The following is a 55,730-nucleotide window of genomic DNA, read 5'->3' as shown; positions in this document are numbered from 1 at the left end:
CTCCCGAAACGGGTATTTGCGCTTATGAAATCAATGAATATTGCCGCCAGCGGTGAACTCATCTCCCGACTCTCCACCCACCGAAACGTGGTGGCGCTGGACAGTACCGACTTTACCGATGTGGCCGCAGTCGTCATTACCGCTGCCGACAGCCATAGCGGCATTCTGGCGTTGCTTAAACGCACTGGTTTTCACCTGCCGGTGTTTATGCTTACGGATGAACTCGTCAGTGCGCCTGCCGGCGTTACGGCGGTAATAGGCGGTAACGCGCAGGAATGGCTGGAGCTGGAAAACGCTGCCTGTCGCTACGAAGCGGAGCTTCTGCCTCCCTTTTATGACACCCTGACCCAGTATGTCGACATGGGTAACAGCACCTTTGCTTGTCCGGGGCACCAGCATGGCGAATTTTTTAGAAAACATCCCGCAGGCCGTCACTTTTATGACTTTTTTGGTGAAAACCTGTTTCGTGCGGATATGTGTAACGCCGATGTGAAACTTGGCGATCTGCTAATACACGAAGGTTCTGCTAAACACGCGCAGAAATTTGCGGCAAAAGTGTTTAATGCGGATAAAACCTACTTTGTGCTAAATGGGACTTCGGCAGCGAATAAAGTGGTCACCAACGCTCTGCTAACGCGCGGCGATCTGGTGCTGTTTGATCGTAATAATCACAAATCCAACCACCACGGCGCTCTGATTCAGGCTGGGGCGACGCCGGTCTATCTTGAAGCGGCGCGCAACCCGTTTGGTTTTATTGGCGGTATTGATGCGCACTGTTTTGATGAAACGTACCTGCGTGACCAGATTCGTGACGTGGTGCCGGAAAGAGCCGATGCGCCGCGTCCGTTCCGCCTGGCAATCATTCAGCTTGGTACCTATGACGGTACCATTTACAACGCCCGTCAGGTGGTGGATAAAATCGGGCATCTCTGCGATTACATCCTGTTTGACTCCGCGTGGGTAGGCTATGAGCAGTTTATCAATATGATGGCGGATACCTCGCCGTTGCTGCTGGAGCTCAATGAAAACGACCCAGGGATCTTTGTGACCCAATCGGTACATAAGCAACAGGCGGGGTTCTCACAAACCTCGCAGATCCACAAAAAAGATAACCATATTCGCGGCCAGGCGCGTTTTTGCCCGCACAAACGCCTGAACAACGCCTTCATGTTGCACGCCTCAACCAGCCCGTTCTATCCGCTGTTTGCGGCGTTGGATATCAATGCCAAAATCCACGAAGGGGAGAGCGGTCGCCGCCTGTGGGCGGAGTGCGTTGCACTGGGCATTGACGCGCGTAAAGCCATCCTCGCCCGTTGCAAACTGCTTCAGCCCTTTATTCCACTGGAGGTTGACGGCAAGCCGTGGCAGGCATATCCGACGGAGAGCATTGCCAGCGATCGTCGTTTCTTCAGTTTTGAACCTGGGGCGAAATGGCATGGCTTTGAAGGCTACGCGGATGACCAGTATTTTGTCGCCCCCTGTAAACTGTTACTGACCACGCCAGGTATTGATGCCGATAGCGGGCGATACACCGAATTCGGCATCCCGGCGACCATTCTTGCCCACTATTTGCGTGAGAACGGTATTGTGCCTGAGAAGTGCGACCTCAACTCGATTCTATTCTTGCTGACGCCTGCCGAGAGCGCAGAGAAACTGGCGCGGCTAGTCGCGATGCTGGCACAATTTGAACGGCACATTGAAGACGATACGCCGCTTGCGGATGTATTGCCGACGGTTTTTCAGAAATACCCGGTGCGTTACCGCGATTACACCCTGCGTGAGCTATGTCAGGAGATGCACAACCTGTACGTTAGCTTCGACGTTAAGGATCTGCAAAAGGCGATGTTCCGCAAAGAAAGCCTGCCGCATGTGGCGATGAACCCACAGGATGCCAACAGCGCCTTTATTCGCGGCGATGTAGTACTGGTGCGCCTCAGTGAGGCGGATGGGCGTATTGCTGCCGAGGGGGCATTACCATATCCGCCGGGCGTACTATGCGTGGTGCCGGGGGAGATTTGGGGCGGCGCGGCGCAGCGTTATTTTCTGGCGCTGGAAGAGGGCATCAATTTGTTGCCCGGTTTTTCGCCGGAATTGCAGGGAGTGTACAGCGAGACCGATACCGATGGAATTAAACGGTTGTACGGGTATGTTTTAAAATAACGTTGCCAGCAGGCCAGATAAGGCGTTAATGCCGGATAAGACGCTTTCGCGTCTTATCCGGCCTGCGAAATCGGGCAACTATTAATGCGCGACGGATTGAGAACCCGCCGGAACGCGAACATGTTTATATTTGAACAAGGCTACGAACGCGAAGGCCAGCACCAACGAGTAGCCCGCGAAGATGAGCCACACGGTCTGCCAGTCGGTAATGCCGTTTTGAGTGTAATACTCCACCACTTTACCGCTCACAATGCCGCCCAGGATACAGCCGAAGCCGTTGGTCATCATCAGGAACATCCCCTGCGCGCTGGCGCGGATTTCCGGGCGTACTTCTTTTTCGACAAACACCGAGCCAGAAATGTTGAAGAAATCGAAGGCGCAGCCGTACACGATCATCGACAGTACCAGCAGGACGGTACCGAACGGCGTTGGGTCGCCATAAGCGAACAGGCCGAAACGCAGCATCCACGCCACGATACTGATAAGCATAACGTTCTTAATACCATAACGACTCAGGAAGAACGGAATGGTCAGGATGAATAACGTTTCAGAAATCTGCGAAATCGACATCATCACCGAGGCGTGCTGCACGATAAAGCTGCTGGCGAACAGCGGATCTTTATCAAAGCTATGCAGGAAGGTGTTGCCAAACATGTTGGTGATCTGGAGTTCCGCGCCCAGCATCATGGAGAAGATGAAGAAAAGAGCCATCCGCTTATTTTTAAATAGCGCAAAAGCGTCAAGGCCCAGCATCGATGTCCAGCTCTGGTTTTTCTGTTGGTTCGCCACCGGAATGTGCGGCAGGGTAAAGGTAAACAGTACCAGCAGAACGGAAAGCGTCGCGCCGATATAAAGCTGCATATGGCTCAGCTCGAAACCGGAGAAACTCACGCCCCACATTGCCAGAATAAAGCCAATGGTGCCCCAGATGCGGATAGGCGGGAAGTCAGTCACAATATCCATGCCGGCAGATTGCAGGCGGTAATACGATATCGTGTTGATCAAGCCCAACGTCGGCATATAGGCCAACGAGTTAAGCAGGATCACAAAGAACATCGCCCCTGGCGTAGTGACTTCCGCGGCCATAAACAGCGTGATGGCGCCGACGACATGGCACAGGGCATAGACCCATTTCGCGCTCAGCCATTTGTCAGCCACAATCCCTAACAAGGTCGGCATAAAGACGGCGGCAATCCCCAGTGAACTATAAACTGCGCCAATAGATGCACCGTCAAATTTTAAGGTGACGAACATATACGAGCCCAGGGTAGTGAGCCAGCTTCCCCACAGACAGAACTGCAGAAAAGAGAGTATTTTAAGCTGCAGCTTAAGATTCATGTTAATTTCCTCACACCTGAGAGCGGATGGGTGTTTTAAAAGGCACATTTGCCGTTGTGATTTGGTGTAATTCTATCAATGAGGGGGGTTTTTTTTGTTACCTGTGACAAATATTTGCAAACAATTTCTGATTGCAAAGCGAAAGAGTGACGTAGTTAACACTTTTCGCCTGTCCCGCCCCTGTTATGTGACCAGCCAGAGGCGGGAGGCGATGGTTTATCGGCGGCGATACGATCGCTGGGCAGAATTTACCTTATACAGATAGCGGCGCGACTCCGCAGACGGATGTCGGGTAGTTAATACCTGGTACACATCCCCCGGTGACATGCGGTTAATCATATTCGCAGCCTGAGTCTTATCGTTCGAGAATACGCGTAATACGCTGCCTGCGCCGCCATTGTAGGCTGTAATGACCGCATAGCGCCGCGACGTCGGATTCTCGATACCGCTCAGATACACATTATTCAACATCGCCAGATACGCTGTGCCGGTATCGATATTGCTGGCGGGGTCAAACAGGAAGTTGCGGCTTGGCGTGCCGGATTTACCCTGAGAACGGAACACATCTTTCCCGGCGCTGTGTTGCACCACCTGCATCAGGCCCAGCGCATCCGCGTGGCTGACCGCATACGGGTTAAACGAGGACTCCGTTTGCATAATCGCCAGAATCAGCGACTCGTCAACGCCGTATTTACGGGAGGCCTGGCGTACCATACCAATGTATTTATGCGCGCGTTTATCAAGGTGGTTAGGCACCAGATTAATGGTGATACTGTAAATAATACGCAGGCCGTTACTGCGGCTTTTGAGCCGCGTTTTCAGCAAGTAATCCGCGAATGTTGTGGCGCGGCCTTCCCAGCGAATAGGCTGACCGGTATTGTCGACGACCTGACCATACAGGAAGGGTTCTTTGGAAATTTTAATGTCATCGACATCGGAGTAAAGATCGACGGAGGTTGGATCGTCACCCATGAGCAACGTTTTAATAATGGCCCGGCGCAGATGTGCGGTAGGTTCCGTCCCGGCGATGGTTTCAACGGTAATGGTCCCATCATCAAAGTTGATGTGGCTGCGGGTCTGGAACTGGTCGGTATATTTGACGTAGTCTTTCGGCCCCGCGATCAAGACTTCCTTATATCCCCACAGATTTTCAATGTTGTTGGCAAATTGCCCCATCAAAATATCAAAGCCGTTGGTATCCTTGACCCAGGCTTCATTATACGTCTCGCCTTTTTTGGTCGAACTGGAACAGGAGATGAGCAACGGCGCAATAACAGCAAGCGCGAGTAATTTTTTCATCATTCCGGGAGTGCATGTTGTGTTGTCGTTATGCTACGTTGCCGGACAGCGGCGCCAGGGGCTTATCCGGCATAGTTCACTGGCCGAATAAGCGCAGCGTCATTCGGCAACGGGCCTATTTTTTATCTTCCGGCGTATAACCTTCGATATGAACGTCTTTCCCTTCGAACAGAAAGCTCACCATCTCCTGCTCCAGCAGTTTACGGTGCTCGGCGTTCATCATGTTGAGCTTTTTCTCGTTAATCAACATGGTCTGCTTATGCTGCCACTGCGCCCACGCGTCTTTGGATATCTCGTTATAGATACGTTTTCCCAGCTCGCCAGGGTAGAGCTGAAAATCCTGTCCTTCAGCGTCGCGTTGCAGGTAAGTACAAAAAATCGTTCTGCTCATAAGTCATCCTCTTTATCGACCGGGGCGTTAAACTGACGCTCCGGTACGTAACTGCTGTAACAAGCGCTCCACGGGCGCCGCCAGTCCGACTGACGGCGGTTGCGCTAAGTTATACCAGAGCGCGCCGCCTTCATCCATGCAGGCGTCCAGTGACGACACGGGAAGCCACATAGGCACAATATCCAGATGGAAATGGCTAAATGTATGGCGAAACGCGTTAAGCTGGGTCAAATTATCAGCGTTAACATGCCGTTGCGCCAGCCATTCGCGCAGTTCATCTTCACTGGCAAACTGCGGGAAGCAGTATAATCCGCCCCATAAACCGCTGGGAGGGCGCTGCGCCAGGAAAATTTCCTGATGATGCTGTAGCAGTAAAAAGTAGCTGGTACGCTCCGGTAATGTCTGTTTCGGTTTCTTGCCCGGATAGCGTGACCAGCTTTCATTCGCAGCGGCGATACAACCGCTTTGCAGCGGACACAGGGTGCACTTTGGCTTTGAACGCGTACAAACCATCGCGCCCAGATCCATCATCGCCTGATTAAAACGCTCCACGCCACTTGCGGGCGTTACTTGTTCGCTCAACGTCCACAGCGTATTCTCCACCTCTTTTTTTCCAGGCCAGCCGCTAACAGCATAACAGCGAGCCAGCACACGTTTAACGTTTCCATCAAGAATCGGATAATGTTTACCTAACGCCAGGGAGAGAATCGCGCCGGCGGTTGAACGCCCGACGCCGGGGAGCGCGGCGATTTCGTCAAAAGTTTGCGGGAATTCTCCACCGTGAAGCGTCGCCACCTGTTGCGCCGCTTTATGCAAATTACGCGCGCGGGCGTAATAGCCGAGCCCGGTCCACAAATGGAGTACTTCATCCAGCGGCGCATTCGCTAAATCTGTCACCGTGGGAAAGCGCGCCATAAATCGCTCAAAGTAAGGAATAACCGTCGTCACCTGCGTTTGTTGCAACATGACTTCCGAGAGCCATACTTTGTAAGGCGTCTTGTTAATTTGCCAGGGCAGCGTTTTCCGCCCGTATTTGTCGTACCAGTCCAGAACCTGGGCTGAAAATTGAGACGCTTGCATGGAAACTCATTCATTATTGCCGGGGGCAAGATTGCAGCACAGAGGCCGCAGGGTGTAAACCGGAACTTTCCGCAGTGCGCTTCATGCTTGCATCCGGCAACTAACTTTGGATAATGCCCGTTTTCAGAACTCAAACACAGCAGACTACACTTTTATGAAAAACGACGTCATTTCACCGGAATTTGATGAAAACGGCCGCCCACTGCGCCGTATTCGTAGTTTTGTTCGTCGCCAGGGGCGACTGACAAAGGGGCAAGAACACGCGCTGGAAAACTACTGGCCGGTGATGGGCGTCGAGTTCAGCGAAGCGCCGGTAGATTTCGCCACGTTGTTTGGTCGCGAAGCGCCGGTGACGCTGGAGATTGGTTTTGGCATGGGGGCGTCTCTCGTGGCGATGGCGAAAGCGCGCCAGGAGCAGAATTTCCTCGGTATTGAAGTGCATTCGCCCGGCGTCGGCGCGTGTCTGGCGTCCGCTCATGAAGAGGGCGTTGAAAACCTGCGCGTCATGTGCCACGACGCGGTAGAAGTTTTGCATAAAATGATTCCTGACAATTCCTTATCGATGGTTCAGCTCTTTTTCCCTGACCCGTGGCATAAAGCGCGTCATAATAAACGCCGTATCGTTCAGGTGCCGTTTGCTGAACTGGTATTGAGCAAGCTGAAATTGGGCGGCGTTTTCCATATGGCGACCGACTGGGAAGCGTATGCGGAACACATGCTTGAAGTAATGTCTTCTATCGACGGGTACAAAAATCTGTCAGAGAGCAATGATTATGTACCGCGCCCGGAATCGCGCCCGGTAACGAAATTTGAACAACGTGGCCATCGTCTTGGTCATGGCGTATGGGACTTAATGTTCGAGAGGGTGAAGTAATGGCAAAGAACCGTAGTCGTCGTCTGCGTAAAAAAATGCACATTGACGAATTCCAGGAATTAGGATTTTCGGTGGCATGGCGTTTTCCGGAAGGTACATCTGAAGAGCAGATCGATAAGACTGTCGATGACTTTATTAATGACGTTATTGAGCCTAATAAGCTGGCGTTTGATGGCAGCGGCTACCTGGCCTGGGAAGGGCTGATTTGTATGCAGGAAATCGGTAAATGTACTGAAGAACATCAGGCGATTGTGCGTAAGTGGCTGGAAGCGCGCAACCTTGAAGAAGTCCGTACCAGCGAACTTTTCGACGTTTGGTGGGACTAATAAGTACAGGGTCGGCATATGCCGACCCGCTTTGTCTTGAGGGAAAGTTATGATGCGCAAAACGCTGCTGGCGACAGTGCTAACGTTTACGGCGATGGCCGCTCACGCAGATTACAAATGCAGCGTCACACCGCGTGACGATGTGATCCTGAGTCCACAAACGGTGCAGGTGAAAGGTGAAAACGGCAACCTGGTGATCACGCCGGACGGCAATGTGATGTACAACGGTAAGCAGTACACCCTTAGCGCCGCGCAGCGCGAGCAGGCGAAAGATTACCAGGCGGAGCTGCGAAGCGCGCTGCCGTGGATTGATGAGGGCGCCCGATCGCGCGTCGAAAAAGGCCGCGTGGCGCTGGATAAAATCATCGCTAAAGAGGTGGGCGAAAGCAGTAACATGCGCAGCCGCCTGACGAAGCTTGATGCGCAATTAAAAGCGCAAATGAACCGCATTATCGAACATCGTACGGACGGCCTGACGTTCCATTATAAGGCTATCGACCAGGTGCGAGCCGACGGTCAGCAGTTGGTGAACCAGACGATGGGCGGTATTTTGCAGGACAGCATTAACGAAATGGGCGCCAAAGCGGTGCTTAAAGGCGGCGGTAACCCTTTACAGGGCGTGATGGGCAGTCTCGGTGGTTTGCAAACTGCCATCCAGAACGAATGGAAAAACCAGGAGAAAGATTTCCAGCAATTTGGCAAAGATGTCTGTAGCCGCGTGGTGACCCTGGAAGACAACCGCAAAGCGCTGGTCGGCAGCCTGAAATAATCTTCCCATTTTTAAACAATGGCGTAGATCGCATCTGCGCCTTTTTATTCTGTTTTTTCCTGTATTTTGTTACCCATCTCTAAAAAATCCTCTCTGTCAGATATATATCGCTAGTTAATCGTATGTCGTCACATTATTCGTCTGCAATATTGGGATAATGCGACCAATTGACATAACTGGAGATATAACATGGAGTTTTTCAGGAAAACGGCATTAGCTGCTCTGGTAATGGGTTTCAGCGGCGCGGCGTTCGCTTTACCGAATATCACCATCTTAGCGACCGGCGGAACGATTGCTGGCGGCGGTGATTCAGCAACAAAATCAAATTATACGGCAGGTAAAGTCGGCGTCGAAAATCTGGTGGATGCCGTTCCTCAACTGAAGGACATTGCGGTAGTGAAAGGCGAGCAGGTCGTTAACATTGGCTCGCAGGATATGAACGATGAGGTCTGGCTCACGCTGGCGAAAAAAATCAATACTGAGTGCGACAGTACCGACGGTTTCGTGATCACCCACGGCACTGATACGATGGAGGAGACCGCTTATTTCCTCGATCTGACCGTTAAATGCAATAAACCCGTGGTACTGGTCGGCGCGATGCGGCCCTCCACGTCAATGAGCGCAGATGGTCCGTTTAACCTCTATAATGCGGTAGTAACAGCGGCTGATAAACAGTCCGCCAACCGCGGCGTGCTGGTGGTAATGAACGATACCGTCATGGACGGACGCGACGTCACTAAGACCAATACGACTGACGTGGCGACGTTTAAAGCGGTTAACTACGGCCCGCTGGGTTATATTCACAACGGTAAAATTGACTACCAGCGTACGCCAGAGCGTAAACATACCACCTCCACCCCATTCGACGTGTCCAGGCTGACCGCGCTGCCGAAAGTTGGTATCATTTATAACTATGCGAATGCGTCCGATCTGCCGGCAAAAGCGTTGGTAGATGCAGGTTACGAGGGGATCGTGAGTGCAGGCGTGGGTAATGGCAACCTGTATAAAACGGTCTTTGATACCCTGGCGACCGCCGCGCATAACGGTACGGTAGTGGTGCGTTCCTCACGTGTGCCGACTGGCGCAACCACGCAGGATGCGGAAGTAGATGATGCAAAATACGGCTTTGTCGCCTCCGGCACGCTGAACCCGCAAAAAGCACGTGTTTTACTGCAACTGGCGTTAACCCAGACCAAAGATCCGAAACAGATCCAAACGATGTTTAATCAGTACTAATCGTTAAAGGCGGCTACGCTTATCACTCTAATTTTGTAGGTCTGATAAGCGTAGCGCCATCCGGTAGTTTGCCGGATGGGGCGCAAGGTCCTATCCGGCCTGCGCATTTACGGCATCATTCCGCTAAAAACAGCTCCAGCAGCGAATTTAAAAATAGCTTACCGTGCCGGGTGATCTGCCAGCTATCTTCACTCTCGGTCAGATAACCTTGTGTGATAGCCTCATCCATCTGTTGACGAATTATATCTTCGCTAAGCCCGGTATAGTCGACAAACTCGGCGCGAGGCGCGCGTTCCAGCAACCGAAAACGGTTCATAAAGAACTCAAAGGGTTTATCGTCATCACTAACGTTACGCTGGCTTTCCAGGTAACGTCCCTGCATATAACCGCGTGGGTGACGAGTTTTGGTAGTGCGCAAGATCCTGCCGTCCGGGAAGGTGACTTTACCGTGGGCGCCGCAGCCAATACCCAGATAGTCGCCAAAGCGCCAGTAGTTCAGATTATGCTGGCACTGATAACCGGGTTTGGCATAGGCCGACGTTTCGTATTGCTGATAGCCAGCGGCGGTTAATAACTGGTGGCCCTGGTCAAAGATATCCCACAGAGCGTCATCGTCCGGTAGAACCGGCGGACGCGAACCGAACAGGGTGTTGGGTTCAATCGTCAATTGATACCATGAGAGATGCGGCGGATTAAGCGCAATCGCTTGTCGCAAATCGTTCAGCGCCTCTTCCAGCGTTTGATCCGGCAATCCATGCATCAAGTCCAGGTTAAAGCTGCGTAGCCCAAGCCCATTTGCCAGTATTGCTGCCCGCATCGCCTCTTGTGGACCGTGAATACGGCCAAGACGTTTCAGCTTAGGCTCACTAAAGCTCTGCACGCCAATGGAGATCCGGTTTACGCCGGCGCGCTGATAGTCGACGAAGCGGTCGGCTTCGACCGTGCCAGGGTTCGCTTCCATGGTAATTTCCGCATCCGCCGCCAGATTCAGGCGCGCACGCACGCCGTCCAACAGCGTTTGCATCGCCTGCCCGGAAAGCAGGCTTGGCGTACCGCCGCCAATAAAAATGGTCTTTATTTCACGTCCTTGCGCCCAGGCGACGTCGGCATCCAGATCGCTTAACAGATGCTGGACGTAGTCGTCATGCGGCACCTCGCCCTTCAACGCATGGGAATTGAAGTCGCAATACGGACATTTTTGTACGCACCAGGGAATATGAATATAAAGACTGAGCGGCGGTAGTTTAGCCATTGCGTAACGCATCCAGCAGCAGCTTGAGTGCTTGTCCACGATGGGAAATCGCGCTTTTTTCTTCACGGGTTAGCTCTGCGGCGGTTTTGCCTTCAGACGGTACGAAGAAAATGGGATCATAGCCAAATCCACCATTTCCGGCCGCCTGGCGAGTAATAACGCCAGGCCAGCTACCGTGACAGACTATCGGTGTGGGATCTTCCGCATGACGCAGATAAACCAGCACACAATGGAATCGCGCCTGGCGTTTGTCGTCCGGAACATCCCGTAGAGTATGCAGCAGTTTTTCCAGATTTTGCTGATCTGTCGCGTCTTCGCCAGAATAGCGCGCGGAATAGATACCTGGCGCGCCGCCTAAAACGTCAACGGCCAGACCGGAGTCATCGGCAATGGCGGGCAGACCGGTCATTTTAGCGGCATGACGCGCTTTGAGAATCGCGTTTTCAATAAACGTCAGGCCGGTTTCTTCCGCGGAGTCGACGCCCAGTTCCGTTTGCGCTACCACATCAAGCCCAAAATCGCTTAACAGCGACGCGAGCTCACGCACTTTACCGGCGTTGCCGGTCGCGAGAACAACTTTTTGCATGGAATACCTACTCAGTTAACGCCGCAATTTCCGGCGGGATCTGTTGCGGGTGAATAATTTTTACCTGTTTGTGACGGCCCAGCTCGCCTTTTTCGATGACGATCTGACTTTTCGCCACGCGGAACTGTTTGCCGAGAAACTTGAGCAGATGGCTGTTTGCCTGACCGTCAACCGGCGGGGCGGTAATGGCGACTTTCACCTCGTCGCCATGTAAGCCCACTATACTGTCGCGGCTGGCTTTCGGCTGAATATAAAGCCGTAACACCAGACCGTCTTCGTAGCGAGTCACAGCACTCATAACGCCATCCACAACCCCGGCAGCAACATGTTGCCTGTCGCTTGTAAGACTTCAGCGATCCCCATATTAACGACATACAGCAGCAGCACCAGAACCATCGGCGAGAAGTCGATGCCGCCCATCGCAGGCAGTATACGGCGAATCGGGCTGAGCAGCGGCTCGGCAAGCTGAATCAATACATATTCAATCGGGCTACGACCCTGGCTCACCCAGCTCATGATGGCCATGACCAGCAGAACCCAGAAGATCAGCAGGCCGATTGTTTTAAGTAAGATAAGCACCGCGGCGATCCAGATAATCGCCTGAAACGTAATCACCTTAAACAGCACTATCGCCTTAATAACGCTAAGAATAAACGCCACCAGTAGGGAAGCGCTGTCAATCGGCCCCATTGGCGGGATAATACGGCGCAGCGGTCCGATAATGGGCTGCGTAATTTTCACCACGAACTGGGAGAAAGGGTTGTAAAAGTCACAGCGGGCCCACTGCATCCACACGCGCAATAATAGCACCATGGTATACAGCTCAATTACCGTTGAGAGCAGGAAGGTCAACGTATTCATGGCGTTCCTCAGTTTTCCTTAATTTTTTGTGTAATCACGAGCACCAAAGATAGCGGTGCCGATGCGCACCATTGTGCTACCTGCCGCAATCGCGGCCTCCATATCGTCGCTCATACCCAGAGATAAGGTATCAACGTCAGAGTAGCGCGCTTTCAGCCCGGCAAATGCTACAGCCATTTGACGTGCGACTTCAAACTGCCTTACATAATCTGACTCTGGCGCCGGGATCGCCATCAGTCCGCGAAGCCGCAGACGCGGCAATGCAGCCACCGCAGCGGCCAGCTCATCCAGTTCCGCCAGCGGAATGCCTGACTTGCTGTTTTCATCGCTGATATTAATCTGGATCAGAACATTTAGCGGCGGCAGATTATCCGGACGCTGTTCGCTCAGACGCGAGGCGATACGCAAGCGATCGATGGTATGACACCAGTCGAAATGCTCGGCCACCAGACGACTCTTGTTGGACTGTAAAGGGCCAATAAAGTGCCAGTGCAGGCCTTCCACTTTCGCTTCCTGAAAGTGGCGGATTTTTTCCACCCCCTCTTGTACATAATTTTCACCAAATGCCCGTTGTCCGGCGGCAATGGCTTCTGCGATGTCGCTCGCAGGTTTGGTTTTACTCACTGCAAGCAACGTAACTTCTTCTGAAGAGCGGCCGCAACGCGTCGCTGCGGCGGAGATTTTGTCCCGGATGTGTGCCAGGTTATGCGCGATATCGTTCATTTTCCGAGGATGTTTATATGAATATGGAAGAAATTGTGACGCTTAGTGTAAAGCATAACGTCTCGGATCTACACCTGTGTAACGCCTGGCCTGCGCGATGGCGCAAACAAGGACGGATGGAGATCGCGCCTTTTACTGCGCCTGATGTCGACAGGCTTCTGCTTGATTGGCTTAATGACGCGCAACAATATCAGTGGCGAACGCACGGCCAGCTTGATTTCGCCGTTTCGCTGGCCGGTACGCGGCGCCTGCGCGCCAGTGCGTTCACACATCAACAGGGAACGTCGCTGGCGCTACGGCTCTTGCCCGAGCGTTGTCCTGATCTGGCGGAAATCCAGACGCCGCCGATAGTACCAGCACTGCTTGCCAGTGAGAACGGACTGATTCTGGTCACTGGCGCCACTGGCAGCGGGAAATCCACCACGCTGGCGGCGATGGTGGGGTATCTTAATCAACATGCCGATAAACATATTCTGACGCTGGAAGATCCTATTGAGTACCGTTACGCCAGCAAGCGTTGCCTGATACAGCAGCGGGAGATCAACCAGCATTGCGCCACTTTCGCCGCCGGGCTGCGCGCGGCGTTGCGTGAAGATCCCGATGTCATTTTGCTGGGAGAGTTGCGTGACAGCGAAACCATTCGCCTGGCGCTGACAGCGGCGGAAACGGGACATCTGGTACTGGCAACCCTGCATACTCGCGGCGCGGCGCAGGCGGTGGAAAGATTGGTGGATAGTTTTCCGGCGCAGGAAAAAGAACCGGTACGTGGCCAACTGGCGGGCAGCCTGCGCGCCGTACTATCGCAAAAACTGGAGCCTGACAGGCAGGATGGGCGCGTGGCGTTGTTTGAATTACTGATTAATACGCCAGCCACAGGGAATTTGATCCGAGAAGGTAAACTCCATCAGTTGGCCCACGTGATACAAACCGGGCAGCAGCAGGGGATGATGACGTTCGCCCAGAGCGCGCAATGGCGTCAGGCGCAGGGACGGCTGTAGCGAGCATGGTTGCGTACTGGTTTTGTAAAGTGTTGGCTGGCGCGGTGGATAGAACGGCGTGCAGGCTTGTATCCTGGCGAACCGGCGTTAAAATCGCAGCTTTGTTAAGACCACAGCGAAGCCATTTAACGATGTCATCACAACCGAATCAAAGCCTGATAGATGGCATTCGCTGTCTGCAATATCTGGTCTCCAGCGACCGTGCTATCGGATGTCGCGAACTTGCCCGCTTGATGGATATAAATACCACGCGCGTTAATCGCCTGTTAATGACGATGGCTTCTATTGGACTCACGATGCAGGATGAGCACCGACGCTATGTACCCGGGCCAGGTATTCACGCTTTGGCGGCGCAGGCGATTCGCGGTTCAGCGCTGTTTTCTCATGCGTTCCCCATCCTTGAGCGACATGCGCCCAAAGACATCGTGGTAGCGTTAGGCGTGCTATGGGAAGACCAGATTATCTATATTTATCACTCTACGCCGGGTTCGCAGGTAAGTCAGGCGCTGGCGGGGTTTCGCATGTATCCGGCGTGGCAGTCGGTACCAGGGATGGCGTTACTGGCGGCGGAAAGCGATGAGGCGCTAATGCAGCGCTTTACTCCGGAGCAGTGGCGTAATCTGGCGCCGCATGTGGCACAGCAGCGCCAGCGGGGATACGTGCTGTGGCATCACGCTGACGGTGAAGTTTCTATGGCGCAACCGCTGGGCAGACACGCCGCAGCGCTGGCCTTTGCGGGAATGTGGCGGATTGATGAGGCGGAGGCGGCGGCGCGTTTACAGACGCTTAAGGCATTAAACCAGCTTATTGCCCAGTAGGCCCGGCAACCGTGACCGCATTATCCGGCCTGCTGACAAAAACGGCTTTAATACCCCTGTTCAAAATAGCTTTCGAGGATAATCACGGCGGACGCCGAGTCCACTTTGCCCTTGTTCAGGGCGCGATACCCACCTTGTTCAAACAGACCGGAGCGCGCTTCAACGGTGCTGAGTCGTTCATCGTGAAGCGTGACAGTTACCCCGAAACGCCCATGAATACGGTTGGCGAATTTACGTGCTCGCGCCGTCAGCAGTTGTTCAGTGCCATCCATATTGAGCGGTAGTCCGACAATAATTTCGTCCGGCTGCCACTCTTTCAGCAAACGTTCAATGAGCGTCCAGTCAGGCGTGCCATCCTGTGCTTTGAGTGCCGGAAGCGGACGGGCGGTGCCGGTAATGCGTTGTCCTATTGCAACGCCGATACTTTTTGTGCCGAAGTCAAAGGCCAGTAAGGTGCCGCTCATCAGGCATGCCCCGCAACGCCAGGCATGGTAAGAATATCAATGCCAATAAGTTTCGCCGCTTCGCGCCAGCGCTCGGCAATGGGGGTTTTGAATAAAATATTGAGATCGGCAGGCGCGGTAAGCCAGGCGTTATCAAGCAGTTCCTGCTCAAGCTGGCCTTTATCCCAGGAGGCGTAGCCCAGCGCGACCAGCACATCGGAAGGCTGCTGTTGCGTACCTAACGTTTCCAGCACATCGCGGGAGGTGGTAATCACGGTATTGTCTGAGATACGAATACTGGATGCGAAACGTGACGGCGGAGTATGCAGAATAAACCCACGATCTTCCGCCAGCGGGCCACCCAGCATCACGGCTTTATCAAGGCGCATCGCCGGATCGCGCGGTTCCGGCGTAATTTTCAGTTTTTCCAGAATCCCTTCAATTTTCAGGTTTTCCAAAGGTTTATTAACAATAATCCCCATAGCGCCGTCCTGGTTGTGCTCGCAAACATACACCACGGAACGGCGGAAAATCGGGTCCTGGAGCGCAGGCATGGCAATAAGAAAGTGATGCTGTAAATTCATTGTCAGAGGTTCTGTTTCCTGGTTCAAAAAAGCGACAGCGTTCAGTATGTGGGGAAAGCGGACGGTTGTCACTCATATAAGCCGTCTTTTGCCGAAGGGCGGCTGCGCCTTATTGGGCAATAGATTGCCGGATGGCTACGCTGACGCGCCTTATCCGATCTGGGCTGCGTGATTGCGCAGGCCCGGTAAGCGCACGCCACCGGGCAATAATCGTTTTACTTCGCCAGGCGCGCTTCAATGGCGTCCATCAACATCCCGGTGATAGAGATCGGGTATTCCGCTTCAATTTCACGCACGCAGGTTGGGCTGGTCACGTTAATTTCCGTTAAGCGGTCGCCGATAATATCCAGACCGACGAAAATAAGCCCTTTGGCTTTAAGCGTCGGCCCAACGCGGCGGGCGATTTCCCAGTCGCTTTCGCTCAACGGACGGGGTTCGCCGCGACCGCCAGCCGCCAGGTTTCCGCGGGTTTCGCCGCCCTGCGGAATACGCGCCAGGCAGTAAGGCACCGGCTCGCCGTCGATGACCAGTACGCGCTTATCGCCCTCTTTGATCGCGGGCAGATAGTTTTGCGCCATACAGTAGCGGTTGCCCAGCTCGGTCAGCGTTTCGGCAATAACGCCCATGTTAGGATCGCCTTCCTTAACGCGGAAAATGGACGCGCCGCCCATACCGTCCAGCGGTTTCATAATGATATCGCCGTGCTTTTCCCAAAATGCTTTGAGCTGCGCTTTATTGCGCGTTACCAGAGTTTCCGGCGTCAGATCGGAAAACCAGGCGGTATACAGTTTTTCATTACAGTCGCGCAGGCTCTGCGGTTTGTTGACGATCAGCGTGCCTTTCTCTTCGGCGCGTTCCAGAATATAGGTCGCGTAAATAAACTCGGTATCAAACGGCGGATCTTTGCGCATCAAAATGACGTCCAGATCGGCCAGCGGCAGGTCCTGCTCGTCATTCAATTCATACCATTTATCGTAGTTTTGCTCCACGCTCAACATTCGCGTGCGGGCGCGCGCTTCGCCGTTAATCAGATACAGGTCGGCCATCTCCATATAATGAAGTTCATAACCACGACGTTGGGCTTCCAGCAGCATAGCGAAACTGGTGTCTTTCTTGATGTTGATGTTTGCGATGGGGTCCATCACGATGCCGAGCTTGATCATTATTTTCTCCGTTAACGCTTCATCCTAAGTCGCCAAAACGCACCTGTAGCGCGGTAATGGCGGTGAGCGCAGTTGTCTCAGTACGCAGAACGCGAGGTCCTAACAGAATATCAGTAAACTGATAGCGCGCGGTCATCGCGATTTCGTCCGCCGACAGCCCGCCTTCCGGGCCGATCAGCAGTCGGACACGTTCAACCGGCAGCGGCAGGGTGTTGATGCTGGCATGGGCGCGCGGATGAAGATTGAGCTTCAGCCCAGAATCTTGCTCGGCGCACCAGGTTTCCAGCGCCATCGGCGGGCGAATTTCCGGCACCCGATTACGCCCGCATTGTTCGCAGGCGGCGATGGCGATCTTTTGCCACTGCTGGCGCTTTTTGTTCAGACGTTCACTGTCCAGTTTAACGCCGCAGCGCTCAGAGAACAGTGGCGTAATGAGGCTTACACCCAGTTCGATCGATTTCTGGATAGTAAATTCCATTTTTTCACCGCGCGACATCACCTGGCCCAGATGGATATGCAGCGGCGATTCACGATCGTCGATTTCGCCTTTCATCACTTGCACTTCAACGCTTTTCTTACTGGCGCTAATGATTTCAGCATCGAAGACCTGATTGCTGCCGTCAAACAAGTGTAAAGCTTGTCCCGGCCCCATGCGCAGTACACGACCAATATGGTTGGCCGCATCTTCGCATAACGAAATTTGCGTACCGGACGTTAACAATTCTGGGTGATAAATGCGGGGAATACGCATAATAAAAAATCCGCGTCATGGCCCCGGCGTTTGGATATCCAGGGCATGGGTTAACAAGAGTCCCGCTAGTGTAGGTTAGCTCTTTTGCGCCTGGCAAGCGCGTTGCACATAGGGATTATGATTGCCCTGCACCTTCGCGATACGCGCATCGCGTTCGCACTCCCAGGCGGTAACGGGGTACTGCTTATCCCAGACGTTAAAAAGCTGCGTTTGTTGACGGGAAAGTTTCAGTTGGTATTGGTCGCGCATATAAAAATAGGTGCGGGCGATTGCGCCGCGGGTGCGGGCGGGCGGCTCGGCGATTTTTGCTTTAAAATCCACTTTCATGGTGCACTGCCCGTACTGGCCTTCGCCGCCGTTCCACTGGCTATACATAAAGTTGCCGCGATCGCCGTTCACTTCGCCAATCGCGGGTTGCAGGTTATGCATATCGCTTTCTATTTTGCGATAGACCGGGTCTTTAGCGCAGTTTTTTCGCCCGCCATCCTGCCAGCACTGGCGCTGATGGCCGAATTGCCAGGCGGGGACAACGTGCTCCCACTCAATTCGTCTGGCGCGATTCTCGTTTTTACGCACCTTATAGCCGCAGGACGCCAGGTCTACGACGCCTTTTTTACCCTGCCAGCGGATTTGGCACCCGCAGTAAAAGCTGCCGGGCGCGTCGGCATTAACTTTGACGCTCGCCGCTTTGGCCTGAGAGAAACTGGTAATGCCGTCGGCCAGTGCATGGCCTGAAAACGCCGCTGCCAGCAACACAGCGGCAAAAGAAAAATTACGGTACATCGCACACTCCATAGCAAAACGAGCCCGCAACGTAACGAAAGTTGTACCTGTATGCAATCAGTTCGCTCGGGAAAGTTCCCAAACGTTTCGGAAACTACCCGGCGACCAGCGGTTCGCCGCAGCGAATGCAACGATAAACCGCTTCGCCGCGTACCACGCGGTTATGGCGGCGGACGGTAAGTTGATGTTGCTGGCATTGGCAATGGTAAGGAAAGGTAGTGCGCCGTACGGATTGCAGTTCAAATTGATGAGTGCGTCTGGCCGGAACGCCCAGCACGCTTTCCATCATCCACTTCCACTCCTTGCCATGCGGGGCCTTGCGTCCGAAGTGCTTCCACACCAGCAGATGCGCCAGTTCATGCGGCACGACCTCTGCGATAAAGGTGTCAGCGTTTTCTATCAGCAACACCGGATTGAGGCGGATTTCGTAGCTCTCGAGCCAGGCGGTACCCGCCGAGGTGCCGCGTTGCGTATACACCAGTTTCGGCTCCGGATAATGTCTATCGAGCTTGAGGTTAGCCTGGGCGAGATTTTCCCGCAGACGACGCATCACAGCCTGCTGAATAGCGATAGGGAGACGAGGGGTTTTCATAGCGGCAGAGAATAGTTCGAGGAGAGAGGGACTGCAAGAAAAACACTTCCTCCCGTGGCGGGAGGAAGTGTGTGGAAGTTAGTCGTGGGCGCCGATTTCGCGCAGTTTACGACCTTTCATCAGGTTACGTTCAATGTGTTCCAGCGAAACGTGTTTGGTTTCCGGCACCAGCCACAGGGTCAGCAGGATAAACAGTACGTTCAGGCCTGCGTAGACCCAGAAGGTGTTGGCGTTACCCAGATTGTTCAGCATGGTCAGGAAAGTTGCGCCGACGATCATATTGGCGATCCAGTTGGTCGCGGTGGAGCAGGTGATGCCGAAATCACGGCCTTTCAGCGGCTGGATTTCGGAGCACAGTACCCAAATCAGCGGACCGGCGCTCATCGCAAATCCAATGATGAACATCAGCAGCATAGCGATAGCGAAGTATTGCGCAGACGGCGAATGGATGCCGATGTGCATCATCGTACCCAGAATCCCCATACCAATCGCCATGACCAGGAAGCCCAGCGTCAGAGTAGGCTTGCGACCCCAGCGGTCAACCAGACCGATAGCGATAAAGGTTGCCAGGACGTTAGTCAGACCAACGATAACGGTGCCCCACATCTGCTCCGTTGTGTTGGTGTATCCCGCCAGTTCGAAGATTTTTGGCGCGTAATACATGATGACGTTCATCCCGGTAAACTGCTGCATTACCTGCAACAGAACACCAAGAAATACGGCGCGGCGGAAGTTACTGTTTTCTTTGAACAGCGCCCAACCGCTCTGTTTAACCTGCAAACTTTCGCGAATTTCATCGAGCTCACGTTTTGCTTCCGCACTGGTATCACGCAGGCGCAACAGGACGCGTTCAGCATCATGGAAGCGGCGTTTCGCCGCAAACCAGCGCGGGCTGTCCGGCAGGAAGAAGACGCCGATCAACAGCAGAATGGCCGGGATGATGATCACGCCGAGCATCCAGCGCCATGCGCCGCTGTAGCTGAATGCGGTATCGGACAGATAAGCGCCCAGAATCCCGATGGTGATCATGAGTTGGTACATTGAGATCATACTGCCGCGAATTTTCTCCGGCGCGATCTCAGACAGGTACAACGGCGCAGTGTAGGAAGCGACGCCAACGGCCAGACCCAGCAGCACGCGAGAAATAATCAGGACTTCAACGTTAGGTGCCGCAGCGGAGAACAGTGAACCGGCAACGAACAGGATAGCGCCGATCATCAGGCTTTTTTTACGACCCAGCCTAAAGGAGAGCCAGCCGCTGCCGACAGCGCCGACGGCCGCGCCAAACATCATGGAGCTGACCACCCATTCCTGAGTGTGTGCGGTAATCTGGAACTCGTCGGTAATGAAGGGTAAAGCACCGGCGATAACGCCGATATCCAGGCCAAAAAGTAATCCTGCCAGGGCTGCAAGAAAGCAGACAAAAAATGTCATGGCCTTGTTGGAACGCCCTTGTTTTTTATTGTCAGGCATTATGCCCTCCGATTGGGTTAGCAATTTTATCGATGTTAAGAGTAGGTGAGTACGCCGTAAAAATATGTGAGGGCAATCACAATGGTGTAATCGTTTACACTACTATTTATCACTGTGATTATTTAATTATCTGAAAAATAATAGTTTTAATAATCTTATAACCATATCAATCGCCTGGTATTCAGACAAGGCTGAAAAACAATGTAACATTTTCATCTCAGGATAAGCACACCGATAGTGACATTGTCAGTTCTTAATGAAAATGAATGTAATCGCTTTCATTGTTGCTGAAACGGAATGATGAAAAGTGTAGTCGAAGAAACGAAAGGGGAGAGCGGATTGTGCTGTGCATCACAAAAAGGTCAGTGTAAATACACTCTGGAGCATCTGATAGCGCTGCGTTTATCAGCAATGATAAAGGCCAGCATGGCGCTGGCCTTTATAAGCACGGCATGGTTTACCTGACTGAAAAACACCGTCAGGTGCGGGCGATTATTTCAGACCGGCAGCATCGCGCAGCAGTTGCGCTTTGTCGGTTTTCTCCCACGGGAAGTTTTCGCGACCGAAGTGGCCGTAAGCCGCGGTTTCTTTGTAGATCGGGTGCAGCAGATCCAGCATCTGAATCAAACCGTACGGGCGCAGATCGAAGAATTCGCGCACCAGCAGAATCAACTGTTCAGCAGGCACTTTTTCGGTTCCGAACGTTTCCACCATGATGGACGTCGGCTCCGCTACGCCGATAGCGTAGGAGACCTGAATTTCACAGCGATCCGCCAGACCTGCCGCCACGATGTTTTTCGCGACATAACGCGCAGCGTAAGCTGCAGAACGGTCAACTTTCGACGGATCTTTACCGGAGAAGGCGCCGCCGCCGTGACGCGCCATACCGCCGTAGGTATCAACGATGATCTTACGACCGGTCAGGCCGCAGTCGCCCATTGGGCCGCCGATAACAAAACGACCGGTTGGGTTGATAAAGAACTTAGTAGACGTATTTAACCATTCAGACGGCAGAATGGGTTTGATGATCTCTTCCATCACCGCTTCTTGCAGCGATTTCTGGTCGATATCTTCTGCGTGCTGCGTAGAGAGAACCACGGCGTCGATACCGACGATTTTGCCATCGTCATACTGGAAAGTGACCTGGCTTTTTGCATCCGGACGTAGCCATGGCAGAGTGCCATTTTTACGCACTTCAGCCTGACGCTGTACCAGACGGTGCGCGTAGGTGATTGGCGCAGGCATCAGTACGTCGGTTTCATTCGTCGCGTAGCCAAACATCAGGCCCTGGTCGCCCGCGCCTTGTTCCAATGGGTCTGCGCGGTCAACGCCCTGGTTGATATCCGGAGACTGTTTGCCAATTGCGCTCAGTACCGCGCAAGAGTTGGCGTCAAAGCCCATGTCGGAATGCACATAGCCAATTTCGCGCACCGTATTACGGGTGATCTCTTCGATATCGACCCAGGCGCTGGTGGTGATCTCTCCGCCAACTAAAACCATGCCGGTTTTGACGTAGGTTTCACAGGCGACGCGTGCTTTCGGATCCTGTTGCAGGATGGCGTCTAACACGGCATCAGAGATTTGGTCAGCGATTTTGTCAGGATGCCCTTCTGATACGGACTCAGACGTAAAAAGGTGTTTTGCCATATTTAATTTCACCTAAGGAGAATTTAGTTAGCTCAAACTGTTGTGCGGAATAGTCAGGGTAGAAGCTTCTACCATGAGTCTGAAGGTCACTGACACTGGCAGTCTGAGTGTTAATCAGTATGGATGGATTAACATCTGGACGGCTATTTTAGGTCACTTCTTCGCCCAATTTCCAGCTTTTTTTGAAGGCCGTCGCATCGTCGGTCAAAATCAGGCGGTAAACGTTTCTGACGATGCTGACATTATGCGCATTTATGCTTTGCTTTTTTTCTGCGTTCTGGGTATAAAACGCGACGCGCGGCTCATACAAAAGCACACGACGTTTTCTTCGTGTCGCCACTTCCAGCCGGGTTAAAACGTTGCTTTGGCTTGTGGGTTCGTCTTACGAGGCGGCCGTGGAGGTGATACGAGATAATGAACCGTTGTATTCTGCTGAATCTGTCGCATCGTTCTGGTGCGCGCATGTCCCCCGCAATCTGCATCTCTGCTTTGCATACCTGCCGATGTTATACCCATCTCGGCGCTTCTCAGGACTCCAGAGCCGGCAATGGCGCTGAAGACTGAACAAGGGCTCTCTTGTTAACGCAAGAGTTTTCTCGTGGTTTCGCCGAACCGTTATCTGTGAGTTCGGTTACGTGTTTTACAATGATATGAAAAAGAAACCGGTCGCGCAGGCGGAGCATCAGCACTATCTGCTGGAAAATCCGCTTGTTTATGGGTTGTTATCGCGTCTTCGGATTGCGATAGTAGTCAACTGTTTTACACTTGCTAATAAAATTTGAGGTTCGCTATGTCTGACGACATTTCTATGGGTTCGCCTTCGTCAGCAGGCGAACAGGGTGTACTACGCTCCATGCAGGAGGTTGCAATGAGCTCCCAGGAAGCCAGCAAGATGCTGCGCACTTACAATATTGCCTGGTGGGGCAATAACTACTACGACGTCAACGAGCTGGGCCACATCAGCGTGTGCCCTGATCCCGACGTACCGGAAGCGCGTGTCGATCTTGCCAAACTGGTGAAAGCGCGCGAAGCGCAAGGTCAGCGTCTGCCGGCACTGTTCTGCTTCCCGCAGATCCTGCAACACCGTTTGCGTTCGATTAACGCGGCGTTTAAGCGTGCGCGTGAATCGTACGGTTATAATGGCGACTACTTCCTCGTTTACCCGATTAAGGTCAATCAGCATCGCCGCGTGATTGAATCCCTTATCCATTCCGGTGAACCGTTGGGGCTGGAGGCGGGGTCGAAAGCTGAATTGATGGCGGTGCTGGCGCATGCCGGCATGACCCGTAGCGTGATCGTCTGTAATGGTTATAAAGACCGTGAATACATTCGGCTGGCGCTGATTGGCGAGAAGATGGGCCATAAGGTTTATCTGGTCATCGAAAAGATGTCTGAAATCGCTATTGTGCTGGAAGAAGCCGAGCGGCTGAGCGTGGTTCCTCGTCTGGGCGTGCGTGCGCGTCTGGCCTCTCAGGGGTCCGGTAAGTGGCAATCCTCCGGCGGCGAAAAATCAAAATTCGGCCTGGCGGCGACGCAGGTGCTGCAACTGGTAGAGACCCTGCGCGACGCCGGGCGTCTGGACAGTCTGCAACTGTTGCACTTTCACCTTGGGTCGCAAATGGCGAACATTCGCGATATCGCGACCGGCGTGCGCGAGTCCGCCCGTTTCTATGTTGAGCTGCATAAGCTGGGCGTTAATATCCAGTGCTTCGACGTGGGCGGCGGTCTGGGTGTGGATTATGAAGGTACCCGCTCGCAGTCCGACTGTTCGGTGAACTATGGCCTGAACGAATATGCCAATAACATCATCTGGGCGATTGGCGATGCCTGCGAAGAGCATGGTTTACCGCATCCGACGGTGATTACCGAGTCTGGCCGCGCCGTCACCGCGCACCATACTGTACTGGTGTCTAACATTATCGGCGTGGAGCGTAACGAATACACGGAACCGACTGCCCCTGCTGAAGATGCGCCGCGCGCGCTACAAAATCTGTGGGAAACCTGGCAGGAGATGCATAAGCCTGGCACCCGCCGCTCGCTGCGTGAGTGGCTGCATGACAGCCAAATGGATTTGCACGATATTCATATTGGCTACTCTTCCGGCGCGTTTAGTTTGCAGGAGCGCGCCTGGGCGGAACAACTTTACCTCAGTATGTGCCATGAGGTGCAGAAGCAACTGGACCCGCAAAACCGTGCGCATCGTCCGATTATCGACGAACTGCAAGAGCGAATGGCGGACAAAATGTACGTCAACTTCTCGCTGTTCCAGTCAATGCCGGACGCGTGGGGGATCGATCAACTCTTCCCGGTGCTGCCGCTGGAAGGATTAGATCAGGTACCGGAACGTCGTGCTGTGTTGCTGGATATTACTTGTGATTCCGATGGCGCTATCGACCACTATATCGATGGCGACGGTATCGCCACGACGATGCCGATGCCGGAATACGATCCAGAGAATCCGCCGATGCTCGGCTTCTTTATGGTTGGTGCCTATCAGGAGATCCTCGGTAACATGCACAACCTGTTTGGCGATACTGAAGCGGTTGACGTGTTTGTCTTCCCGGACGGTAACGTCGAGGTTGAGCTGTCTGACGAAGGCGATACCGTTGCGGATATGCTGCAATATGTGCAACTGGACCCGAAAACTCTGTTAACGCATTTCCGCGACCAGGTAAAACAGACGGATCTGGACGATGCGTTGCAGCAACAGTTCCTCGAAGAATTTGAAGCGGGACTGTACGGGTATACTTACCTGGAAGACGAGTAGCCGTTGATGCCCGGTGGCGCTGCGCTTACCGGGCCTACGAGTGCAGGCTGGATAAGGTAAAGCTGCCACCCGGCAGAATGCTATACTCACTTGAACCCGTATGAATTAACGGCGATAATTCGCCGCAATAGCGATTTACAAATCAATCCCTTCCTCGTCGGGTTTAACGACGCGGAGGGGATTTTTTTCATCTGTTTTAATGCAACGACTCTAAAAGAGGTCAGGACATGAGCACTTTAGGTCATCAGTACGATAACTCACTGGTTTCTAATGCGTTTGGTTTTTTACGTCTGCCAATGAACTTTCAGCCGTATGACAGCGATGCCGACTGGGTGATCACCGGCGTACCGTTTGATATGGCAACGTCCGGTCGCGCTGGCGGTCGTCATGGCCCGGCGGCGATCCGTCAGGTATCGACCAATCTCGCCTGGGAACATCACCGTTTCCCGTGGAATTTTGACATGCGTGAGCGCCTGAATGTCGTGGACTGCGGCGATCTGGTGTATGCGTTTGGCGATGCCCGTGAAATGAGTGAAAAATTACAGGCGCACGCCGAAAAACTGCTGTCTGCGGGTAAGCGTATGCTCTCTTTCGGCGGCGACCACTTTGTCACGCTGCCGCTGCTGCGCGCCCACGCCAAACATTTTGGCAAAATGGCGCTGGTACATTTTGACGCGCATACCGATACCTACGCTAACGGCTGCGAATTCGATCACGGCACGATGTTCTACACCGCGCCGAAAGAAGGCCTGATCGATCCGCATCATTCGGTGCAGATCGGTATTCGCACCGAGTTTGACAAAGACAATGGCTTTACCGTACTGGATGCTTGTCAGGTCAACGATCGCGGCGTGGATGATATCCTCGCTCAGGTGAAACAGATCGTCGGCGATATGCCGGTCTATCTGACCTTTGATATCGACTGTCTGGACCCGGCGTTTGCGCCTGGTACCGGTACGCCAGTGATCGGCGGTTTGACCTCCGATCGTGCCATTAAACTGGTACGCGGTCTGAAAGATCTGAACATTGTCGGTATGGATGTGGTAGAAGTCGCGCCGGCTTACGATCAGTCGGAGATCACCGCTCTGGCGGCCGCGACGCTGGCATTAGAAATGCTCTATATCCAGGCGGCGAAGAAGGGCGAGTAATCGCGCATTGCCCGGCGGTGTGACGCTTACCGGGCCTGCGTGTTGGCCAGATAAGGCGTTCACGCCGCCATCCGGCACTGTTCAGGGATTATTTGATCCCGTCCGCGCTCATGCGATCGCGCACATGCTGCGCACGCGCGGCGGATGCCGGATGATCGTCGAACATCGAGCTTTGACGGCCCGCTTCCAGTTTTGCCAGTTTCTCAAAGCTGGTGGCGAGTCCTGCCGGACTGATACCGCGTTTGCGCAACAGATCGTAAGAATAATCATCCGCTTCGGACTCCTGACGCTGGGAGAACTGCGAGTTCACCAGTTTTTCGCCAAGATCGCCAAGCTGTGATTGCGACAGGCTGCCGACAACCCCTCCTGCCGATGCCGCCGCGACGCGCACCGCGTTAGTACCCAGCGCGACCTGCATCCCTTTCTTTACATGACCCAGCGCGACATGGCCCATCTCATGGCCGATCACTGCTTCAACTTCGTTATCGGTCATCATATCCATTAGCCCGCTGTAGACGCGGATACAGCCGTTCGCCATGGCAAATGCGTTGACGTCTTTCGTCTCGTAAACCTTGTAGTTCACCGGCTGGCCGTTAATGTTATCCCCCAGAGCGGCGGCGATTTTTGCCAGTCGTTTGGCGTATTCGCTGCTCGCTGGCGCGATTTTCGCTTTGCTGTCGAGTTCTTTACAGGATTGATCGCTCAGCGCTTTTACCTGCGCATCGCTTAACGTATAGGCCTGAAAAGCTTCAGCGCCCGAGGAAAGCAGTCCATTGGAGTCCATATTCTGGCAGCCAGTCAGTGCCGTCGCCATGCCCAAAGCAAACAGTGAAGCGCGAATTTTCATTTTTCTCTTCCATACGAATCAATATTGTTTTGAAATGCGCCGGTTGCAGATGAATTAGCGCCTGGGTTAAGTATAAAGAAAAGCTCGGCAGGCAAGTTAGCTAATTGGGTAACATGCGAGCACGATCCGGAGATTTCTGAAGCGGTAAAAGGATGTTCCATGTACATGACGCGCGGCTTGGGGTAAATTGTTGGCAAATTTTCTGGCGTAGCCCAAAACGCGCTGTCGTCAAGTCGTTACGGGCATGGCCTTTCAACATCCGATCTGGAGTCAAAATGTCCTCACGTAAAGAGCTTGCCAATGCTATTCGTGCGCTGAGCATGGACGCAGTACAGAAAGCCAAGTCCGGTCACCCCGGCGCCCCGATGGGTATGGCTGACATTGCCGAAGTCCTGTGGCGTGATTTCCTGAACCACAACCCGACCAACCCGTCCTGGGCCGACCGCGACCGCTTCGTGCTGTCCAACGGCCACGGCTCCATGCTGATTTACAGCCTGCTGCACCTCACCGGCTATGATCTGCCGATGTCCGAGCTGCAGAATTTCCGTCAGCTACATTCCAAAACGCCGGGTCACCCGGAAGTGGGCTACACCGCGGGTGTTGAAACCACCACTGGTCCGCTGGGTCAGGGTATTGCCAACGCCGTCGGGATGGCGATTGCCGAGAAAACTTTGGCGGCGCAGTTTAACCGTCCTGGCCACGACATCGTTGACCACTTCACCTACGTCTTTATGGGCGACGGCTGCATGATGGAAGGCATTTCTCACGAAGTGTGCTCACTGGCCGGTACTCTGAAGCTGGGCAAACTGATTGCGTTCTATGATGACAACGGTATCTCCATCGATGGTCACGTTGAAGGCTGGTTCACCGATGACACCGCGAAACGTTTTGAAGCCTATGGCTGGCACGTTATCCGTGGCGTTGACGGTCATGATGCAGACGCCATTAAACGCGCCACGGAAGAAGCTCGCGCCGTGACTGACAAACCGTCCTTGCTGATGTGTAAAACCATTATCGGTTTCGGTTCGCCGAACAAACAGGGTACCCACGATTCCCACGGTGCGCCGCTGGGCGACGCGGAAATCGCACTGACCCGCGAACAGTTGGGCTGGAAATACGCGCCGTTCGAAATCCCGTCTGAAATCTACGCCCAGTGGGATGCGAAAGAAGCCGGCCAGGCGAAAGAGTCGGCCTGGAATGAGAAATTCGCTGCTTATGCGAAAGCCTTCCCGCAGGAAGCTGCTGAATTCACCCGTCGTATGAAAGGCGACATGCCGGCTAACTTCGATGCGAAAGCGAACGAGTTCATCGCTAAACTGCAGTCTAACCCGGCGAAAATCGCCAGCCGTAAAGCGTCCCAGAATGCCATCGAAGCCTTTGGTCCGCTGTTGCCGGAATTCCTCGGCGGCTCCGCAGACCTGGCGCCCTCTAACCTGACCCTGTGGTCCGGTTCTAAGGCTATCAATGAAGACGCGGCGGGTAACTACATTCACTACGGCGTGCGCGAATTCGGTATGACCGCTATCGCTAACGGTATCGCCCTGCACGGCGGTTTCCTGCCGTACACCTCGACCTTCCTGATGTTCGTCGAATATGCCCGTAACGCGGTGCGTATGGCGGCGTTGATGAAACAACGTCAGGTGATGGTTTACACCCACGACTCCATCGGTCTGGGTGAAGATGGCCCGACGCACCAGCCGGTCGAGCAGGTGGCAAGCCTGCGCGTAACGCCGAACATGTCCACATGGCGCCCGTGCGACCAGGTGGAATCTGCGGTGGCGTGGAAATATGGCGTAGAGCGTCAGGACGGTCCAACCGCGCTGATCCTCTCCCGTCAGAACCTGGCGCAGCAGGAACGTACTGAAGAACAGTTGGCGAATATCGCCCGCGGCGGCTACGTACTGAAAGATTGTGCGGGCCAACCGCAGATTATCTTCATTGCGACCGGTTCAGAAGTTGAACTGGCGGTTGCCGCTTACGAAAAACTGACTGCCGAAGGCGTGAAGGCGCGCGTGGTTTCTATGCCGTCCACCGACGCATTTGACAAGCAGGATGCGGCTTACCGTGAATCCGTGCTGCCGAAGGCGGTCTCTGCGCGTGTGGCTATTGAAGCGGGTATCGCTGACTACTGGTTCAAATACGTCGGCCTGAACGGCGCTATTGTCGGTATGACTACCTTCGGTGAATCCGCCCCGGCAGAGCTGTTGTTTGAAGAGTTTGGCTTCACTGTGGACAACGTGATCGCCAAAGCGAAAGCACTGCTGTAATCCTTAATACGGCATAAAACGGGTCGCTTCGGCGACCCGTTTTTTTATCGGTAGATACATTTATTTTTCGCTAACAAGTTTTTATTTGTGATTTTTGTCACAATTTTTATATTATGTTATTTATTGTATTTGTAATTAATATCACAAAATGAAGATTGCTTTTTATTTTTATTGTTTTAACTAATTGTTTTATAGGTGGATTATAATCTTATCACTTTAAGTGCTCGCTTTTTCGCCTGGATTGATTTCATTTTGCCGCCCGCGTATTTTATTTTTAACGACAGGTTGTACCCTAAAAATAAAATAAGGAGAGCTTATGCGGTTAATAGATTATTTTCCTGAAGCATCTATTACAATAAGACCATCGGCACAAAATTGGCAGGAAGCTGTTGATTTTTCCATGTCATCGCTTTTGGCTAATCGTTATATAAATTCAAATTATATTCAGGCTATCAAAGATTCAACAATCAGTAATGGTCCTTACTATATTCTGGCGCCCGGTGTCGCGATGCCTCATGCTCGCCCCGAATGCGGCGCGTTAAAAACCGGGATGTCATTAACATTGCTCAGGCAGGATGTACAGTTTACCGACGAGGATGACGGCATAAAATTATTAATCGGCCTGTCAGCAGCAGATTCAGATTCACATATTGGTGCTATTCAGGCGTTAAGCGAACTATTATGTGAAGAGGATATTTTAGCGGCGTTATTAGCTGCGAAATCAGAAAAAGAGCTGGCGGATATTATAGCTCGCGCATAATTATTCTCTCCTTTACAGGATATTATTATGGAACACAAGTCTGCTCGTGCAAAGGTCCAGGCTTTTGGGGGCTTTTTGACCGCGATGGTCATTCCCAATATCGGCGCTTTTATTGCCTGGGGTTTTATTACTGCATTATTTATTCCGACCGGGTGGATGCCAAATGAGCATTTCGCCAAAATTGTCGGTCCGATGATTACCTATTTACTGCCGGTAATGATTGGTTCTACCGGTGGACATCTGGTAGGCGGAAAACGTGGCGCCGTGATGGGAGGAATTGGCACCATTGGCGTTATTATCGGCGCTGATATCCCCATGTTTCTTGGCTCAATGATTATGGGGCCTCTCGGCGGTCTGGTCATTAAACATATTGATAGGTTGCTGGAGAAGCGGATTCCCGCCGGTTTTGAGATGGTGATTAATAACTTCTCGCTGGGTATCGCCGGGATGATTTTGTGTCTGCTGGGTTTTGAAGTGATTGGTCCGGCGGTACTCATTGCCAATAACTTTGTGAAGGAGTGTATTGAATCGTTGGTACATGCGGGCTATCTGCCGCTGTTGTCCTTAATCAATGAACCGGCAAAAATCCTCTTTTTGAACAATGCTATTGATCAGGGCGTTTATTATCCGCTGGGAATGCAACAGGCGTCGGAAACCGGAAAATCTATTTTCTTTATGGTGGCCTCTAATCCGGGGCCTGGCTTAGGTTTGCTGCTTGCCTTTACGCTATTCGGCAAAGGAATGGCAAAGAAATCTGCGCCTGGCGCCATGATTATTCATTTCCTCGGCGGGATTCATGAGCTCTATTTTCCCTACGTGCTGATGAAGCCATTAACACTCATCGCCATGATTGCTGGCGGGATGAGCGGAACATGGGTGTTTAACCTGCTGGATGGCGGCCTGGTGGCAGGGCCAAGCCCGGGTTCAATTTTCGCCTATCTGGCGCTGACGCCGAAAGGTTCTTTCCTCGCTACGATTGCTGGCGTAACGGCGGGAACGGCAGTGACCTTTATTATCACCGCTTTCATTTTGAAAATGGAAAAAAGTAGCGAAGCCGACAGCGAAGATACTTTTAGCGATTCCGCTAAAGCGGTGAAAGTCATGAAGCAGGAAGGCAAATTTTCATATCGCGACGTGAAACGCATCGCCTTTGTCTGCGATGCGGGGATGGGCTCCAGCGCAATGGGCGCGACAACGTTCCGCCGACGTCTGGAAAAGGCGGGCCTGACTATCGACGTTAAACATTACGCTATCGAAAATGTACCGGATGATGCCGATATTATTGTTACCCATGCCAGCCTTGAAGGACGTGTTAAGCGAGTCAGCAATAAGCCCTTAATACTTATTAAGAACTATATTGGCGATCCGCGCCTTGATGATTTATTTAACCATTTGACATCGAATTAATATTTCAGGTTTCTGGAGTAAATATGAAAACGAAAGTAGCTGCTATATATGGCAAGCGGGATGTCCGTATCCGTGAGTTTGAATTACCCGACATTACTGAAAATGAACTGCTCGTAAGCGTAATTTCCGACAGCGTATGTCTCTCTACCTGGAAAGCCGCCTTATTAGGCAGTGAACATAAGCGAGTGCCAGATGACCTGGAAAATCATCCAGTCATTACCGGTCATGAATGTGCCGGAATTATCGTCAAAGTAGGAAAAAACCTGACTGGTAAATATAAAAAAGGACAGCGTTTTGTTTTACAACCGGCGATGGGCTTGCCGAGCGGTTATTCTGCCGGCTACAGCTACGAATATTTTGGCGGTAACGCCACGTACATGATAATCCCGGAAGTAGCGATTAATCTGGGCTGTGTTTTACCGTATCACGGTTCTTATTTTGCCGCAGCATCGCTGGCGGAACCCATGTGCTGCATTATTGGCGCCTATAATGCGAATTATCATACAACGCCTTATGTTTATGAACATCGGATGGGAGTCAAACCCGGCGGTAATATCGCGCTCCTGGCTTGTGCCGGTCCGATGGGCATTGGCGCGATTGATTATGCCATTAACGGTGGGCTTCAGCCGTCGCGAGTGGTGGTGGTAGATATCGATGAGGCCCGCCTGGCGCAGGCGAAAAAACTGCTGCCGGTCAAACAGGCCGCCGAGAAGGGCATTGAGCTTATCTATGTGAATACCGCGGGCATGGCTGATCCTGCTGCGCAACTTCGGGCATTAACCGATGGCGCAGGATTTGATGATGTGTTTGTTTATGCAGCTGTTCCGTCCGTCGTTGAAATGGCTGACGATCTTCTCGCAGAAGACGGTTGCCTGAATTTCTTTGCCGGGCCGACAGATAGCCAGTTCAAGGTACCGTTTAATTTTTACAATGTGCATTACAACAGTACCCATGTCGTAGGGACATCCGGTGGCTCCACGGATGATATGAAAGAGGCTATTGCGTTAAGCGCAACAGGACAGCTTCAGCCTTCATTCATGGTGACGCATATTGGCGGGCTGGATGCAGTGCCGGACACCGTGCTCAACCTGCCGGATATTCCCGGCGGTAAAAAGCTTATCTATAACGGCGTCACCATGCCGCTGACGGCGATTACTGATTTCGCTGAAAAAGGGAAAACGGAGCCGTTGTTCAGGGAGCTGGCGCGTCTGGTTGAAGAGACGCACGGCATCTGGAACGAAAAAGCGGAAAGATACCTGCTGGCGCAATTTGGCGTGGATATCGGGGAGGCGGCATGATGTCTCTGACATGGCCGCTATTTCGCATTACGGAACAGGCGGCGTTAGCTGCCTGGCCGCAAACCGGATGCGGCGATAAGAACAAAATTGATGGGCTGGCTGTTACCGCAATGCGACAGGCATTAAATGATATCGCCATCCGTGGGCGGATCGTCATCGGCGAGGGGGAAATCGATCATGCGCCCATGTTGTGGATTGGCGAAGAGGTTGGTAACGGTGAGGGGCCGGAGGTGGATATCGCCGTCGATCCTATAGAAGGCACCCGAATGGTCGCCATGGGACAAAGCAATGCGCTGGCCGTCATGGCGTTTTCGCCCCGGGGCAGCTTGTTACATGCGCCTGATATGTATATGAAGAAGCTGGTCGTAAGCCGCCAGGCGAAAGGGGCGATTAATCTGGCGTTGCCGTTAACGGTCAACCTGCGAAACGTCGCCAGGGCGCTTAACAAGCCGCTGGAGGAGTTGCGTATGGTGACGCTGGATAAACCACGGTTGCAGCCTGCCATTGCCGAGGCGACCCAACTGGGCGTGAAAGTTTTCGCCCTGCCCGATGGCGATGTGGCGGCCAGTGTCCTGACCTGTTTGCAGGACAATCCTTATGATCTGATGTATACCATTGGCGGCGCGCCTGAAGGCGTCATTTCCGCCTGTGCGGTAAAAGCGTTGGGCGGTGATATGCAGGCGGAGCTGCTCGACTTCTGTGAAGCGAAAGGGGATAACGCTGACAACCGTCTGGTGGCGCAACAGGAGCGTCAACGCTGCGAAGAGATGGGCGTTGCGGTTAACCGCGTCTACTCCCTTGACGAACTGGCGGCCGGTAACGACATTCTCTTTAGCGCGACGGGCGTTACGGGGGGCGATCTGGTTAATGGGATCCAACGGGTTGCGAACGGTGTGCGCACGCAAACTTTACTGATCGGTAGCGCAGATCGAACGTGTAATATTATAGACTCTCTGCATTCATGGTGACCTATCGAGAAACGAATGACGACGCTGACAGAAGACGATGTGCTTGAGCAACTGGACGCTCAAAATAATTTACTTTCGTTTATGACGACGGCACATACCATTTTGCTCCAGGGCATTAAGCGCTTTCTGCCGTCGTTGTTTGTCGATAATGATGAAGAGATTGTGGAATATGCCGTGAAGCCGCTACTCGCCCAAAGCGGGCCGCTTGACGATATCGACGTTGCATTACGTCTGATTTATGCGCTGGGGAAAATGGATAAATGGCTCTACGCTGACATCACCCATTTTTCTCAGTTTTATCAGTACCTGCATGAACAAGACGCGATTCCCGGTTTTGCCGACGACATTACCTGGGACTTCATCAGTAACGTTAACTGTATTACCCGTAATGCGCCCTTATATAGCGTGCTGGAGTCGATGAAGTTTGCCGACTTCGCCGCGTGGTCTGAGGTGCGTTTTACCGGTATGGTCAAGACGGCGATGGCGCTGGCGGTAACGACAATTTTAAAGGAATTAACGCCGTGAAAATCGCATTGACGGTTAATGGGCTGCACGTTGAAGCACATTATCATGATGATGAAATAGAAAAGGTTCACAAGCCCTTATTGCAACAACTGGCTAAAATACATGCCGCTAAACCTGAGCGCCGTACCATCGTTTTTCTTAGCGCGCCGCCCGGCACAGGCAAATCCACGCTGACCACCTTCTGGGAATACCTCTCTCGTCAGGATGCTGACCTGCCGGAAATTCAAACGCTTCCCATGGATGGCTTTCACTACTATAACCGCTGGCTGGAGGCGCATCATTTACGTGCCTGTAAAGGCGCGCCGGAAACCTTTGACGTCGATAAGCTGGCGGAAAATCTGCGTCTGGTGCGGGCTGGCGAGGCGACCTGGCCGCAGTACGACCGACAGCGGCACGACCCGGTGGAACATGCTGTTGTCATCACGGCGCCGATCGTGATTGTGGAAGGAAACTGGCTCCTGCGGGATGACGACAGATGGCGCGCGTTAGCGGAGTTTTGCGATTTCTCATTATTTATTCGCGCCCCGGCGGAAACCTTACGCGCCCGGTTGATTGGACGCAAACTGGCGGGAGGATTATCACAGGCGGAGGCGGAAACCTTTTATGAACGCACCGACGGCCCGAATGTGCGCCGGGTACTGGAAAGTAGTCTGCCAGCCGATCTCATGCTGGAAATGACCCCTACGGGCGAATATCGGATGGCGCGTCCTTAATGATGTTACGCGGCGTTATCGCGCCATTATGCAATCGTACCACCCTTGAAAAATGACGCTGGGTAAACGCAGCGTCATGGCTAATCGCCGCGACGCAGGTTCCCCGCGCCCGGCATGTCGCCAGCCAGTGCTCAAATACGGTTAGCCAGTGGGCGTCAAAATCCCGGCTGGGTTCATCCAGCAATAACACAGGCGGCGCCATCGCCTCCAGACTGGCTACCGCCACCATCCTGCGCTGCGCGGCGTGCAGATCAAGCGGATGCGCCTCGGCGACGTCCATTAGCTGGCATAACCGCAGCGCGGCCTGGGTGCGCCGTGAAATTTCCTCTGCCGATAAGCGCTGTAGTTTCAGCCCAAAAGCGACCTCTTGTGCGACATTGCTGTGGAAAATCTGGTTTTCCGCTTCCTGAAAGAGTACGCCGATAGCGGCGGCGCGTTGACGATTTTTAAGCTGCGCAATCGGTTCTCCATTCAGCGTTACCGAGCCGGAAGTGGGGGAAAGCAGGCCGGCCATAATCCGTAACAGCGTCGATTTTCCCGCGCCGTTATCGCCGGTCAACGCCAGCCACTCGCCGTCATGAAGTTCAAGCGAGATAGCGTGCAAACAGTCGGCTGCGGCATCCGGCCAGCGATAAGCGACCTGATTTAACGTCAACATAATGGGGTTAGCGCTCCGTCGCGCAATTGCCATACCCGCTGGCATCGCGTCAGAAAAGGAAAATGATTACGTTCAAAAAGCACAATGAGAGAATGACGTTCCAGCGCCCACTGTTGTAGCCGTTCCAGCAGCGTCCCGGTAGCGACTGATGTCAGCCGACTGAAGGCTTCATCAAGAACTAATAGTCTGGGCTGCATGGCAAGCGCGCTGGCAATCACTACCCGCTGCGTTTCGCCGCCGGAGAGCGTGCCGGGATGGCGATGGCGTAACGACTGGCAGTTTGTCAGGGTCAGCGCCTCGTCAATGCGCCGTAGAATTTCCGCTTCATGGAGGCCGAGGTTCTCCGGGCCAAACGCCACCTCTTCCTCTACGCTAAAGGTACAGCCGGAAAGCTGTAAATAAGGCGACTGCTGCACCAACTGGATGGTGGGCGACTGTTCTACCAGCGAGAGCTGCCCGATAGGGACGCCAAGCAGTAAGCCTGTGCCGTCAATATCGCCGGGAAGATAATCCGGATACCAGCCTGCCATCAGTTGCGCCAGCGTACTTTTTCCGCTGCCGTTATCGCCGACTATCGCCACCATTCCGGGCGTTGAATAGTGGAAATCAAAACATGCCGGCGGGCGTGTCGCATCGGACGGAAGATAACGAAACTGCTCTAACGTAACCATATCCACACTCCCGCTTCCGCCAGTATCAGCAGTACCATTCCATACCGCGCAACCCGTTGTAACACGCTATCTTTCGGCGCCCACAGCGTGGTTCGGGTACGATGCAGCCGAAATCCTCGCATATCCAACGCCGCGCCGCGTATCGCCAGATCGTTAAGCGCATTTTGCGTAAGCGGCACGATCAGCGCAGGTATCGCCCGTAGCCGCTGATACCAGCCTTCATCCAGCGGCACGCCGCGCGCGCGTTGGGCTTCATGAACGATCGCCAGTTGTCGTTTGAGCTGTTCGACGACCAGCAACGGGCCAGCGAACAGATAAGCGATGCCGGGCGGCAGACGTGAAGCAAACAGGGCGCGAATAAACCGCTGAACCGGCACATATTGCATCCATAGCTGCGACGTTGACACGATCGCCAGCAGGCGTAGCCATAGCGTAACGGCATATATCCAGCGTTGCGGAGCGCGAGGCTGCCCGCTTATCCATTCCGTTAGCCAACCGCCATGTACCAGCCATAGCCCAACCCCTAAAGACAGCATCAGCCAGGCGACATACTTCGCCCGCTGCCGCGTTGATTTCGACGCTAACAGACAGAGGAAGGTTGCCGCGCTATAAACCGGGAGCACGGTCTGCGCAGGGAGTAGCAGCGTGGTGCAGGCCGCCAGCGCCCATAAGGTTAACGAGGTAAACGGATGCATTTAGCGTACGGCTGACATCGCAGGAAAATGCCGTGTAGTACGTAACGGTAGCTGACGCAGCAGCCCCCAAACGATAATCGCGGTCAGAATTTTATCGACCAGATTGGCACCTATGACGGTAATCGCGACAGACTCTACCAGGTTTTGGCCCATTGAATGCATCCAGGCGACGAATAAATCGGCGCCACTACCGGTAACGCCGCCAAAAAGCGCGGTACGAAGTGGGACTGCGACCAGCGTCACCGCTAACGTAATGACGACGCCGCTGGCGACCACTTTTGGCAGGGTACGAAACCAGCCTGCGCGCGCCAGCCACCCGGCGACCAGGCCGATAACCATCGCTACCGGGGCAAACGCGGCAGCGATAGGGTCGGTAAGCAGCCCCCACAGCAAGTTGGTCAGAAGCCCAGTCAACATGCCGATTACCGGCCCTAACAGCACCGCGCTAATTAAGGTGCCGATCGAGTCGAGAAAAATAGGCAGCTTCAACATGCTAATAAGCTGTCCGCCAATCATATTGATGGCAATAGCGATGACAATCAAAACCAGAGACTGGCTGGAAAACGGGCGACGCGCCATAAAGTACCTCTTAAAGAGTCGTCAATTAACGGGAAGAAATATGCAGTTCGTCATAACCGGAAATAGCGCACGGTTGACGGCTGAACGTCAGCGCTGGCAACTCGCCGATAATCAGTTCCAGCGTGGTACGCACGGTACACCCCGGCATCATATGACCGCCGAGCATGGCCCCGTAGGGATCTGATACCGCGAGATGCAGATGCTCGCCGGTCAGTTCAAGCGTGCCGTTTAGCGAGATAACTTCAAACGTGCCGGTGAGCGACGTGGTCGCCTCTTGCCCGGCATAACGCAGCGCAACGTCGGTCAGACTGCCGGTACACCCAGCTATCCAGGCGGCGTGTAATTGGTTCTGTTGCACAAAGGCGTATAATTGGGAAAACACTTCCTGGCCGGGAAGCAGACGAAGCGCGTAAAAGCGCGCTGTAGAGGCGTTGTGGTGAGATGCAGTCATCGTTACAGGACTCCGAGACTCGGACGTGGCGCTGATAATATAGACGCTGGCGACAGCGCTTTCTGATATAAATCAGTATTTGTGACGCGACGATGAAAAGATCTGGCGGGCGTACTGGTGATTCTTAAATACGGAATAAATTGCAGCGTAAGCGGTCATGAAATGTGATGCAGGTCAGATTACTGTCTTCTTCGACTGGACAAACATTCCTTTTATTCCCCGTTTCGCTTATTCTAGCTGAAGCGTTTCAGTTAATTAAATGTTCGACAATTAACCAATCAGTCGCAGTTTGCGACAGGTGAGGTTTTACTCGACGATGAGCTGCATTACTCTGTCAGCCTCATCTGAATCGGGATAGCCTTGCAGGAGACCTATGACCGTACGCATAGCGATTAATGGCTTTGGTCGCATCGGGCGTAACGTGGTTCGTGCTTTGTATGAATCCGGACGTCGGGCGGAAATTACCGTGGTGGCCATCAACGAGCTGGCGGATGCCGCAGGCATGGCGCATTTGTTGAAATATGATACCAGCCACGGGCGTTTTGCATGGGAGGTTCGCCACGAGCGCGAGCAGCTTTTTGTCGGCGACGATGTCATTCGTATTCTGCATGAACGAACGTTGGCGGATCTGCCGTGGCGCGAACTGGGCGTGGATGTCGTGTTGGATTGTACGGGCGTATATGGCAACCGGGAGCATGGCGAGGCGCATATTGCCGCTGGCGCGAAGAAAGTGCTCTTTTCTCATCCGGGCAGCAACGATCTTGACGCCACCGTCGTTTTTGGCGTGAACCAGAACCAACTGCTTGCGGAACATCGTATTGTCTCAAACGCATCCTGTACCACGAATTGCATAATTCCCGTCATTAAATTGTTGGATGATGCTTACGGCATCGAGTCTGGTACCGTCACGACGATCCACTCCGCGATGAACGATCAGCAGGTGATCGACGCGTATCATTCCGATCTGCGGCGCACGCGCGCGGCCAGCCAGTCGATTATCCCGGTAGATACAAAACTGGCGGCAGGCATTACGCGTATATTCCCGCAGTTTAACGATCGTTTTGAGGCGATTGCCGTGCGCGTTCCCACCATTAATGTGACGGCGATCGATTTAAGCGTGACGGTGAAAAAACCGGTAAAAGCCAGTGAAGTCAACCAGTTGCTGCAAAAAGCAGCACAAGGTGCATTTCATGGTATAGTTGACTATACGGAATTACCGTTGGTCTCGATAGATTTTAACCACGACCCGCACAGCGCCATTGTTGATGGCACGCAAACCCGGGTCAGTGGCGCCCACCTGATCAAGACCCTGGTCTGGTGCGATAATGAATGGGGCTTTGCTAATCGGATGCTCGACACCACGTTAGCGATGGCCGCAGTTGGTTTCAGGCTCGACGCGTAAGCGCCGACAAAACTTTAAGAATCATTGAGAGGATTCACCATGTCTGTAATTAAGATGACCGATCTGGATCTGGCCGGGAAACGCGTTTTTATCCGTGCGGATCTGAACGTACCTGTTAAAGAAGGTAAAGTGACCAGCGATGCGCGTATCCGCGCTTCTCTGCCAACCATCGAACTGGCTCTGAAACAGGGTGCGAAAGTGATGGTAACTTCCCACCTGGGTCGTCCTACCGAAGGCGAGTACAACGAAGAATTCTCTCTGCTGCCGGTTGTTAACTACCTGAAAGAAAAACTGTCTAACCCGGTTCGCCTGGTCAAAGATTACCTCGACGGCGTTGACGTGGCCGAAGGTGAGCTGGTGGTTCTGGAAAACGTTCGCTTTAACAAAGGCGAGAAGAAAGACGACGAAGCGCTGTCTAAAAAATATGCTGCCCTGTGTGACGTGTTCGTGATGGACGCCTTTGGTACTGCGCACCGCGCGCAGGCTTCTACCCACGGTATCGGCAAATTCGCTGACGTCGCATGCGCAGGCCCGCTGCTGGCCGCTGAACTGGATGCGCTGGGTAAAGCGCTGAAAGAACCGGCTCGTCCGATGGTGGCTATCGTTGGTGGTTCTAAAGTGTCTACCAAACTGACCGTTCTGGATTCCCTGTCTAAAATCGCTGACCAGCTGATTGTTGGCGGCGGTATCGCCAACACCTTCGTTGCCGCTCAGGGCCACAGCGTTGGTAAATCCCTGTACGAAGCAGACCTGGTTGACGAAGCAAAACGTCTGCTGACTACTTGCGATATCCCGGTTCCGACCGATGTTCGCGTTGCCACCGAGTTCTCCGAAACCGCACCGGCGACCCTGAAATCCGTTAACGACGTGAAAGAAGACGAGCAGATCCTGGATATCGGCGATGCTTCCGCTCAGCAACTGGCTGAAATCCTCAAGAATGCCAAAACCATTCTGTGGAACGGCCCGGTTGGCGTGTTTGAGTTCCCGAACTTCCGTAAAGGGACTGAAATCGTGGCGAATGCGATTGCAGACAGCGAAGCCTTCTCTATCGCTGGCGGCGGCGATACCCTGGCGGCAATCGACCTGTTCGGCATTGCTGACAAAATTTCCTACATTTCTACTGGCGGCGGCGCATTCCTCGAATTCGTGGAAGGTAAAGTTCTGCCAGCCGTAGCGATGCTCGAAGAGCGCGCTAAGAAGTAATCGTTACGGGCAGGGATTCCTGCCCGTTGATTTATCGCCGATCTGACATTCAGGGCGGCCCGTGTTTTTTCCCAAAGCCCGACGATACAGGACAACGAAACATGTCTAAAATTTTTGATTTCGTAAAACCAGGCGTGATCACTGGTGATGACGTACAGAAAGTGTTCCAGGTAGCAAAAGAAAACAATTTTGCTCTGCCGGCAGTTAACTGCGTGGGCACTGATTCCATCAACGCTGTTCTGGAAACCGCTGCAAAAGTTAAAGCGCCGGTCATCGTTCAGTTCTCCAACGGCGGCGCTTCCTTCATCGCGGGTAAAGGCGTGAAAACTGACGTACCTCAGGGCGCGGCAATCCTGGGCGCTATCTCTGGCGCGCATCACGTTCACCAGATGGCTGAACATTATGGCGTTCCGGTTATCCTGCACACTGACCACTGCGCGAAGAAACTGCTGCCGTGGATCGACGGTCTGCTGGACGCGGGTGAAAAACACTTTGCGGCTACTGGTAAACCGCTGTTCTCTTCTCACATGATTGACCTGTCTGAAGAGTCTCTGCACGAAAACATCGAAATCTGCTCCAAATACCTGGCGCGCATGTCCAAAATTGGCATGACTCTGGAAATCGAACTGGGTTGCACCGGTGGTGAAGAAGACGGCGTGGACAACAGCCACATGGACGCTTCTGCCCTGTACACCCAGCCGGAAGATGTTGATTACGCGTACACTGAGCTGAGCAAAATCAGCCCGCGTTTCACCATTGCCGCTTCCTTCGGTAACGTACACGGCGTTTACAAGCCGGGTAACGTGGTTCTGACCCCGACCATTCTGCGTGATTCTCAGGACTATGTTTCTAAGAAACACAACCTGCCGCACAACAGCCTGAACTTCGTTTTCCACGGCGGTTCCGGTTCTACTGCTCAGGAAATCAAAGACTCCGTAAGCTACGGCGTAGTGAAAATGAACATCGATACCGATACCCAATGGGCAACCTGGGAAGGTGTTCTGAACTACTACAAAGAAAACGAAGCGTATCTGCAAGGTCAGTTGGGCAACCCGAAAGGCGAAGATCAGCCGAACAAGAAATACTATGACCCGCGCGTATGGCTGCGTGCTGGCCAGACTTCGATGATCGCTCGTCTGGAAAAAGCATTTAAAGAACTGAACGCGATTGACGTTCTGTAATATAGTCTGCTGATTGAAATGGCTTCCCTCGGGAAGCCATTTTTTTATCGCCATTCCCGGAGAGCGGCGTTAGTGTTTTCATCCGGCCTATCTTTTTTTGGATGATGCCGAAAAATGGCATATTCCTCTGTTTTTGTTTACCTTTAAAAAGTTCTTTTCGTGAGAATGATCTCAATTGCTTGTTTTGCTATGACCAAGGAATATTGAATGGAAGATTTGAATGTTGTCGACAGCATAAATGGTGCGGGCACCTGGCTGGTACGCAACCAGGCGTTATTGCTCAGCTATGCTGTGAATATTGTTGCGGCTCTTGCCATTATCATCATTGGGTTGATTGTAGCGCGCGTGATCTCCAATACGGTAAATCGTCTGATGCGTGCGCGTCATATTGATGCGACAGTGGCCGACTTTCTTTCTGCGTTGGTGCGCTATGGGGTTATCGCTTTTACGCTGATTGCAGCTCTGGGTCGCGTGGGGGTTCAAACCGCCTCGGTTATTGCCGTACTGGGCGCTGCCGGTTTAGCCGTTGGCCTGGCATTACAGGGATCGCTCTCTAACCTCGCCGCTGGGGTATTGCTGGTTATGTTCCGTCCGTTCCGCGCCGGTGAGTATGTCGATTTGGGCGGCGTTGCCGGTACGGTACTGAACGTGCAAATCTTTTCCACGACAATGCGCGCGGTAGACGGCAAAATTATTGTGATTCCGAATGGCAAAATTATCGCGGGAAATATCATCAACTATTCTCGTGAGCCAGTTCGCCGTAACGAATTCATTATTGGTGTGGCCTACGATTCTGATATCGATCAGGTAAAACAACTGCTAACGACGATTATCGAGTCCGATGATCGCATTTTAAAAGATCGCGAAATGACGGTGCGTTTGAATGAGCTGGGCGCGTCATCGATTAATTTTGTGGTGCGTGTCTGGAGTAAAAGCAGCGACCTGCAAAATGTCTACTGGGACGTGCTGGAACGTATTAAACGTGAATTCGACGCCGCTGGTATTAGCTTCCCGTACCCGCAGATGGACGTCAATTTTAAACGCGTGAAAGATAACGCCGCGGAGTAATTTTCCTCCCGCGATACCTGCCGGCGCTGCGCTTATCCGCCTCCAGTATTCTCTGGTTGTAGAGTGGATAAGTGTAGCTGCCATCCGCCATTCAGTCTCTTTATTAGCTTTTCTTATTAATGATTAAAATTATCAATTTCCGCTAATAATATTCCCGCGCTATAGTCTGCCTTTAAGAAAAACAGCTCAGGGTAGTTAACGTGATATCTTATTATTTTCAAGGGCTTGCCCTTGGTGCCGCCATGATCCTTCCGCTTGGACCGCAAAATGCGTTTGTGATGAATCAGGGAATTCGTCGCCAGTACCACCTCATGATAGCGCTGCTTTGCGCGTTAAGTGATTTAGTCCTGATTAGCGCCGGTATTTTTGGCGGCAGCGCGTTGCTGATGCAGTCGCCGTGGCTGCTGGCGCTGGTCACATGGGGCGGGGTCGCGTTCTTGTTATGGTACGGTTTTGGCGCGCTAAAAACGGCAATGAGCAGTAATCTGGAGCTGGCCAGCGCCGAGGTTATGAAGCAGGGGCGCTGGAAAATTATTGCTACGATGCTGGCGGTAACGTGGCTGAATCCGCACGTTTATCTGGATACGTTTGTTGTGTTGGGCAGTCTCGGCGGGCAACTGGCTATGGAGCCAAAGCGCTGGTTCGCCCTCGGCACGATTAGCGCGTCGTTCTTATGGTTTTTTGGACTGGCGCTACTGGCGGCCTGGCTTGCGCCTCGACTGCGTACGGCGAAAGCTCAACGTATTATCAACATTCTGGTTGGGGTGGTGATGTGGCTTATCGCCTTCCAGCTAGCGCGGGAAGGCGTCGCGCATATGCACGCGCTTTTCAACTAAGCGTTGTCTGATGGACAACAGGCCGATATCCGCTAAGCTTGCCTGCATGCGCCCTGTATATCAGGGCAATGACTGCAATATGGAGGAGAGACTGTGAAGTTCAAAGTGATGGCCCTGGCGGCATTAGTGGGTTTAAGTGCAATGTCGGCGCAGGCAAGCGAACTGCCGGAAGGCCCGCACATCGTGACTTCCGGTACGGCAAGCGTCGATGCTGTGCCTGATATCGCCACCTTAGCGATTGAAGTGAATGTCGCGGCGAAGGATGCGGCGACGGCGAAGAAGCAGGCCGATGAGCGCGTGGCGCAATATCTTTCCTTCCTTGAGCAAAATCAGATTGCGAAAAAAGACATTAGCGCGGCGAATCTGCGCACGCAGCCGGATTATGATTACCAAAACGGTAAAAGCATTCTGAAAGGATATCGCGCGGTGCGAACCGTTGAGGTGACGCTGCGTCAGTTAGATAAACTTAATTCGCTGCTGGACGGCGCGCTGAAGGCGGGTCTGAACGAGATTCGTTCGGTATCGCTGGGCGTGGCGCAACCGGACGCCTATAAAGACAAGGCCCGCAAAGCTGCCATTGATGACGCGATTCATCAGGCGCAGGCGCTGGCAGCCGGTTTCCACAGCAAGCTGGGTCCGGTTTACAGCGTTCGCTACCATGTTTCTAATTATCAGCCGAGTCCGGTGGTGCGAATGATGAAAGCCGCAGAGGCTGCGCCAGTATCCGCGCAGGAAACTTACGAGCAGCCGACCATTCAGTTCGACGATCAGGTCGATGTGGTATTCCAGCTTGAACCTGGAACAGAGCGGACGCCGGCAACGGCCGTCAGCGCGCAGTAATCTCGCTCGGCCTGGGCGTGCTTCCAGGCCGCGTTTCTCCCCAATGTTCTTGTCGTTTTTGTGTGAGCAACTGTAAAACTGCGACCTGGCATCCAGTCTTTTTTTCCCGTTGAAAGAGGATAGACCATAGTGATTTTCTGAGGTGACTATGGATATCTTTATTTCTAAAAAAATGCGTAATTTCATTCTGTTGGCGCAGACCAATAATATTGCCAGGGCGGCGGAGAAAATTCACATGACGGCCTCGCCTTTCGGTAAAAGCATCGCCGCGCTGGAGGATCAAATGGGCTATACGCTGTTTACTCGTAAAGATAACAGTATCAGCCTGAATAAAGCGGGGCAGGAACTTTATCAAACACTCTTTCCCATCTATCAACGTTTATCGGCCATCGATAATGAGATTCATAACGCGGGGCGCCGTTCACGTAACATCGTGATAGGCATTGATAATACGTATCCAACCATTATCTTCGATCAGTTGATTAGCCTGGGCGACAAATATGACGGCGTGACGGCGCAGGCCATCGAATTCAGCGAAAATGGCGTAATTGATAATCTGTTCGACAGGCAGCTCGACTTTATTATTTCGCCTCAGCATGTATCGGCGCGTGTGCAGGATCTGGAAAATTTGACGATTAGCGAGCTGCCGCCGTTACGTCTTGGCTTTCTGGTTTCCCGGCGGTATGAAGACAAGCAGCCGCAGGCGCTGCTGCGTGAACTGCCCTGGCTGCAAATGCGTTTCCAGAACCGGGCCAATTTCGAAGCGATGCTGGATGCCTACATGCGACCCTGCGGCATCAACCCTACCGTGATTTACCGTCCTTACAGTTTTATGGCCAAGATAAGCGCGGTGGAGCGCGGTCAGTTCCTGACGGTCATTCCGTATTTCGCCTGGCGACTGGTGAATCCGGCAAAACTGAAATATTTTGATGCGCCGCACAGCCCAATGTACATGCAGGAATATCTTTATTCATTGAAAAACCATCGCCATACCGCCACGATGCTCCGGCATATCGCCGAAGATCGCGACGGGGACGAACTAACCGAGCATTGATCCGGTTTCCAGCAGGTTACGATGAAGATCAAAAGCGTGACTGAGGTCGTGGTGAATATGACCACCGGGCGCGTTTTCCAGATAACGGCGCAAATAGTCGCGGTAAAGCGGGTGCGCGCAGCGATCAATAATGGTATGTGCGCGTTGCAGAGGAGAGAGTCCGCGTAGATCGGCAATGCCTTGCTCGGTAATGATCACTTTAACGCTGTGTTCGCTGTGATCGACATGGCTGCACATCGGCACAATGGTGGAAATTTTTCCTCCTTTGGCGACGGACGGCGCCATAAAGAGAGAGAGGTAAGCATTACGCTCAAAATCGCCGCTGCCGCCGATACCGTTCATCAGATTCACGCCGGCGACATGCGTGGAGTTGGCATGTCCATAGATGTCAAACTCCAGGCCGACATTCAGCGCAATAACGCCAAGCCGCCGGATAATTTCTGGATTATTGGAGATCTCTTGCGGACGCAGCACGATACGGCTGGCGAAGAAATCCATATTATCGTAAATCTTTTGCAGCGAGTCGGCGGAAACCGTCAGGCTGGAGGCGCTGGCGCCAGTGATTTTGCCTGTCTCCAGCAGATGCACCACAGACTCCTGCAACACTTCGGAATACATCATAAAGGACGGAATATCCGGGTTTTCGCCAAGTCGCGCCATCACCGCATTGTTGATGTTGCCCACGCCGCTTTGCAGCGGTAAAAATTCTGCCGGGATGCGCCCTTGCGCCATCTCATTAAGCAGAAACGTAACCACATTATCGGCAATCTGCTGGCAGATGGGGTTGGCGTTATCCAGCACGTTGCCAGCATCGGGAAGATTCGTTTCTACCACCGCGACAATTTTGCGCGGATCGATCTGTACGTACTGATGACCTACCCGATCCAGCGCATGAAAAATAGCGACGCTGTTGCGCCGCGGCGGTGCGCCGGGAATGACGATATCGGCCAGTTCGGCGACGCGCGGGTTATGATAGTGATTCAGTTCGATGATCACTTTTTGGGCCCGCAGCAGCCAGGTCGGCGCATTGCCGATACCGCTGGACAGCCAGACGCGCCCATCGCTGGTAATGGCTGTGGCTTCGATAACGGCCACGTCGATGTCGCCAAAAAAGCCGTAGTTAACCATCTGCGCGACTTCGCTCAGATGCAGATCGACAAACTTTACCTGCCCCTGATTAATTTTTTGGCGCAGGCCGGTTGAGGTCTGATAGGGCGCACGCCAGGAGACCGCATCAGCCTCCGACAGCGCATCGTCGGCGGCGGCGCTGATAGACGCGCCCGTTAATAATCGAATCTGAAAAGGCTGCCGCATTTGGTGCAGCGCATTGGCGCGTCTGGCGATCGCGGCAGGCAGCGCTTTGGGCGAACCGGCGGGGGTAAAGCCGCTGAACGCCACCATATCGTTATGCTGAATGATTTCCGCCGCGTCATCGGCGCTCATTGTTGGCCAGGAGACTTTCATCGCGTGATCCTCACCCTCAGTGCCCCACGAAATGGGGCTTACGTTTTTCCAGAAAAGCGTTCATTCCTTCCTGATAATCCTCGCTGTCATAAACGGCGCGCCGCATTCCCTGGATGCGTTCAAACTCATCAGAATTCATGGTGTGCGCTTCGCCCAGCACCCGCAGTTCTTCTTTTATCACCGCTATGGCCAACGGCGCTTTTTCTGAAATATGGTGCGCCATTTGTAACGTGAAATCTTCCAGTTCGTCGGCTTCAACAACATGGTTAAGAATGCCGACCGCCAGCGCGCGCTGGGCAGTAATTGGCGACGCGGTAAAAATTAGCTCCTTAACGATATGGAATCCCGCATCGCGGATCAGGTTATGAATGCCGACCAGGTTGTACGGTACGCCAAGATTCACCGGCGTCATGGAGAAAGTGGAAGTGCTGGCGGCGATGATCAGATCGGAGCTCATGATCATCTCAAACGCGCCACCCCAAACGCTGCCCTCTACCATTGAGATCACCGGCTTGGGATACTTCTGGATCAAGCGGGTGATCTGACGTAGCGGATCGTCATAAGACAGCGGATCGCGCCGTCCGCTGGGCAATTCATGAATATCATGGCCTGCGGAAAAGACTTTTGCGCCGCTGGGCGCGCGCAGAATAATGCAGCGAATTTCTGGACGATTAAGATCGCTTAGCGCTTGCATCAGATCATCAATAAAGACTTTGCTCAGGGCGTTAAGTTTACGGGCATAATTGAATTCAATGACCGCGACTTTTTGAATAATAACGACATTAACATATTGATAAGACATAATAATCTCTTTATTGAAAGTAATGATTCTGTAGAAATTCGCTAATGCGCCGCAGACCGGTGCGCGGTGAAAGATCGTTGCTTTTCACAGCCTGCAACGTGTGCTGGAAATAGCGCGCAAAATCGGGGCGGGCAAACAGCATATGCAACGTCTGTTCTTTCGTTTGTTGCTGTAACCAGTGAAGCGCCTGCTGACGGCGTACCTGCTCCAGACGGTCGCTGGCGGCAAGGGTAGAGCGGAAATCACAGAGGGTTTGCCATACCTGGTCGACTCCGCGATTTTGCAGGGCGCTACAGGTTAGAACCTGCGGCTGCCATTCGGCATACTTGCGGCGCAGGATATGCAGCGCGCTTTCATACATATGGCGGGCGATAGCCACATTGCCGCGATTATCGCCATCATCCTTATTAATGACGATCAGATCCGCCACCTCCATAATGCCTTTTTTAATCCCCTGCAGATCATCGCCGCCACCGGCGATCTGTAGCGCAATAAAACAGTCCACCATATTGGCGACTTCCGTTTCCGACTGGCCAACGCCTACGGTTTCGACGATGACGATGTCATAGCCTGCCGCTTCGCACAGCAGTATCAGCTCCCGCGCGCGCAGACAGGCACCGCCCAGATGTCCGCCGGAAGGGACGGGACGAATAAACGCCGCGTCCGATCGCGAAAGCGCTGTCATTCGGGTTTTATCGCCGAGAATACTGCCGCCGCTTACCGGGCTGCTGGGATCGACGGCAATAACTGCCACGCGTAAGTTCTGGCGAATCAATAACATGCCGAAGGCTTCCAGAAATGTGCTTTTTCCGGCGCCTGGCGTTCCGGTGATCCCCAGCCGCAGAGCGTTACCGGTAAAAGGCATAATGGCATCCAGCAGGCGCGCGCTAAGTTCCTGATGACGAGGATGGCTGCTTTCTATCAGCGTCATCGCTTGCGCGAGCGTGGCGCGATCGCCTTGACGCAGGCGCGTGACGGCGTCTATCAGCGTGGTATCGTTAATCATGATGCTGACTAATCCGGGTCAGAACATCGCGTACGCTCTCCAGCATCGGCGTGCCGGGACCATAAATTGCCGCCACGCCATGTGCTTTAAGGAAAGCGTAGTCCTGCGGCGGGATCACGCCGCCCGCCACCACGCAGATGTCCTCGCGGCCCCATTTTTTGAGTGCTGCCACCAGCTCCGGAATTAATGTTTTATGACCGGCGGCCAGCGATGAGGCGCCTATGACATGAACGTCATTTTCCACCGCCAGGCGGGCGATCTCGTCTGGGGTAGAGAACATAGGGCTGAGATCGACATCGAAACCGAGATCGGAATAGGCGCTGGCGATCACTTTTGCTCCGCGATCGTGGCCGTCCTGGCCCATTTTGGCGATCAGGATGCGCGGACGGCGCCCAGTGTCAGCGAGAAATTGCTGAGTTTGCACAACAATAGCATCAAACTCACCGGCAGACTTATCGGACTGATGATAGCTTTGCGCAATCACGCCGGTAACGCACTGGCTGGGCACCAGATAGCGATCAAACGCCGCTTCCAGAGCATCGGAGATTTCCCCCAGCGTGGCGCGAACGCGGGCGGCCTCGACGGCGGCGGCCAGCAGGTTTTCATGATGCTGCGCCGCGTGAGTCAGCGCTTCCAGAGCAGCTTTCACCGCACGGTTATCGCGAGTAGCGCGGATGCGTTTCAGCGCGGCGATCTGCTCGTTGCGCACCTTCACGTTATCAATTTCCAGTACTGCCGTTTCGTCTTCTTTTTCCAGCTTGTATTTGTTGACGCCGACGATAACGCGTTCGCCCTGGTCGATGAGCGACTGTTCGCGGGCGGAGGCTTCTTCGATCATCCGCTTCGGTAATCCAGCCTCGATCGCCTTCGCCATGCCGCCCGCCTTGTCGATCTGTTTGATAATCGCTCTGGCTTGCTTGACGATCTGATCGGTGAGTGACTCGACGTAATATGAGCCCGCCAGCGGATCGACGGTGCGGCAGATCGCCGACTCTTCCTGAATAATGATCTGCGTATTACGGGCGATACGCGCCGAAAAGTCGGTCGGCAGGCCGAGCGCTTCATCAAAGGCGTTAGTATGCAGAGACTGGGTGCCGCCAAGCGTGGCGCCGAGCGCTTCAATGGTGGTGCGAATGACGTTGTTATAAGGGTCTTGCTCGGTCAGGCTCCAGCCGGAGGTCTGGCAATGGGTACGTAGTGCCAGCGATTTGGGATTGGTCGCGCCGAAACCGCTCACTGCTTCGCTCCACAGATAGCGTGCGGCGCGCAGCATGGCAACGTTCATAAACAGGTCCATACCGATACCGAAAAAGAACGACAGGCGCGGAGCGAAATCATCAATTTTCAGCCCGGCGGAAAGGGCGGCTTTAATGTATTCGATACCGTCCGCCAGGGTAAATGCCACTTGTTGCACGCAGTTCGCGCCAGCTTCGCCCATGTGATAGCCGCTGATGCTGATAGTGTTAAAGCGCGGCATGTTCCCGGAACACCAGGCGATGATGTCGGCGATAATACGCATGGACGGTTTTGGCGGATAGATATAGGTGTTACGGCACAGATACTCTTTCAAAATGTCGTTTTGTATTGTCCCGGTGAGCTGTTCAGGCGCGACGCCTTGCTCCTGCGCTGCGACGATATAAAACGCCATTATCGGCAATACTGCGCCGTTCATCGTCATCGATACTGACATCTTATCCAGCGGGATCTGGTCGAACAGCACTTTCATATCTTCGACGGTATCAATCGCCACGCCGGCTTTACCGACATCGCCCGCCACGCGCGGGTTATCAGAGTCATAACCACGGTGGGTCGCCAGATCAAAAGCGACAGAAAGGCCTTTTTGCCCGGCGGCGAGGTTGCGACGATAAAAGGCGTTGGACTCTTTGGCGGTGGAGAATCCGGCATACTGACGAATGGTCCATGGCTGGGCGGTGTACATGGTGGCGCGTGGACCACGCACGTAAGGCGGCAGGCCGGGCAGCGTACCGGTGACCTCCAGATTATCAAGATCGGCTTCGGTATACAGCGGTTTAACGGCAATGCCCTCCGCTGTTTGCCGTATCAACGATTCGACGGTTTTTTCCCGTCGGCTTAGCTCCTTATTGGCGAGCGTTTGCCACGCCTGTAAATTAGCCATTTTTCGCTCCGTATTACGCAATGAAAATGAAGATTTGCTAATACGGTGAGCGTTTTTAATCACCTTGTCGCCTGCAAAAAATAGCCAACGGCGCGTCGTTTTTTGCCGCCTGAATGTAATGATTTTGTGATGAATTTCAAAGAAGTGATGGGGGAATAATGGGTCATGCAGGCCGGATAAGGCGTTCACGCCGCCATCCGGCATTAATAAGAAAGGCTAATCCTGACGCAGCACCTTGTGCCCGTACTCCAGCAGCGCGTCGGTCACTTTGCGCATCATCCGGCTTTCCGGGGCAAAACGGTGCCAGTAAAGCATCCGGCGTTGTAGCAAACCGGGCGTTAAGTTGATCAACTCGCCGCTTTCCAGCTCTTTCTCAATCTGCAGGTGAGGGATCATGCAGCAGGTCGTGCCCTGCCGCGCAAGCTGTACAAAAGCTTCGGATGAATTAACGATATGGCACGGCACGCTGCCGGGCGGCAGATCGAAATTCTGTTGCAAAAAGGCCTGATGCATATCATCCAGATGGTCGAACGCGACGGCAGGCGCTTTCAGCAGGGACGAACGGGTAACGCCGTTGGGGAAATAGCGCTCGGCAAACGGTTTTGACGCGACAAACAGATAGTCGAGCGCGCCCAGTTTGTCCACCAGGCAACTGGGCAGCGCCTGATGCTGGATACTCACCGCGCCCACCACCTCGCCGCGACGCAGACGTTCTTGCGTGCGCGTTTCATCTTCCACCTGTAAGTTGAGACGGATAGGGGAGTCCGCCAGCACCGGCGCCAGCGCCGGAAGCAGCCAGGTCGCCAGACTGTCGGCGTTAACCGCCAGCGACAGCAGCAGCGGCGTAGAGCCGGTTTGTTCATCGCCCAGCCACTCTTCTTCCAGCAGTTCAACCTGACGCAGCAGAGCCAGTAATTTTTGCCCTTGCTCGGTGGGGCGAGGAGGAACGGTACGCACCAACAAAGGTTGTCCGAACATATTCTCAAGCTGTTTTATGCGCTGTGAGACGGCGGATTGCGTGATGCACAGTTTCTGGGCGGCGCGCTCGAATCCTCGTTCACGTATAACGGCATCCAGCGCCTGTAGTGTTCTGTAGTCCGGACGTTTCATTGTTGTGTCGTGCTCCTGATATTTTTTTCCGCACTATGACATAAATTTGCCGTCGGTACAGATGAAATCCGTAGCCTGTGTACGGACACGGAGATTTTTCCCGACAATGTTCTATAATGCGGCTGAATTTTCACACCACAGGCGAAACGATCTATGACGCAGGATGAACTGAAAAAAGCGGTAGGATGGGCGGCACTTCAGTATGTACAGCCCGGCACCATTGTGGGCGTTGGTACAGGCTCAACGGCCGCACACTTTATTGATGCGCTGGGCACAATGAAAGGCCAGATTGAAGGCGCGGTCTCCAGCTCGGACGCCTCGACTGAAAAACTCAAAGGCCTCGGTATTCATGTGTTTGATCTCAACGAAGTGGATAGCCTGGGCATCTATGTCGACGGCGCGGACGAAATCAACGGTCATATGCAGATGATCAAAGGCGGCGGCGCGGCATTAACCCGTGAGAAAATTATTGCTTCCGTGGCGGAGAAATTTATCTGTATCGCGGATGCCTCTAAACAGGTGGATATTCTTGGCAAATTCCCATTGCCGGTCGAAGTGATTCCGATGGCGCGCAGCGCGGTCGCTCGTCAACTGGTGAAGCTGGGCGGGCGTCCGGAGTACCGTCAGGGCGTGGTCACGGATAACGGCAACGTGATTCTGGATGTTTATGGTATGGAAATCCTTGATCCCATCGCGCTGGAAAATGCCATTAACGCGATTCCGGGCGTCGTGACCGTGGGGCTGTTCGCCAACCGTGGCGCCGATGTTGCACTGATTGGCACGCCGGACGGGGTGAAAACCATCGTAAAATAATCCCGCCAGGCGCATTTCCTGCCGCGTAAAAAATTCGGTCAGGGCAAATTTGGTGACATGTATCACGTTTAATCGTTTGCCCTGCCGATCTCTCCAAAGAAAAAGTTATTCCTGGCATTTTCATCTGCTATTTCCCGCTGTATGCGATTCCTTCAGGACGCTGGCGCAAACGTTCATATTGCCGCGATAATTTTTTTTGATATGTTGAAGGACGGATGCAAATCCACACACAACATCAGATGGCAAAAAAGACAGGATCGGGGAAATGGCAAAGGTATCGCTGGAGAAAGATAAAATTAAATTTCTGCTGGTTGAAGGGGTGCATCAAAAGGCGCTGGAAAGCCTTCGTGCGGCAGGTTACACCAACATTGAATATCACAAGGGCGCGCTGGACGCTGAACAGTTGAAAGCGTCCATCCGCGATGCCCACTTCATCGGTCTGCGATCCCGTACTCATCTGACAGAGGAAGTGATTAATGCCGCAGAGAAGCTGGTGGCGATTGGCTGTTTTTGCATCGGCACCAACCAGGTGAATTTAAATGCGGCGGCAAAACGCGGTATTCCGGTCTTTAACGCGCCATTCTCGAATACCCGTTCCGTGGCGGAGCTGGTGATTGGCGAGCTATTGCTGCTGCTGCGCGGCGTGCCGGAAGCGAACGCCAAAGCGCACCGCGGCGTATGGAATAAACTGGCGGCGGGATCGTTCGAAGCGCGCGGCAAAAAGCTTGGCATTATCGGTTACGGCCATATCGGGACGCAGTTGGGCATTCTGGCGGAATCGCTGGGGATGCATGTCTATTTCTATGATATTGAAAATAAACTGCCGCTCGGTAATGCAACTCAGGTACAGCACCTGTCTGAATTGCTGAATATGAGTGATGTGGTCAGTCTGCATGTACCTGAAAACGCCTCTACCAAAAATATGATGGGCGCAAAAGAGATTGCCCTGATGAAGCCCGGTTCGCTGCTGATTAACGCCGCGCGCGGTACGGTGGTGGACATCCCGGCTTTGTGCGACGCGCTGGCGACGAAACATCTGGCGGGGGCGGCTATCGACGTCTTCCCGACGGAGCCGGCCACTAATAGCGATCCGTTTACCTCTCCGCTGTGCGAATTCGATAACGTGATCCTGACGCCGCATATCGGCGGCTCGACGCAGGAGGCGCAAGAAAACATCGGTCTGGAAGTTGCAGGAAAACTGATTAAGTATTCGGATAACGGCTCGACGCTTTCCGCCGTGAACTTCCCGGAAGTGTCGCTGCCGCTGCACGGCGGTCGTCGTCTGATGCACATTCATGAAAACCGTCCGGGCGTATTGACCGCGCTTAACCAGATCTTTGCCGAGCAGGGCGTTAATATTGCCGCGCAGTATCTGCAAACCTCCGCCCGAATGGGGTATGTGGTGATTGATATAGAAGCCGATGGCGATGTGGCGGAGAAAGCGCTGCTGGCGATGAAGGCGATTCCGGGCACCATTCGCGCCCGTCTGCTGTACTGATTTTACCCTTCACGGGCAGGTCGTCGGTCTGCCCGAACTTTTCCTCTGTTTCCCTGCCTGGTTGAACCTTTTGTAACGTATACATTCTGTTTTCGAGCTTGGCCGCAATGGGTGATTAAAGGCTTTGCCGTGCATTGTGTGTGAGAAAAAGAAACTTACGATAGGGGTCAGCACTGGGCTGAAACGGAAAGGCCCCTACCGAAGCAGGGGCTATGAAAGGAAAGGGACAATGATGAGGTACGTCATCATACTGCTGATACTGTTAATCATCGCTACGCCAGCATATTAACAGCACAAACGCAGGAGGGAGGTTCGCCTCCCTCACCCTTTACCGACGAATTTAGGTCAAAAAAACGACGCTGTCAATCAGGAGAATGGGCCTGCCAGGTCCACACCTTTGACGGCGTCACTACCGCAGGTAGAGGGATATCCCATTCTTCAACCGGCAGTTTTTCGACGCGCTGGCAATCGTGCGTATAGCCGACCGGTGTCAAACCATAAGACTGCCAGTTTTGTAGCGTACGGTCATAAAAACCGCCACCCATCCCCAGACGCTGTCCGTCGTCGTCAAACGCCACTAACGGCGTCACCAGCACATCCAGTTGGGAGAGCGGTAAAACGTCGCGCACATCCAGCTTAGGCTCCTGAATTTTCAGACGATTGGTTACCAGTTCGCTGTGCGGATGGTAATGCAAAAACAGCAAATTACCAGCGCTGAATGGATGCAGTACCGGTAAGTAAACCCGTTTTCCTGATAACCAAAGCTGTTCTATCAGCGGCTGGGTGTCGAGTTCGCCGTCAAAGGAGAGAAACACGGCGACAGTGTGCGCCATCACGACAGGAGGAAAACTGAGCATTCTGGCGGCGGCCTGTTGACCAAAGCGGCGTTGCTGCTCTGGCGTCAGCGCACGGCGACGTTGCCGAATCACTCGGCGGATTTCTTGTCGTGATAAAGAGAGTTCAGGAAGTTGCATCATGGCTGTCGCCAGTCAGAAGGGGAATCTCCGAGATGCCGCCGCAGGCTGTAACCCTTGAACCCTTGGTTCAAGGTGAATGTGTCGTCACAGTTTTAAGGCTTCTCGGACGAACCGAGCATGCTCACCAACCGCGGAGCGCCACATTCTTGTGGTATGAAATATCGGCTCAGGGGACTGGCCCGCTTGCAAACATCTCAGAGAAATTCTGTTTTCACAATCACTTTACCATAGTAAAGCGAAAAGTGTTATTCAAAGTTTTGGCCCGTTTTTTCGGTTATGCGACCCTGATCAAGCAACGCCTGTTCGATGGTCTGTTGTAGCATCCGAATACGTTGTTCCATGCTCGCCGCGTAGTCGCGGGTCTTCGCTTTTTCCTGAGTTAACTCATAGCTGATATTCAATGCGGCAATGAAAACCAACTGCTCAGTATTTGTGACT

At 53.3% G+C, this 55,730-nt stretch carries 59 protein-coding genes and 1 other RNA gene (1 of these 60 only partly in view); 28 read left to right on the top strand and 32 right to left on the bottom strand.

Annotated features, from left to right (window positions below; genetic code table 11):
• The first annotated feature begins 24 nt into the window (after window positions 1-24).
• Window positions 25-2,160: an ornithine decarboxylase gene (locus tag ACE15A_RS19720; RefSeq protein WP_129382501.1), complete on the top strand. Its 2,136-nt coding sequence runs from the start codon at window positions 25-27 to the stop codon at window positions 2,158-2,160.
• 81 nt (window positions 2,161-2,241) lie between these two features.
• Here ACE15A_RS19720 and ACE15A_RS19715 read toward each other — a convergent pair whose 3' ends face one another.
• The 4 genes from ACE15A_RS19715 to mutY form a co-directional block, all read right to left on the bottom strand.
• Window positions 2,242-3,498, bottom strand: coding sequence for a nucleoside permease (locus ACE15A_RS19715; RefSeq protein WP_053508155.1), 1,257 nt, complete (start codon window positions 3,496-3,498; stop codon window positions 2,242-2,244).
• Window positions 3,499-3,714: 216 nt separating this feature from the next.
• Complete coding sequence (gene mltC, locus ACE15A_RS19710) at window positions 3,715-4,800, bottom strand: membrane-bound lytic murein transglycosylase MltC (RefSeq protein WP_044136154.1); 1,086 nt, start codon at window positions 4,798-4,800, stop codon at window positions 3,715-3,717.
• A gap of 112 nt (window positions 4,801-4,912) precedes the next feature.
• Window positions 4,913-5,188: an oxidative damage protection protein gene (locus tag ACE15A_RS19705; protein WP_000091706.1), complete on the bottom strand. Its 276-nt coding sequence runs from the start codon at window positions 5,186-5,188 to the stop codon at window positions 4,913-4,915.
• A gap of 27 nt (window positions 5,189-5,215) precedes the next feature.
• The gene (mutY, locus tag ACE15A_RS19700) at window positions 5,216-6,268 is read right to left on the bottom strand and encodes an A/G-specific adenine glycosylase (protein WP_053508154.1); all 1,053 of its coding nucleotides are present in this window, start codon (window positions 6,266-6,268) and stop codon (window positions 5,216-5,218) included.
• A gap of 154 nt (window positions 6,269-6,422) precedes the next feature.
• On the opposite strand from mutY, the gene trmB reads away from it, so the two are divergent.
• From trmB to ansB, 4 genes are all read left to right on the top strand, one after another.
• Entirely contained in the window at window positions 6,423-7,142 is a 720-nt protein-coding gene (trmB, locus tag ACE15A_RS19695; RefSeq protein WP_023247100.1) for a tRNA (guanosine(46)-N7)-methyltransferase TrmB, read from the top strand.
• Window positions 7,142-7,468, top strand: coding sequence for a YggL family protein (locus tag ACE15A_RS19690; RefSeq protein ID WP_001107559.1), 327 nt, complete (start codon window positions 7,142-7,144; stop codon window positions 7,466-7,468). The genes trmB and ACE15A_RS19690 overlap by 1 nt, the downstream gene beginning before the upstream one ends.
• 49 nt (window positions 7,469-7,517) lie before the next feature.
• On the top strand, window positions 7,518-8,237 hold the full coding sequence (locus tag ACE15A_RS19685) for a DUF2884 domain-containing protein (RefSeq protein WP_053508153.1): 720 nt from the start codon (window positions 7,518-7,520) through the stop codon (window positions 8,235-8,237).
• A gap of 189 nt (window positions 8,238-8,426) precedes the next feature.
• Entirely contained in the window at window positions 8,427-9,473 is a 1,047-nt protein-coding gene (ansB, locus tag ACE15A_RS19680; protein WP_053508152.1) for an L-asparaginase 2, read from the top strand.
• Between the two features lie 115 nt (window positions 9,474-9,588).
• Here ansB and hemW read toward each other — a convergent pair whose 3' ends face one another.
• Genes hemW through ACE15A_RS19655 form a run of 5 tightly spaced genes read right to left on the bottom strand, consistent with a single transcriptional unit; the run spans window position 9,589 to window position 12,895 of the window.
• The gene (gene hemW, locus ACE15A_RS19675; protein WP_053508151.1) at window positions 9,589-10,725 is read right to left on the bottom strand and encodes a radical SAM family heme chaperone HemW; all 1,137 of its coding nucleotides are present in this window, start codon (window positions 10,723-10,725) and stop codon (window positions 9,589-9,591) included.
• Entirely contained in the window at window positions 10,718-11,311 is a 594-nt protein-coding gene (locus ACE15A_RS19670; RefSeq protein WP_001174766.1) for an XTP/dITP diphosphatase, read from the bottom strand. The genes hemW and ACE15A_RS19670 overlap by 8 nt, the downstream gene beginning before the upstream one ends.
• A 7-nt stretch (window positions 11,312-11,318) precedes the next feature.
• Window positions 11,319-11,609 (bottom strand): DUF167 family protein YggU, encoded by a 291-nt coding sequence (yggU, locus tag ACE15A_RS19665; RefSeq protein ID WP_129382500.1) that lies wholly within the window; start codon window positions 11,607-11,609, stop codon window positions 11,319-11,321.
• A complete protein-coding gene (locus tag ACE15A_RS19660; RefSeq protein WP_001094848.1) occupies window positions 11,606-12,172 on the bottom strand; it encodes a YggT family protein in 567 nt (188 codons plus the stop codon). The genes yggU and ACE15A_RS19660 overlap by 4 nt, the downstream gene beginning before the upstream one ends.
• 18 nt (window positions 12,173-12,190) lie before the next feature.
• The gene (locus tag ACE15A_RS19655; protein ID WP_023247105.1) at window positions 12,191-12,895 is read right to left on the bottom strand and encodes a YggS family pyridoxal phosphate-dependent enzyme; all 705 of its coding nucleotides are present in this window, start codon (window positions 12,893-12,895) and stop codon (window positions 12,191-12,193) included.
• A gap of 17 nt (window positions 12,896-12,912) precedes the next feature.
• Between ACE15A_RS19655 and ACE15A_RS19650 the strand changes: the two genes are divergently transcribed.
• Together ACE15A_RS19650 and ACE15A_RS19645 are read left to right on the top strand one after the other, a co-directional pair.
• Window positions 12,913-13,893 carry a type IV pilus twitching motility protein PilT gene (locus ACE15A_RS19650; RefSeq protein WP_023247106.1) on the top strand — a complete coding sequence of 327 codons (981 nt, stop codon included), beginning with the start codon at window positions 12,913-12,915 and terminating at the stop codon, window positions 13,891-13,893.
• A gap of 131 nt (window positions 13,894-14,024) precedes the next feature.
• Complete coding sequence (locus ACE15A_RS19645) at window positions 14,025-14,711, top strand: IclR family transcriptional regulator (RefSeq protein WP_023247107.1); 687 nt, start codon at window positions 14,025-14,027, stop codon at window positions 14,709-14,711.
• A gap of 47 nt (window positions 14,712-14,758) precedes the next feature.
• Here ACE15A_RS19645 and ruvX read toward each other — a convergent pair whose 3' ends face one another.
• From ruvX to galP, 7 genes are all read right to left on the bottom strand, one after another.
• Entirely contained in the window at window positions 14,759-15,175 is a 417-nt protein-coding gene (gene ruvX, locus ACE15A_RS19640; protein ID WP_023247108.1) for a Holliday junction resolvase RuvX, read from the bottom strand.
• Window positions 15,175-15,738, bottom strand: a complete 564-nt coding sequence (locus tag ACE15A_RS19635) for a YqgE/AlgH family protein (RefSeq protein ID WP_053508147.1) — start codon at window positions 15,736-15,738, stop codon at window positions 15,175-15,177. The genes ruvX and ACE15A_RS19635 overlap by 1 nt, the downstream gene beginning before the upstream one ends.
• Before the next feature lie 215 nt (window positions 15,739-15,953).
• Window positions 15,954-16,901: a glutathione synthase gene (gene gshB / locus ACE15A_RS19630; RefSeq protein ID WP_053508145.1), complete on the bottom strand. Its 948-nt coding sequence runs from the start codon at window positions 16,899-16,901 to the stop codon at window positions 15,954-15,956.
• Between the two features lie 19 nt (window positions 16,902-16,920).
• Window positions 16,921-17,652 (bottom strand): 16S rRNA (uracil(1498)-N(3))-methyltransferase, encoded by a 732-nt coding sequence (rsmE, locus tag ACE15A_RS19625; RefSeq protein WP_023247111.1) that lies wholly within the window; start codon window positions 17,650-17,652, stop codon window positions 16,921-16,923.
• Between the two features lie 75 nt (window positions 17,653-17,727).
• Complete coding sequence (gene endA / locus ACE15A_RS19620) at window positions 17,728-18,435, bottom strand: deoxyribonuclease I (protein ID WP_023247112.1); 708 nt, start codon at window positions 18,433-18,435, stop codon at window positions 17,728-17,730.
• A 94-nt stretch (window positions 18,436-18,529) separates the two neighbouring features.
• Window positions 18,530-19,027: a SprT family zinc-dependent metalloprotease gene (locus tag ACE15A_RS19615; RefSeq protein WP_053508144.1), complete on the bottom strand. Its 498-nt coding sequence runs from the start codon at window positions 19,025-19,027 to the stop codon at window positions 18,530-18,532.
• Between the two features lie 78 nt (window positions 19,028-19,105).
• Window positions 19,106-20,500 (bottom strand): galactose/proton symporter, encoded by a 1,395-nt coding sequence (gene galP / locus ACE15A_RS19610; protein WP_023247114.1) that lies wholly within the window; start codon window positions 20,498-20,500, stop codon window positions 19,106-19,108.
• Between the two features lie 297 nt (window positions 20,501-20,797).
• On the opposite strand from galP, the gene ACE15A_RS19605 reads away from it, so the two are divergent.
• Window positions 20,798-20,965, top strand: a complete 168-nt coding sequence (locus ACE15A_RS19605) for a hypothetical protein (RefSeq protein ID WP_154707535.1) — start codon at window positions 20,798-20,800, stop codon at window positions 20,963-20,965.
• A 27-nt stretch (window positions 20,966-20,992) separates the two neighbouring features.
• On the opposite strand, the gene metK is transcribed toward ACE15A_RS19605, so the two are convergent.
• Entirely contained in the window at window positions 20,993-22,147 is a 1,155-nt protein-coding gene (gene metK, locus ACE15A_RS19600) for a methionine adenosyltransferase (protein WP_001062140.1), read from the bottom strand.
• A gap of 148 nt (window positions 22,148-22,295) precedes the next feature.
• The gene (locus tag ACE15A_RS19595; RefSeq protein WP_063390815.1) at window positions 22,296-22,463 is read right to left on the bottom strand and encodes a hypothetical protein; all 168 of its coding nucleotides are present in this window, start codon (window positions 22,461-22,463) and stop codon (window positions 22,296-22,298) included.
• Between the two features lie 98 nt (window positions 22,464-22,561).
• Here ACE15A_RS19595 and ACE15A_RS19590 point away from each other — a divergent pair, with 98 nt between their 5' ends.
• From ACE15A_RS19590 to speB, 4 genes are all read left to right on the top strand, one after another.
• Complete coding sequence (locus ACE15A_RS19590; protein ID WP_001751809.1) at window positions 22,562-22,711, top strand: hypothetical protein; 150 nt, start codon at window positions 22,562-22,564, stop codon at window positions 22,709-22,711.
• A gap of 86 nt (window positions 22,712-22,797) precedes the next feature.
• Window positions 22,798-22,929 carry an acid stress response protein YqgB gene (gene yqgB / locus ACE15A_RS19585; RefSeq protein ID WP_023247116.1) on the top strand — a complete coding sequence of 44 codons (132 nt, stop codon included), beginning with the start codon at window positions 22,798-22,800 and terminating at the stop codon, window positions 22,927-22,929.
• A gap of 8 nt (window positions 22,930-22,937) precedes the next feature.
• On the top strand, window positions 22,938-24,914 hold the full coding sequence (gene speA, locus ACE15A_RS19580; RefSeq protein ID WP_053508142.1) for a biosynthetic arginine decarboxylase: 1,977 nt from the start codon (window positions 22,938-22,940) through the stop codon (window positions 24,912-24,914).
• Window positions 24,915-25,141: 227 nt separating this feature from the next.
• Window positions 25,142-26,062 (top strand): agmatinase, encoded by a 921-nt coding sequence (gene speB / locus ACE15A_RS19575; protein WP_000105550.1) that lies wholly within the window; start codon window positions 25,142-25,144, stop codon window positions 26,060-26,062.
• Between the two features lie 88 nt (window positions 26,063-26,150).
• On the opposite strand, the gene ACE15A_RS19570 is transcribed toward speB, so the two are convergent.
• A complete protein-coding gene (locus tag ACE15A_RS19570; RefSeq protein WP_023247118.1) occupies window positions 26,151-26,909 on the bottom strand; it encodes a M48 family metallopeptidase in 759 nt (252 codons plus the stop codon).
• A 275-nt stretch (window positions 26,910-27,184) separates the two neighbouring features.
• Between ACE15A_RS19570 and tkt the strand changes: the two genes are divergently transcribed.
• The 7 genes from tkt (at window position 27,185) to ACE15A_RS19535 (ending at window position 34,847) form a co-directional block, all read left to right on the top strand.
• Complete coding sequence (gene tkt / locus ACE15A_RS19565) at window positions 27,185-29,176, top strand: transketolase (RefSeq protein WP_053508141.1); 1,992 nt, start codon at window positions 27,185-27,187, stop codon at window positions 29,174-29,176.
• Window positions 29,177-29,492: 316 nt separating this feature from the next.
• Window positions 29,493-29,936 (top strand): PTS mannitol transporter subunit IIA, encoded by a 444-nt coding sequence (gene cmtB, locus ACE15A_RS19560; protein WP_023247120.1) that lies wholly within the window; start codon window positions 29,493-29,495, stop codon window positions 29,934-29,936.
• A gap of 27 nt (window positions 29,937-29,963) precedes the next feature.
• Complete coding sequence (locus ACE15A_RS19555; protein WP_023247121.1) at window positions 29,964-31,343, top strand: PTS mannitol transporter subunit IICB; 1,380 nt, start codon at window positions 29,964-29,966, stop codon at window positions 31,341-31,343.
• Between the two features lie 23 nt (window positions 31,344-31,366).
• Window positions 31,367-32,641 (top strand): zinc-binding dehydrogenase, encoded by a 1,275-nt coding sequence (locus ACE15A_RS19550; protein ID WP_023247122.1) that lies wholly within the window; start codon window positions 31,367-31,369, stop codon window positions 32,639-32,641.
• Window positions 32,638-33,609, top strand: a complete 972-nt coding sequence (gene glpX, locus ACE15A_RS19545) for a class II fructose-bisphosphatase (protein ID WP_053508139.1) — start codon at window positions 32,638-32,640, stop codon at window positions 33,607-33,609. Before ACE15A_RS19550 ends, glpX begins: the two co-directional genes overlap by 4 nt.
• A gap of 15 nt (window positions 33,610-33,624) precedes the next feature.
• Complete coding sequence (locus tag ACE15A_RS19540; RefSeq protein ID WP_053508138.1) at window positions 33,625-34,134, top strand: MltR family transcriptional regulator; 510 nt, start codon at window positions 33,625-33,627, stop codon at window positions 34,132-34,134.
• Window positions 34,131-34,847, top strand: coding sequence for a nucleoside/nucleotide kinase family protein (locus tag ACE15A_RS19535; RefSeq protein ID WP_053508137.1), 717 nt, complete (start codon window positions 34,131-34,133; stop codon window positions 34,845-34,847). Before ACE15A_RS19540 ends, ACE15A_RS19535 begins: the two co-directional genes overlap by 4 nt.
• On the opposite strand, the gene ACE15A_RS19530 is transcribed toward ACE15A_RS19535, so the two are convergent.
• The 5 genes from ACE15A_RS19530 to ACE15A_RS19510 are packed head-to-tail and all read right to left on the bottom strand — an operon-like array spanning window position 34,816 to window position 37,901.
• The gene (locus ACE15A_RS19530) at window positions 34,816-35,505 is read right to left on the bottom strand and encodes an energy-coupling factor ABC transporter ATP-binding protein (RefSeq protein WP_023247126.1); all 690 of its coding nucleotides are present in this window, start codon (window positions 35,503-35,505) and stop codon (window positions 34,816-34,818) included. The two genes, ACE15A_RS19535 and ACE15A_RS19530, sit on opposite strands and share 32 nt — an antisense overlap.
• Entirely contained in the window at window positions 35,499-36,176 is a 678-nt protein-coding gene (locus ACE15A_RS19525) for an ABC transporter ATP-binding protein (protein WP_023247127.1), read from the bottom strand. The genes ACE15A_RS19530 and ACE15A_RS19525 overlap by 7 nt, the downstream gene beginning before the upstream one ends.
• Window positions 36,164-36,871, bottom strand: coding sequence for an energy-coupling factor transporter transmembrane component T (locus ACE15A_RS19520; protein WP_053508135.1), 708 nt, complete (start codon window positions 36,869-36,871; stop codon window positions 36,164-36,166). Before ACE15A_RS19520 ends, ACE15A_RS19525 begins: the two co-directional genes overlap by 13 nt.
• Complete coding sequence (locus ACE15A_RS19515) at window positions 36,872-37,450, bottom strand: ECF transporter S component (protein ID WP_023247129.1); 579 nt, start codon at window positions 37,448-37,450, stop codon at window positions 36,872-36,874.
• 25 nt (window positions 37,451-37,475) lie between these two features.
• Window positions 37,476-37,901, bottom strand: coding sequence for a PPC domain-containing DNA-binding protein (locus ACE15A_RS19510; protein WP_023247130.1), 426 nt, complete (start codon window positions 37,899-37,901; stop codon window positions 37,476-37,478).
• Window positions 37,902-38,274: 373 nt separating this feature from the next.
• Here ACE15A_RS19510 and epd point away from each other — a divergent pair, with 373 nt between their 5' ends.
• The 7 genes from epd to ACE15A_RS19475 all read left to right on the top strand — a co-directional run bounded on the left by epd (window position 38,275) and on the right by ACE15A_RS19475 (window position 45,485).
• Complete coding sequence (gene epd, locus ACE15A_RS19505; protein ID WP_053508134.1) at window positions 38,275-39,303, top strand: erythrose-4-phosphate dehydrogenase; 1,029 nt, start codon at window positions 38,275-38,277, stop codon at window positions 39,301-39,303.
• A 39-nt stretch (window positions 39,304-39,342) separates the two neighbouring features.
• The gene (gene pgk, locus ACE15A_RS19500) at window positions 39,343-40,506 is read left to right on the top strand and encodes a phosphoglycerate kinase (protein WP_023247132.1); all 1,164 of its coding nucleotides are present in this window, start codon (window positions 39,343-39,345) and stop codon (window positions 40,504-40,506) included.
• Between the two features lie 101 nt (window positions 40,507-40,607).
• Window positions 40,608-41,687: a class II fructose-bisphosphate aldolase gene (gene fbaA, locus ACE15A_RS19495; RefSeq protein ID WP_000034386.1), complete on the top strand. Its 1,080-nt coding sequence runs from the start codon at window positions 40,608-40,610 to the stop codon at window positions 41,685-41,687.
• Window positions 41,688-41,894: 207 nt separating this feature from the next.
• Window positions 41,895-42,755, top strand: coding sequence for a small-conductance mechanosensitive channel MscS (locus ACE15A_RS19490; protein WP_023247134.1), 861 nt, complete (start codon window positions 41,895-41,897; stop codon window positions 42,753-42,755).
• A 200-nt stretch (window positions 42,756-42,955) separates the two neighbouring features.
• On the top strand, window positions 42,956-43,591 hold the full coding sequence (argO, locus tag ACE15A_RS19485) for an arginine exporter ArgO (protein ID WP_000626876.1): 636 nt from the start codon (window positions 42,956-42,958) through the stop codon (window positions 43,589-43,591).
• A gap of 93 nt (window positions 43,592-43,684) precedes the next feature.
• On the top strand, window positions 43,685-44,431 hold the full coding sequence (locus ACE15A_RS19480; protein ID WP_023247135.1) for an oxidative stress defense protein: 747 nt from the start codon (window positions 43,685-43,687) through the stop codon (window positions 44,429-44,431).
• A gap of 148 nt (window positions 44,432-44,579) precedes the next feature.
• A complete protein-coding gene (locus ACE15A_RS19475; protein ID WP_023247136.1) occupies window positions 44,580-45,485 on the top strand; it encodes a LysR family transcriptional regulator in 906 nt (301 codons plus the stop codon).
• On the opposite strand, the gene ACE15A_RS19470 is transcribed toward ACE15A_RS19475, so the two are convergent.
• From ACE15A_RS19470 to argP, 5 genes are all read right to left on the bottom strand, one after another.
• Window positions 45,471-46,949: an acetyl-CoA hydrolase/transferase family protein gene (locus tag ACE15A_RS19470; RefSeq protein WP_023247137.1), complete on the bottom strand. Its 1,479-nt coding sequence runs from the start codon at window positions 46,947-46,949 to the stop codon at window positions 45,471-45,473. The genes ACE15A_RS19475 and ACE15A_RS19470 overlap by 15 nt on opposite strands.
• 16 nt (window positions 46,950-46,965) lie before the next feature.
• The gene (scpB, locus tag ACE15A_RS19465) at window positions 46,966-47,751 is read right to left on the bottom strand and encodes a methylmalonyl-CoA decarboxylase (RefSeq protein ID WP_023247138.1); all 786 of its coding nucleotides are present in this window, start codon (window positions 47,749-47,751) and stop codon (window positions 46,966-46,968) included.
• A gap of 10 nt (window positions 47,752-47,761) precedes the next feature.
• On the bottom strand, window positions 47,762-48,757 hold the full coding sequence (gene meaB / locus ACE15A_RS19460; protein WP_053508133.1) for a methylmalonyl Co-A mutase-associated GTPase MeaB: 996 nt from the start codon (window positions 48,755-48,757) through the stop codon (window positions 47,762-47,764).
• Window positions 48,750-50,894: a methylmalonyl-CoA mutase gene (gene scpA, locus ACE15A_RS19455; RefSeq protein WP_053508320.1), complete on the bottom strand. Its 2,145-nt coding sequence runs from the start codon at window positions 50,892-50,894 to the stop codon at window positions 48,750-48,752. The genes meaB and scpA overlap by 8 nt, the downstream gene beginning before the upstream one ends.
• A gap of 216 nt (window positions 50,895-51,110) precedes the next feature.
• Window positions 51,111-52,004, bottom strand: coding sequence for a DNA-binding transcriptional regulator ArgP (argP, locus tag ACE15A_RS19450; protein WP_000828345.1), 894 nt, complete (start codon window positions 52,002-52,004; stop codon window positions 51,111-51,113).
• Between the two features lie 153 nt (window positions 52,005-52,157).
• Between argP and rpiA the strand changes: the two genes are divergently transcribed.
• The gene (gene rpiA, locus ACE15A_RS19445; protein ID WP_000189739.1) at window positions 52,158-52,817 is read left to right on the top strand and encodes a ribose-5-phosphate isomerase RpiA; all 660 of its coding nucleotides are present in this window, start codon (window positions 52,158-52,160) and stop codon (window positions 52,815-52,817) included.
• A gap of 265 nt (window positions 52,818-53,082) precedes the next feature.
• A complete protein-coding gene (serA, locus tag ACE15A_RS19440) occupies window positions 53,083-54,315 on the top strand; it encodes a phosphoglycerate dehydrogenase (RefSeq protein ID WP_001151631.1) in 1,233 nt (410 codons plus the stop codon).
• A gap of 362 nt (window positions 54,316-54,677) precedes the next feature.
• On the opposite strand, the gene ACE15A_RS19435 is transcribed toward serA, so the two are convergent.
• The 3 genes from ACE15A_RS19435 to zapA all read right to left on the bottom strand — a co-directional run.
• Window positions 54,678-55,292, bottom strand: a complete 615-nt coding sequence (locus ACE15A_RS19435) for a 5-formyltetrahydrofolate cyclo-ligase (RefSeq protein WP_053508132.1) — start codon at window positions 55,290-55,292, stop codon at window positions 54,678-54,680.
• Window positions 55,293-55,312: 20 nt separating this feature from the next.
• Window positions 55,313-55,496, bottom strand: a non-coding RNA gene (gene ssrS / locus ACE15A_RS19430) — 6S RNA.
• A gap of 41 nt (window positions 55,497-55,537) precedes the next feature.
• Window positions 55,538-55,730, bottom strand: the 3' portion of a protein-coding gene (gene zapA / locus ACE15A_RS19425; protein ID WP_001276011.1) for a cell division protein ZapA. The gene runs 137 nt beyond the window's last position; the window shows 193 of its 330 coding nt (coding positions 138-330); its start codon lies off the right edge, out of view; it ends in the stop codon at window positions 55,538-55,540.

The sequence above is a fragment of the Salmonella sp. HY31 genome, assembly GCF_042604575.1.
GTDB classification, from domain to species: domain Bacteria; phylum Pseudomonadota; class Gammaproteobacteria; order Enterobacterales; family Enterobacteriaceae; genus Salmonella; species Salmonella diarizonae.
This window is presented reverse-complemented; position numbering and strand designations above follow the sequence as displayed.

What these genes read in the sequence shown, in the direction of transcription:
- ACE15A_RS19590 (WP_001751809.1), top strand. Translation starts at nt 22,562, where the DNA reads ATGAACCGTTGTATTCTGCTGAATCTGTCGCATCGTTCTGGTGCGCGC.
- endA (WP_023247112.1), bottom strand. Translation starts at nt 18,435, where the DNA reads ATGTACCGTAATTTTTCTTTTGCCGCTGTGTTGCTGGCAGCGGCGTTT.
- ACE15A_RS19660 (WP_001094848.1), bottom strand. Translation starts at nt 12,172, where the DNA reads ATGAATACGTTGACCTTCCTGCTCTCAACGGTAATTGAGCTGTATACC.
- ACE15A_RS19720 (WP_129382501.1), top strand. Translation starts at nt 25, where the DNA reads ATGAAATCAATGAATATTGCCGCCAGCGGTGAACTCATCTCCCGACTC.
- metK (WP_001062140.1), bottom strand. Translation starts at nt 22,147, where the DNA reads ATGGCAAAACACCTTTTTACGTCTGAGTCCGTATCAGAAGGGCATCCT.
- cmtB (WP_023247120.1), top strand. Translation starts at nt 29,493, where the DNA reads ATGCGGTTAATAGATTATTTTCCTGAAGCATCTATTACAATAAGACCA.
- ACE15A_RS19645 (WP_023247107.1), top strand. Translation starts at nt 14,025, where the DNA reads ATGTCATCACAACCGAATCAAAGCCTGATAGATGGCATTCGCTGTCTG.
- ACE15A_RS19650 (WP_023247106.1), top strand. Translation starts at nt 12,913, where the DNA reads ATGAATATGGAAGAAATTGTGACGCTTAGTGTAAAGCATAACGTCTCG.
- argP (WP_000828345.1), bottom strand. Translation starts at nt 52,004, where the DNA reads ATGAAACGTCCGGACTACAGAACACTACAGGCGCTGGATGCCGTTATA.
- ACE15A_RS19550 (WP_023247122.1), top strand. Translation starts at nt 31,367, where the DNA reads ATGAAAACGAAAGTAGCTGCTATATATGGCAAGCGGGATGTCCGTATC.
- scpA (WP_053508320.1), bottom strand. Translation starts at nt 50,894, where the DNA reads ATGGCTAATTTACAGGCGTGGCAAACGCTCGCCAATAAGGAGCTAAGC.
- yggU (WP_129382500.1), bottom strand. Translation starts at nt 11,609, where the DNA reads ATGAGTGCTGTGACTCGCTACGAAGACGGTCTGGTGTTACGGCTTTAT.
- ACE15A_RS19555 (WP_023247121.1), top strand. Translation starts at nt 29,964, where the DNA reads ATGGAACACAAGTCTGCTCGTGCAAAGGTCCAGGCTTTTGGGGGCTTT.
- ACE15A_RS19715 (WP_053508155.1), bottom strand. Translation starts at nt 3,498, where the DNA reads ATGAATCTTAAGCTGCAGCTTAAAATACTCTCTTTTCTGCAGTTCTGT.
- mutY (WP_053508154.1), bottom strand. Translation starts at nt 6,268, where the DNA reads ATGCAAGCGTCTCAATTTTCAGCCCAGGTTCTGGACTGGTACGACAAA.
- ACE15A_RS19515 (WP_023247129.1), bottom strand. Translation starts at nt 37,450, where the DNA reads ATGGCGCGTCGCCCGTTTTCCAGCCAGTCTCTGGTTTTGATTGTCATC.
- hemW (WP_053508151.1), bottom strand. Translation starts at nt 10,725, where the DNA reads ATGGCTAAACTACCGCCGCTCAGTCTTTATATTCATATTCCCTGGTGC.
- rpiA (WP_000189739.1), top strand. Translation starts at nt 52,158, where the DNA reads ATGACGCAGGATGAACTGAAAAAAGCGGTAGGATGGGCGGCACTTCAG.
- ACE15A_RS19570 (WP_023247118.1), bottom strand. Translation starts at nt 26,909, where the DNA reads ATGAAAATTCGCGCTTCACTGTTTGCTTTGGGCATGGCGACGGCACTG.
- speB (WP_000105550.1), top strand. Translation starts at nt 25,142, where the DNA reads ATGAGCACTTTAGGTCATCAGTACGATAACTCACTGGTTTCTAATGCG.
- ACE15A_RS19470 (WP_023247137.1), bottom strand. Translation starts at nt 46,949, where the DNA reads ATGAAAGTCTCCTGGCCAACAATGAGCGCCGATGACGCGGCGGAAATC.
- tkt (WP_053508141.1), top strand. Translation starts at nt 27,185, where the DNA reads ATGTCCTCACGTAAAGAGCTTGCCAATGCTATTCGTGCGCTGAGCATG.
- rsmE (WP_023247111.1), bottom strand. Translation starts at nt 17,652, where the DNA reads ATGCGTATTCCCCGCATTTATCACCCAGAATTGTTAACGTCCGGTACG.
- scpB (WP_023247138.1), bottom strand. Translation starts at nt 47,751, where the DNA reads ATGTCTTATCAATATGTTAATGTCGTTATTATTCAAAAAGTCGCGGTC.
- ruvX (WP_023247108.1), bottom strand. Translation starts at nt 15,175, where the DNA reads ATGAGCGGCACCTTACTGGCCTTTGACTTCGGCACAAAAAGTATCGGC.
- ACE15A_RS19635 (WP_053508147.1), bottom strand. Translation starts at nt 15,738, where the DNA reads ATGAATTTACAGCATCACTTTCTTATTGCCATGCCTGCGCTCCAGGAC.
- pgk (WP_023247132.1), top strand. Translation starts at nt 39,343, where the DNA reads ATGTCTGTAATTAAGATGACCGATCTGGATCTGGCCGGGAAACGCGTT.
- ACE15A_RS19705 (WP_000091706.1), bottom strand. Translation starts at nt 5,188, where the DNA reads ATGAGCAGAACGATTTTTTGTACTTACCTGCAACGCGACGCTGAAGGA.
- gshB (WP_053508145.1), bottom strand. Translation starts at nt 16,901, where the DNA reads ATGATCAAGCTCGGCATCGTGATGGACCCCATCGCAAACATCAACATC.
- trmB (WP_023247100.1), top strand. Translation starts at nt 6,423, where the DNA reads ATGAAAAACGACGTCATTTCACCGGAATTTGATGAAAACGGCCGCCCA.
- ACE15A_RS19530 (WP_023247126.1), bottom strand. Translation starts at nt 35,505, where the DNA reads ATGTTGACGTTAAATCAGGTCGCTTATCGCTGGCCGGATGCCGCAGCC.
- fbaA (WP_000034386.1), top strand. Translation starts at nt 40,608, where the DNA reads ATGTCTAAAATTTTTGATTTCGTAAAACCAGGCGTGATCACTGGTGAT.
- speA (WP_053508142.1), top strand. Translation starts at nt 22,938, where the DNA reads ATGTCTGACGACATTTCTATGGGTTCGCCTTCGTCAGCAGGCGAACAG.
- ACE15A_RS19615 (WP_053508144.1), bottom strand. Translation starts at nt 19,027, where the DNA reads ATGAAAACCCCTCGTCTCCCTATCGCTATTCAGCAGGCTGTGATGCGT.
- ACE15A_RS19605 (WP_154707535.1), top strand. Translation starts at nt 20,798, where the DNA reads ATGATGAAAAGTGTAGTCGAAGAAACGAAAGGGGAGAGCGGATTGTGC.
- ACE15A_RS19690 (WP_001107559.1), top strand. Translation starts at nt 7,142, where the DNA reads ATGGCAAAGAACCGTAGTCGTCGTCTGCGTAAAAAAATGCACATTGAC.
- ACE15A_RS19435 (WP_053508132.1), bottom strand. Translation starts at nt 55,292, where the DNA reads ATGATGCAACTTCCTGAACTCTCTTTATCACGACAAGAAATCCGCCGA.
- glpX (WP_053508139.1), top strand. Translation starts at nt 32,638, where the DNA reads ATGATGTCTCTGACATGGCCGCTATTTCGCATTACGGAACAGGCGGCG.
- ACE15A_RS19670 (WP_001174766.1), bottom strand. Translation starts at nt 11,311, where the DNA reads ATGCAAAAAGTTGTTCTCGCGACCGGCAACGCCGGTAAAGTGCGTGAG.
- ACE15A_RS19475 (WP_023247136.1), top strand. Translation starts at nt 44,580, where the DNA reads ATGGATATCTTTATTTCTAAAAAAATGCGTAATTTCATTCTGTTGGCG.
- ansB (WP_053508152.1), top strand. Translation starts at nt 8,427, where the DNA reads ATGGAGTTTTTCAGGAAAACGGCATTAGCTGCTCTGGTAATGGGTTTC.
- ACE15A_RS19685 (WP_053508153.1), top strand. Translation starts at nt 7,518, where the DNA reads ATGATGCGCAAAACGCTGCTGGCGACAGTGCTAACGTTTACGGCGATG.
- ACE15A_RS19520 (WP_053508135.1), bottom strand. Translation starts at nt 36,871, where the DNA reads ATGCATCCGTTTACCTCGTTAACCTTATGGGCGCTGGCGGCCTGCACC.
- yqgB (WP_023247116.1), top strand. Translation starts at nt 22,798, where the DNA reads ATGAAAAAGAAACCGGTCGCGCAGGCGGAGCATCAGCACTATCTGCTG.
- meaB (WP_053508133.1), bottom strand. Translation starts at nt 48,757, where the DNA reads ATGATTAACGATACCACGCTGATAGACGCCGTCACGCGCCTGCGTCAA.
- serA (WP_001151631.1), top strand. Translation starts at nt 53,083, where the DNA reads ATGGCAAAGGTATCGCTGGAGAAAGATAAAATTAAATTTCTGCTGGTT.
- ACE15A_RS19655 (WP_023247105.1), bottom strand. Translation starts at nt 12,895, where the DNA reads ATGAACGATATCGCGCATAACCTGGCACACATCCGGGACAAAATCTCC.
- galP (WP_023247114.1), bottom strand. Translation starts at nt 20,500, where the DNA reads ATGCCTGACAATAAAAAACAAGGGCGTTCCAACAAGGCCATGACATTT.
- ACE15A_RS19490 (WP_023247134.1), top strand. Translation starts at nt 41,895, where the DNA reads ATGGAAGATTTGAATGTTGTCGACAGCATAAATGGTGCGGGCACCTGG.
- ACE15A_RS19540 (WP_053508138.1), top strand. Translation starts at nt 33,625, where the DNA reads ATGACGACGCTGACAGAAGACGATGTGCTTGAGCAACTGGACGCTCAA.
- ACE15A_RS19510 (WP_023247130.1), bottom strand. Translation starts at nt 37,901, where the DNA reads ATGACTGCATCTCACCACAACGCCTCTACAGCGCGCTTTTACGCGCTT.
- ACE15A_RS19525 (WP_023247127.1), bottom strand. Translation starts at nt 36,176, where the DNA reads ATGGTTACGTTAGAGCAGTTTCGTTATCTTCCGTCCGATGCGACACGC.
- epd (WP_053508134.1), top strand. Translation starts at nt 38,275, where the DNA reads ATGACCGTACGCATAGCGATTAATGGCTTTGGTCGCATCGGGCGTAAC.
- mltC (WP_044136154.1), bottom strand. Translation starts at nt 4,800, where the DNA reads ATGATGAAAAAATTACTCGCGCTTGCTGTTATTGCGCCGTTGCTCATC.